Source organism: Ruegeria sp. BJ6 (assembly GCF_056537885.1).
In genome coordinates this window covers 165920-222111 of record NZ_JBQFSG010000002.1, presented here as the reverse complement: position 1 = coordinate 222111, position 56192 = coordinate 165920, and the positions used below count along the sequence as shown (strand labels likewise).

Here is a 56192-nt window from a genome sequence, read left to right as displayed (position 1 = left end):
GCCAGAGCCAATCGCCGACGCAAACGCGCGACCGTGTTGGGGTGCCATTGCCCTCCACGAGCGGTCTTAATGCCACGTTTGTTCAACTCGTCCGCTTGCTCCCGCAATGTGCTGAATCCAACTGTTTCGAGGTCTTCCAGCACTTCTGCTAGATCGTGGGCGCGCGCGTTAGCGCTGTCCCTTTGTGCGGCGCAGGCTGCGTCGTTGCCCTTGCCTGCACGACGCAAAGCGGCAGCCCCGTTCGGGTTACCGAACTTCTGCCCACGAGCCTTTGCAGCCTGCATGGCTGCACGCGTCCTATCGCCAATCATTCGGGATTCTGCTTGGGCAATCACGCTCATGATCCCAACGGTCAGGGCGTTTGCGTCCGGCATATCGCAGCACACGAAATCGACGCCTGACTCCTGCAATTTAAGGAGAAACGCCGCATTTCGGCTTAGTCGATCCAGCTTGGCAATTACCAGTTTTGCACCCATGACGCGCGCCATCTTTAGTGCCTTCTCAAGCTCTGGACGTGCGTTGTTCCTGCCAGACTCTACTTCTTGGAATTCCGCCACCATCTCCGCGTTAGCGGCCTTGGCGTAGGCAGCGATAGCTACTTGCTGAGCTTCCAGCCCTAGACCACTGCGCCCCTGCTTATCGGTCGATACTCGGATATATGCGACGATCTTCACGGCAGTTTCTCCAATTTACATCTGGCCCAAGGGTCCCTAGGCAAGTTGTAACACCGTTGAAATGTGATTCGCGAGTCAATTCAGATATTTAAAGAGGTAAAAGTATTAGCCTGCTTCTGAATCGGTCGCATTAAGTCGATTTACTTTAGGTAAATATTTATGACCTAAGTTGTTGCAACTTGTGACGTTGACGGCGGCTAAAGGACCGGAATGCTGGGCTAGCCAAATCAGCAAGTAGCTGGCAAAGTGTGTCAACAAAAACTTGACAAGAACAAAAGAAGAACATATATGGGCGGCAGAGGCGAAGGTCCTACTTGTGGGCAGTTAGCAGGATGAAAAACGTTACGTTTATCGCTGGGCTGATTGGCGGCGCGGTGTTGTGCTACATCCTATTTTCCCTTGGAGTTGTCGACAAGATCGACGGAATTCCGGGAACTGAACAAGAACCTGCATTTTCGGTCCCAACTTATCTAAGTTTCGTCTCTGCTATGATGACCACTGTTACAGTTGTACTGGCCGCAGTGGCTATCGGCATCGGTATCGTGGCCGCATACACGTTCCGAGAAATCAAAGAAGAAGCCCAGAAAATTGCCAGTGCCACCGCGCAAAACGTGGCGGATGACCGACTTTCCGAAGTGAAGGTCAAAGGCATGGTCTTCGATTTGTATGCGAAAGCCGAAGAAGAGCGCCAACAAGAAGAAGAGTGGGGTGAAGACCCATCAGAAGAAAACGAAAAATTTGAGAGATAGGAGGCCAACATGACTACTAGGGAGTTGAAAAAGGTTAGAGCCGAACGGGGGGCTACTCTTGACAGATACATGTCATCTTACCCGGTGAAACTAGGCACGCTGGCGCGAGAGCTAGGTGTCGCGGGTATTAAAGTTTCCAGTATGCCCACGGGCGTGTCTGGTCAAATCACCAAAGAGGGTGGCGACTATATCATTCGCGTCAATCGAAACGAGGCACGTGAGCGGCAACGCTTCACTATTGCTCATGAGCTTGCTCATTTCCTGCTGCACCGGGATGTAATCGACAGTTCACCGGATGGGATAACAGACAATGTCCTGTATCGTTCGGGTGAACCGGAGCAGATCGAGTTCGAGGCAAATCGTCTAGCAGCCGATCTGGTTATGCCGATGGAGTTGATAGAGCAAAAGCTGAACAATGAGTTCGGCGGTGTTGTCACCGATGCGACGATAGAAAGCCTTGCAGCGAGCTTCCAAGTATCTAAAGCTGCTATGGAAATCAGGTTATCAACTCTTTCATAACCACGAGGTGACCCATGGTCCTAGAGAACAAAGCCTATGTCCCAACTCTGGCGGTTAGAGCCAGCGAAATGAATGGGCTTGAGTTCTTACCAGGGGCGGCAAAGGACAGGATGGCTCCATGCTTCCTCCTCGCCCCTTGGGCCAGCTCGAACAGCCTAGAACGTACTATCACCCGAATTGAGCGAGCCTTTCCAAATCGTGATTACTTTCTGGATATAGACCGATACTACCAGATCACGAATATGGACAGTGTACCGCAACAGGAATTGACCCGTTTGATGGACCCGGCGGACTGCTTCGCGAATTGGGTTAGCTTCGTTAGTGAGCACGAGCGTGTCTGGCCGTGTGTACAAACACGCGGCCAGACAGAAGGCCAAATACGGACCCAGATCGAAGAATTTCAGAATCTGGGACGTCCATATTGCATGCGGATCGTTTATGATCGGTACCCTGACAACATGGAAGAGATTGCCGGGGCGTTTGCTGCTGGTGGTGCTGCTGACTTTGCGATCATTCTCGAAGGCGGATGGACACGCGATCCTTTGTCTCTGGCTGTTTGGTTCGAAGGAATAATTTCCGGCAGTCTTGATCCAATCGATGCGACCGTGCCCGTAGTCCTATCCTGTACATCCATTCCAAAGATGTTCAGCAACTATAACGCAGATAACCCGACGGCAGTTCCGTTCTCAAATCGTCAGCTTCTGGACCAAGTTGCTCGACAATCGAACCGGGCAAGAGTCATTTATGGCGATTGGGGCAGCACCCGCCCGCGTGAGCCGGGGGGATTTGCGAACCGGCCCTTAGATCGCGTGGATTACCCAACCGAAAATGCTTGGTATATCGCCCGCAACAAAGACGAAGAGTGGGACTTTCGGGACGCGGCAATTGCAATCGTTGGTTCTTCGCAATGGGATGGTGGACTAGGTATCTGGGGCGAAGAGATGATCCAGAACACGACAATCAATGAAGAGCTGGGCATCGATACCGCTCAGAAGAATGTCGCGGCGCGTGTGAATATCCATCTTCATAGACAAGCATTCTATGGACTGCCGCCGATTGATCCGTCTGCCTTCGATGAGGAGTGGCAGGACGACTGACCGCTGACGCGGGGACATACCATGTATTTGTCGGACCCTGTGTGTATTCGCGGGCCAGATACACACCAAATACACACGAGAAACCCATTATAAATCAAGAACTTATCCAAGTTCGTGTATTTGTGTATTTGTTGAGGAACTTCCAGTGCATATAGAAATGACCCTCCCCCTTAGCGAACGTCCCCGAAGGGGGGGGTCATTTTTCTTATGAACTAGGTCACCTTTTCAAATACACAAATACATTATCCGCCCTCAAAGCCCTTATTTTTATGGTCAAAACGCCCATGTGTTTGGTGTGTATTTGGATGTATTTGTGTATTTGCCCTGCGGGCAGCCCTCGCAAAACAAAGTGCGGATTGTTCTCAGAATGTACAGGCCGCGACTACGCTGCCCGCTCTTCAAGACGCTGCTTTAACGCCGCCTTTTCGTCCGGTGTCATGGACGGCATTTTCTGCCGCTCTTCCGAGGTCATAAGACGCTGAAGGGTGCGACCAAAAAGGACAGTCACATTTTCAGTTTTCTGAGCTTCCCGATCCGGTGCCGTTTCCGTCTGCGGCGCTTCTCGCTCCACAAGCCGCCAAATTGCACCACCGCTTTCGCGGCCCGCATGGGTCAGCGAAACGGCCCTTTGACACCCGTTATGTTCGATGTTGAAGGTGCTGTCCTTTGCCTGCGCCAGATATGTGCCGAAGCTCTTTGGTGAGTAATCGAAGTCGCTGATCGCATCACGCTTGAGCTTGAGCGGCAATGGGATTTCGTGATCCGCCACCAGTGCCAAAAGCCCGTTTTGTCCGGATGCCTGAGCTTCCATTTCAACCGGCGTCAGCCGGTTCCTGGCTGCGTCATACCATGCCTGAACAAGTGCCTGCATCGGATTTCCGTCACCGCCGGTAACTGTCTCCAACTCGCTCCGATTAGTCTGGAATTTGTCCATCCCAACTGACTCAAGAATACCACCGACAATACTGTGCCAGCGTTCGAAGGAAGCTAGAGGCTTGCTACTTGCATTTGGCTTGCCCTTCTCAATCCAGTTCTTCACCAACGTCAAACACGCTGCGATAATCTGTCCCCGGTGCGCTCTGATATGGCTCTTCAAGTCACCCTTGATCTTAAAGGACGCCGGATCTCGCTCACCAGGCTTCGCCATCTTAGCGTCAAGCTTGACGAGGCTTAGGCGTCTCTGCAATTCAGGCGAGAAGCCGGGATTAATTCCGGTCCAGACCGTCGCTGATGAGTTTCTCATGGTGCGTTCACCTGTTCGGCCCAGAATGCGGTCGGTCCACTCGCGAGAAGTCAGAAAAGACGCAATCGTAGGCGAGTCCATTTCACCTGCAACGTTGTCGTAGACAAGAAAGTTCTTCTGCGTCTGCAAAGCCGTGAACAGCGCCTTACGGCGCTCGTCCTCGTTCCGCGACAATGGGGGCCGCAAGTCGGTTCTACCGTCCGTCACGAGCTGACAAGCTTCTGCCAACAGCGACGCGCCTGTGCCGGGGGCAGGCTTGGTCAACAAGTGGGCGGGTACGACATCATCAATGATTGCTGACACGAACGGCGTCAGCAACAGCGCCAGAAAATTGGTGAGGGACGCGCCCGGATCGGCGACGTTTTCCTGCCGGGTACAGCCATCAAATGGAAAGTCGGCAAACAGATCGACCAAGAATTCGGCAGACTCCCGCGCTGCCTGCTCCAGACCACTTGTCGGAATGGTCGGGATTTCAAAATCGGGATCGGGAAGGTAGAGCAACCCGGAAGCCTTGTGATATCCCGGCGTCTGGATCAAATCGCCATCCTTCGTAAACGTTGGAACCGTTACAATCTTTTCAAATTCCGGTACAGGCAGGGCAGGATCGGCAAACAAATGCTCTGCAACGTCCTTGGGTGCCGCTGCGCTTACATAGTCGCTGTCACCCCTCGTTTTTCGGTACGGAGCCTGAGTGTTAAGAACGTGGTTGAAAGTTTTCTGATTCAGAATTTCAATCCGCGCATCGCCCCTTGGTGTCTGGGGCACCCGAACAAGTTCAGAGCTATGCGTGAACAACGTCGGGCGCTTACCCTTGTTAGCCTTCTCCAGCCTGTTCCGACCGTAGTCACACTGTTCTGCAAAGCCGTGCAAATCGATAACATTCGTGTCTTCGTTCTTGATGCGCTTGTTGCGACGTGACGCTGCAATCTCACATTCGGCAAGGTTGCGCACCGCATCCAAGAAGTTCGCTGTGTAAACGGGCCAATTTTCCTTGATGGCCTGCTTAACAACGCCCATTTCTCGTTCTGTAGCACCGTGAACGTGAAGCTGTGCAAACAACAATGCAAGCTGAGCATCACGCATTGGCGCGACGCGTAAACGGCCTTCGCTATTCTTTTTAGTCAACCGCTCTACAGCGACTTCTGGGTCCATAGGCTTCGCCTTGCGAATGCGTTCAATATCTGACCCACTCATCTTTTCTCGCAACTTCGCGGCTCCGGGCGTCATGCGCACCCGCCCCAAAGTCGGCAGCGGCGTGTCGTCGTCATCAATGACCACATCTTCAAAATCATAACTGCTCAATTTGTTCTCCTTTGTCAGCCGTTTTTCCCCTTCTTCTGTTTGGCTGGGCGCTCACGCGCCCACCGAAGTTTATGCTGTTAACGCGCCCCGCGCCTCACCCGGCGGGTGCATAACACCACCGGCCCTTCTTCTTCGCCCTCATCAGGTAGCGAACATGCTTCGAGATAGGCGTCGATCTGGTTCTCAATCAGCATTTCCCACTCGTGGTCAGCCGCCGCCATCGCCTCGTTGCTCATTATTTAAAACCGCGTGTCGGGGTCGGCGAAATGCTGAAGTCCGTCGTAGATTTCTCGGGATAACCGGGTGTTGATCGCATACATTACAGCGTCGCTGGTCGGGGCAAATAATGACAACGCGCCAGCCATCACCCTGCCCTCTCTTCTAACGCACCTAGCAACCCGGACGCTTCGCTGATCAAAGCTTGCAAACGCGCCATCATTTCAGGAGTCCGCTCAAGCTCCGAAACCTGCTTGATCTGATCGCAAGCTACCAAAAGTTGATTTTCCATATCCGTTGTTCCTTCCTTGTTGTTCTCACGCTGCCGGAGTTCCCGACAGCGGGAACCTGCAATTTTTAGATCCACCAATCAACCCGTAACCACTTGAAAATAATGTATGATTTTGGAATTAGGTGTAATTAGCTCTGCTGGTCTTTCGTAAAATGTCACATTTTTTAACAGCACGTCAGGCTGGCTTACCGCACTAAAAAGGCAGGAAAATTTTCGTGACAATCATCAGCTTCACTGCAAGTGAAAATCACAAAATCATACATTTGGCTTCGCAAAATCACACATTTTCCTTGAAAGAAAATTCGGAATCACTGCGATTTTTTAGAAGAATGCTCGAGGACATCCCCGAGCAAGGATGTTTGAGTTAGGCTTGAAGCCCATTTTCGGCGGCACGGTAATGATGATTACCGAATCAAGCTATCTAAACGTAGTCGTCCATCGCCAACCGCAGACGGTCAGCAAGGGCCTCGGGGTAAGTAAAATCGGCCAGCTCCGCTTTACCTCGCCCCGTGCTCCACGTCGCCGGGTCAGGTGTAAAACCTGCCTTGCGCAATACGAGGCGCGCCAGAGCGCCGTCCCCATTCAGAGCATTCGCCAGCCAGAGCAGAGGGATGCGGAGCCCGCGCCCCCGTGAACGTTCCACTTCATCTCGCAGCATGTCTGCGAGCTCATCAACCATTTGAGAGTCGTGCATTTTAGTTCTCGTTTTTCTTGTAGTTTGATGTTTCAGCCGGGGTGCTGCCCGGCTGTTTCAGAAGTGGTGTTAAATGGAGCCGTGCCCGTAGCCAGCCTCTAGTGCCGCTTCAAATCGCGTCTCCACCTGCTCCCCGACGTACTCGTCAAGCGTACCGGCACGAGCCATACTCATCCTGCGTTCGGGCGGAATGCCAGCGACTACTTCGTCCGTAAGACGCCGCCGCAATTGGTCATCCGAGGATGCCAGACAACGCTGTGATAGCTCGCAGCCGTTGACAGCGTCACGTGCCCAGACAGCCCACCCCTCGTGCGTCACAGGGACTTCTACGACTGAGGCCCCCTCAAGTCGAGCGAGCACCTCAGGGCGCAAGATAACCTCTGCGGTTATCTTGTCCGCCATCATAGGTGCCAGGCGGTTCCCATATTCACGCGCCAAGGCAAGAGCCATATTGTGCCGGATTTCTTCCAACTTCTTGGATTGAGGCATAGTCAATCCCCGCTCCAGATTTTCGATGTGGTTCAGTCGGTCGGTTCCCATTTATAACCCCCTGTTCTAAAAAGTTGTCGGATGTAAAAAGTATCGCTAAATCCAGCGTCTTTGACGCGTGGCAGCACAACATTGATTGAGTAAAGCCTCTCTCTCCTACCTCCTGTAGCGCTGGGCGGAGCCAATGCATACGGCAGGGGGTAAGGCTGGATTAGAATACGACGAGCGGCGTGGTACGAAATGCCCAACGCTTCGCCGACCTGACTTGTTGTCAGCATCTGCAAACCTCTTGTTTTGGATGAAACGCCTCTGGCGTAAGGTCAGCATCACCTATGCTGACCGGGTATGAGAACTCACTACCATACTTTAACCGGTCGGCCAAGAAACTGCGCAAAAACGGGTCATTTTATCGAAGCTATTTTCAACAAAAAAGCCCGCCTTTCCGACGGGCTGCATGTATTTCTTGAAGCGTATCTCTTCAATCATGGCCCAAGTGGGTCAACCTTTTTCAAGCTATCAAACAGGTACTGCATACCAGCACCGTCCCCATAGCCGCCCTCAACGGCATCCCTATTGGCACGGCCCGTCAGGTAGCGACGGTGCGCGTCCGAAATATTGGCGTTGTCGCAGGCATCTTGAAAGCGATGACGGAAGCTGTGAAAAACCGCCTTTTTGTCTTTAATCCCCAATTTCGAACGCAGCAGATACGAGAAGCGCTTGCCGTAATCGGCGCTGACGCGCCCACGAGTGTCGGGCGTCATTTCTTCAAGCTTCTTCGCGTACCGCCCAAATTGGTTGAATGCGAAGGCGTCAGCCGGTCGGGCTTCAACCACCCCCCGCAATCCGGCTGTGATCAGAGCGGGATGGACAGGCACCCAACGAACGGACGCCACATTTTTGGTTTTTTGGTCTTCGCCTTCATCGGTGATTTTCATTGACCAAACGCCGCCGATTTCTTCGAAGTCATTCGTTCGAAGCTGACAGGCTTCTTGAATCCTCAATCCGTGGTAGGCAGCAATCCATGGTGCCCAGCGGTCTACGGTGGTGCTTCCGTATTGGTCCGCGTTCGATCCTTTAACGAATTCCAGTATCTTACCGACTTCCTCACCTGTGAAGGCACGGCGGGTCTTTTCGGCGCTGTGCTTCACCTTGGGTTTAACCAGTTTCATGCCCGCCCATGGGTCAGTTTCAATGAAGCGCCGCCCTACAGCGTGAGACATGAGACCTTTGAGCATGTCGAAATATTTCTTCTGGGTGGCATAACCGATGGTATCTGCCCCGGTATTCTTGGCATCTGCGATAAGCTGCTGGAAAGCCATGTCGCGACGCTTACCGCTCTGGACTTTAGGAAGGCCTTTGAGCGCGTCGGTAAACTCTCTCAGGTGCGCACCGGTAATGTCCTGCAATCCAACCTCGCCATGCAGTTCAGTGAAACGCCTAACGTATGTTCGCCCGTTTTCTGCCGTATGTGCATCAACGGACGGTGCCCAATCTTCGACCAAATCGCGCAAACTGAACACATCGCCAATCAAATCTACGTCCTGACCGATCTGGCGCAGCACCCGCCCCCGCGCGTTTGTTTGGGCGCGTGTCGCCGCTGACGCGGCGCGGTGTTCTGCTTGCCTTATCTGTAGCTCTTCTGGGTCGGTAAACTCGTCAATCAGCACCTTTGAGGGCGGCGCACCCGTCTTTTGAACAACAAAACTGTCACCTTTGACATATTCGAATTCACCGCCTTCAACGTCGAACGTGCCCGCGTCAGCGGGTTTTCCAGCCTCCAAGAATGCCAAAGCCCTCTTGCTTTGCTCGAACTCTTTCAGAAGCCCGGACAATCCACCTGCTTTGTCTAGCAGTGCCTTTTGGTCGGGCGGCAGGTGGCGTGCCAAAGCCTGCCAGCCCTCTTCCGCTTTTGCCTGATCCTGCTGAGCATCCATGATCACGCGGATCGCACGAACTTCCTTTTCAGCAATTTTGGGGTCGGATGTTTTCAGGCTTTTCTGGTAAACAACTTTGCCGCCCCAGTGCCTACGGATGGCTTCAGGCACTCGAATCTTGGCGTGGTAACGCCCGCGAAGCTGGATAGTCCCATCAACCCTAGGCAATGCCATTTCATCACTCCAACTGGAATCATCACACGTATTTGTGTGATGTATTGTGTGACGTTTTGCAAGGCTAAGGCCTTATTTTTACAACTTTACCTATTTTTATGGGTGAAATACTGGTGCGGTCGAGAAGACTCGAACTTCCACGGGTGTTACCCCACAGCGACCTCAACGCTGCGCGTCTACCAATTCCGCCACGACCGCACTGTCTAGGCTTGGTAGAGGGGCGTATAGACGGTCGTGTAAGGGATGTGAAGGGGCAAAAACGCCGTGGTTTGAATTCGTGTAAAATGACAATATCTGATAGGTCGGATCGCGTATCTTAGGCATAGGCAGGAGCACTCAATGACGTCGTCAGAATCTCAACCCGTTGTACAAATCGACATTGTCTCGGATGTCGTTTGCCCCTGGTGCATCGTGGGATTTCGACAGCTGGATCTGGCACTCAGGAACTTGCAGGTATTGGCCCGACTCAGATGGCATCCGTTCGAGCTTAACCCGAATATGGGACCTGACGGCCAGAACCTGCGCGAACACATAACCGAGAAATACGGCAGTTCCGCCGAGCAAAGTCGGCAGGTGCGCAACCAACTGACTTCGTTGGGTGCTGATCTGGGTTTCACGTTCAATTTCGACGATGACAGCAGAATCGTGAATACGTTCGAGGCGCACCAACTGCTTGACTGGGCTGAAGATCAGGGTCGGCAGCATCCGCTGAAGATGGCGCTGTTCGAAGCGTATTTCACGGAGCAGAAAGACGTGTCGGACCGGGAGGTACTGGTTGAGGCGGCAAAGACAGCGGGTCTTGATCCGGCGAACGCACGTGCGGCCCTGGACTCTGGCGCGCACGCGGCCGCGGTCCGCGAAAAGCAACAATTCTGGACTAGCCGGGGTATTTCGGGCGTCCCGTCGATGGTGTTTGGCGGAAAATATCTGCTGACGGGTGCGCAGGGTACAGACACCTATATGCAGGCTTTGCAGCAGTGCCTGATTGAGGCTGCATAGCCTCTTTCGCTTGTTGTTGCGGACAGGTATGCACCGGGCATGGAATGGAAGATCACAGACGGGCTGACCGACTATGCAGCCGCAGTATCCTTTATGGAAGAGCGCGCGGCGGCTATTGCTGCGGGTCAGGCCGATGAATGTATCTGGCTGCTGGAACATCCCCCACTTTACACCGCGGGTACGTCGGCCCGCCGTGAGGACCTGACTGACCCGGATCGCTTTCCGGTCTACGAGAGCAAACGCGGCGGTCAGTACACCTATCACGGGCCGGGACAGCGGGTGGTGTACGTCATGCTGGATGTTGGCAAGCGTGGTCACGACGTTCGGCGGTTCGTGAAACAGCTCGAATCCTGGGTGATCGCAGCTCTTGCTGAATTCAACGTGCGCGGCGAAATCCGGGATGGACGCGTTGGTGTTTGGGTTCAGCGCAATGACAAGCCGCTAACCGTTTCTGGCGCCCCTGCCGAAGACAAGATTGCCGCCATCGGAATCCGGCTGCGGAAATGGGTGAGTTTTCACGGCATCTCGATCAATGTCGAACCCGAGCTGGATCACTTTTCGGGAATTGTGCCCTGCGGCATCTCTGAACATGGGGTGACATCATTGGTGGATTTGGGCCTGCCGGTTACCATGGCGGATGTGGACGTTGCGCTGCGCCGCACGTTTGACGAAATTTTTGAAAGCACCCAAGTCTGAATTTTCTGACCGCCGCGAATCACTGTGAGACTTCGAGGGAAATAACAATCGGCTAGATTCTCCGGTTCTGTTTCTGATCAAGGCGAAAGATTTCCTGTGTATCGGGAATTTTCCCTTATTTTTCGGTAAACCTTAAAATCCGGCCAATACAAACGCAGCGGCCGGGGGTAATATGAACCTACCATTCTCAGAGTGAGTGGTGCGTTAAACCGGAAATCGCGGACTATCCGTGTGGACCGATAAGTGCTTGGTTACGAGTCTGCCGTTCCGACCCCATATCGGAACGGCAATTCCTTTTCCGGACCTGCTATTCTTCGAGATGCCCGAACCTGGACGATCCGATACAGGCGCGGTCCGCACATTCCAGTTCCAGCGTTGCATGTGAAATTTCAAAGCTGTCGTGCAGAGCGGACTTTACTGCCGTTCTGATCTCTTCGCCGTTCCTCCATGCATCGGGCGCAATTACGAGATGCGCCGTGAGAGCGGCCTGTCGTTCCTGCATACTCCAAAGATGCACGTGATGAACTTGGGCCACGCCTTCGACATTCTCCATGGCGGTCGCGACCTCTTCGGGGTCAAGGCCCGGTGGTGCACCAAGCATCAGCACCCGAACGGTGTCGCCGATTTCGGCCTTTACGTGCCAAAGAATGTAAAGCGAGATCAGGATCGTTACTGCCGGATCAACCCAGGTCCATTCAAACAGGATCACAGCACTGCCCGCCACAATAACGGCAACCGACCCCAGAGCATCAGCAACATTATGGATGAACGCAGCCCGGATGTTCATGCTGTCTTTGGCCATCGTGTAGGTTAGCGCCGCGGTGATCAGATCGACGATCAGGGCAAGTGCTGCGATCCAGACTACAACCCAACCGTTGATCGGCTCGGGCTGCCAAAAGCGCATGATGCCTTCATACAGAAGATAGACAGACAGTACGACGAGCGTCGTGTAGTTGACCAAAGCTGCCACAACCTCGGCCCGCCCGTAACCAAAGCTCATTCGGGCATCCGCGGGCCGCCGCGCGATCTTGCGGGCGAAAAAGGCGATAATCAGCGCGATTGCGTCCGAAAAGTTGTGCAGAGCATCGGCAATCAACGCGAGCGAGCCGGACAGAATGCCACCAACTACCTGCGCTAGGGTCAGGATCATGTTGACGGCTATCGCCCAGGCAACCCTTGCATCGCCGGATTGAGGGTCAATATGAGTATGCGCGTGTCCATGACCCGCGTGTGAATGGTCGTGCGCCATTGATTTGCGTCCCTTGTTCTGGTCCGACACTACATGTAATTCCTCTAGTCACTAGAGGTTCAAGAGGTTTTGGAAAATTGTTTTCAATCGGAGATCTGTCGCGACGAACCGGAGTCAAAGTGCCTACGATCCGGTTTTACGAAGAAAGGGGGTTGTTGCCCCACCCGGAACGCACTGCAGGTAACCAGCGCCGCTATGATCAGGTGGCGCTGGACCGTTTGAAATTCATCCGCCATTCCCGTGATCTGGGATTGCCATTGGCAGATATCGAGGCGCTGCTTTCTCTTGAAGGCGCGCGCGGGAAAGACCTTGATCGCGCTCATGAAATTGCAGAACGGCAACTGGCGGATCTGCGCAACCGCATAACCCAACTACGCCGTCTTGAGACGGAACTGGCCCGCATCGCAACTGCCTGTGATGGGCGGCACGATCATGTGTGCGCCGTCCTTCACGCGTTTGGCGACCACGATACCTGCTCGGGGTCGCACTGATTGTCTGCCTGAATCAGTTCAGCGCAGCGCGGATTTTTTCCGCATGTTCCGCGATCAGGTCGAAATCCCCCATGGTGCCGGGTGGGCGGATTGAAACGCCCTCATAGCGCGGTAAAACGTGGAAGTGCAGGTGAAACACCTCCTGCCCCCCTGCGGCCTCGTTGAACTGCTGAACGGTGACCCCGTCCGCGTCAAAAGCCTTCATCACCGCTCGCCCCATCTTTTGGACGGTCGACATAACAGATGCCAGTTGCTCGGGTGATGCATCCAGCACGTTGCGGCACGCGGACTTTGGAATGACCAGAAGATGGCCGTCCGACCGGGGCATGATATCCATGAAAGCCAATGTATCGTCATCTTCGTAGACACGCGTTGATGGGATTTCGTCACGAAGAATTTTCGCAAAGATATTTTCGGAATCGTAGTCGGTCATAACGGATCTCCGGTCTGGGTACTTGCGCTTGTTTTTGCGGGCACCGGCGCTGACGGTCAAGCACAGAAAATGCCCCCTACCCGGTACAAAATCCCTCAGCCGCTGAATTTCTGACCGTGCCAGACGCTGCGCTTGAAAACTGACATTCGCCCACCATATTGCGCCTGTCTGCGTCCTTGCGTCGGGTGGTGCCGTGTACCCCCCGCGACAATTATTCTTGATCCAGATCAAACTCGACCATTGAAGGTCACCCCCTCACCTTCTAAAACCAGCAGGAATCCCGCGCGCCGGAGAGGTCCGGCTGCGCGGTTTAGTTGCAACAGGAGGCACCTAAATGGCAGACGCAGCCATTCATGGTCACGAGCATGAAGACAATCGCGGTTTCTTTACCCGCTGGTTCATGTCGACCAACCACAAGGACATCGGGCTTCTTTACCTGATCTTCTCGGCGATCGCCGGTCTGATCTCGGTTCTGATGACCGTCTACATGCGGCTTGAGCTGATGCACCCCGGTGTTCAGTACATGTGCCTGGAAGGGTTCATGGCCGATCCTTGTACACCAAACGGACACCTGTGGAACGTGATGATCACCTATCACGGTGTTCTGATGATGTTCTTCGTGGTCATCCCGGCCCTCTTCGGCGGATTTGGCAACTATTTCATGCCGTTGCAAATCGGCGCGCCGGATATGGCGTTCCCGCGGATGAACAACCTGTCCTTCTGGCTGTACGTCGCCGGTACATCGCTGGGCGTGGCATCGCTGCTGAGCCCCGGTGGTAACGACCAGCTCGGTTCGGGCGTCGGTTGGGTTCTGTACCCGCCGCTGTCGACGACCGAAGGCGGCATGTCCATGGACCTTGCGATCTTTGCCGTGCACGTATCGGGCGCCTCCTCGATCCTCGGCGCGATCAACATGATCACCACCTTCCTGAACATGCGTGCCCCGGGCATGACCCTGTTCAAGGTTCCGCTGTTCAGCTGGTCGATCTTCGTCACCTCGTGGCTGATTCTGCTGTCTCTGCCGGTTCTGGCGGGCGCAATCACCATGCTGCTGATGGACCGCAACTTTGGTTTCACCTTCTTTGATCCGGCCGGTGGCGGTGACCCGATCCTGTATCAGCACATCCTGTGGTTCTTTGGCCACCCGGAAGTGTACATCGTGATCCTGCCCGGTTTCGGCATTATCAGCCACGTGATTGCGACCTTCTCGCGCAAGCCGATCTTCGGCTACCTGCCAATGGTCTGGGCGATCATCGCGATTGGTGTTCTGGGCTTTGTCGTGTGGGCGCACCACATGTACACCGTCGGCATGTCGCTGCGTCAGCAGGCGTATTTCATGCTGGCCACGATGGTCATCGCGGTTCCGACCGGTGTTAAGGTTTTCTCGTGGATCGCGACCATGTGGGGCGGTTCCATCGAGTTCAAGACGCCCATGCTGTTCGCCTTCGGCTTCCTGTTCCTGTTCACCGTTGGCGGTGTGACCGGTGTGGTTCTGTCGCAGGCTGGCGTGGACCGTGCCTATCACGACACCTACTACGTGGTTGCGCACTTCCACTATGTGATGTCGCTTGGCGCCGTCTTTGCCATCTTTGCCGGTGTGTACTTCTATTTCGGCAAGATGACCGGACGCATGTATTCCGAGTTCTGGGGCAAGGTTCACTTCTGGCTGTTCTTCATCGGCGCCAACCTGACCTTCTTCCCGCAGCACTTCCTGGGCCGTCAGGGCATGCCGCGCCGCTACATCGACTACCCCGAGGCGTTTGCCCAGTGGAACTATGTATCGTCGATTGGTGCGTTCGTGTCCTTCGCCTCGTTCCTGCTGTTCTTCGGCATCGTGTTCTACGCCCTGTTCCGTGGCGCACGTGTGACCCAGAACAACTACTGGAACGAATATGCGGATACGCTGGAGTGGACCCTGCCTTCGCCGCCGCCCGAACATACGTTCGAGCAGCTGCCCAAGCAGGAAGACTGGGACAAGGGCCACGCGCACTGATCCCGGCACTAGCAAACTGAAAGAAAACCCCGCCGTATCCCGGCGGGGTTTTTTCATTGTGTTGCGGTGCTGGCGCCTGCGCGAAGTGGCCAAGTATCGCCAGAATCCCAAAAATCCGCTATTCTTGACGGGGCCGCGAACAGGTTATCCGGAGATTTCAGATGCCCGAGATTGATTTTTGGTATTCCATTGGCAGTACATATTCCTTCCTGACGGTGATGCGTCTGAATGACTGGTGCACCGAACATGATGCCAAGGTCCGGTGGCGCCCGTTCAACGTGCGGACCGTGATGCTGGATCAGCAGAACATTCCCTTTGCCGGCAAACCGGCAAAAACGGAATATATGTGGCGCGACATCGAACGGCGCGCCGCCAAGTATGGCGTACATGCAAGCCTTCCGGCCCCCTACCCGATTTCCGATCTGGCGCTTGCAAATCAGGTGGCACTTTTGGGAATGAAGGATGGTTGGGGTGAACGTTTCACGCAGGCTCTTTACCGCATCTGGTTCGAAGAAGGCATTGAAGCAGGCAGCGAAGCGGCGCTGACCGAAGCCCTTCACCGCTCCGAGCAGGACCCATTGCCTGTTCTTGCCCGTGCACGCGAGCCCGAAACCATGGCGGCACTGGACGAGGAAACAAATACCGCTGTTTCACTGGGCGTATTCGGCGCCCCCAGCTTTGTTGTTCAGGGCGAGGTTTTCTGGGGCGACGACAGGCTTGACGACGCGCTGTCATGGGCCCAGGTCGGGCACGTGGTCTGACGGGTCAAACCACAATCGACATCTGAAAACACCGCGCTATTCTTCGCCTATGCCCTATAGGTGGAATCAAACCTCGGATTCGGTGCAGGAACTGCGCTTGTGGCCGCATAATTCACTGCCGCCACAAGGTGCCATGGTTACCGTAGTTCTGGTGTTTCTGTTCGGCTCGATCCCGCTGCTTGCGGTTCTGGGATCGGTCATCTTGTGGGGGTTACTGCCGTTTCTTCTGCTAAGTGTGCTGGGCCTGTGGCTGGCGTTCAAATCCAACTATCGGGCGCGCAGCGTTTTCGAGGTCCTGACGCTGTCCCACAACCAAGCCCGGCTGGTGCGACATAACCCGCGCGGGCGGGATCAGGAATGGAACTGCAACCGCTATTGGGCACACCCCGAGATACACAAACACGGCGGGCCGGTTCCCAACTATGTCACGTTGGTCGGCGGCGGCCGTGAAGTGGAAATCGGTTCATTTCTGTCCGAGGACGAACGCGTCGAACTTTATGGCGAACTTGTCGCCAAGCTGCGCAGTGAAACCGCACAGTAAGCTCGCTCAACTATGTGCTTTGCTGATCAGCAGTCGCCATTCGGTGCGGCACACAACTGGTCTTTGACCATGGGTCCGACCTTGCCGAAATCCATCTGACCGGTGAATCGCGACTTCAGCTCGCCCATGACCTTGCCCATGTCCCTGATCGAGCCCGCCCCGGTTGCCGTAATTGCCGCGTGAATGGCCGCCGTTACCTCGTCATCGTCCATCTGCTTGGGCAGGAATTCCTCGATAACGGCAACTTCACGCAGCTCCCGCTCGGCCAGATCCAGACGCCCGCCCTCTTCATAGGCGCGCGCGCTTTCCTTGCGTTGCTTGGTCATTTTCCCAAGGATTTCAAGCACCTCGGCATCACCGCAACCTTTGGCCTCTTCACTGTCAGAGCCGCGCGTTGCGATATCCCTGTCCTTGATCGCAGCATTGATCAATCGCAGGGTCGACAGCCTTTCAGCCGCCTTGTCTTTCATTGCCTGTTTAAGGGCGTTGTTCACCCTTGTTCGCATATCCATATGATCTGCCCATCCCCATGGAACCGGAAACCTGAACATATCGAAACAAAAAGCGCGACACAACAGCAGAGCATATGTGCTAACCTATTGAAAAGTAACAATAGCCCAAAAATTGATCAGACTTGACCCAGCGGCTCAACCCCCTTAGGAATGCGCCGATTTACCCAGCAGGAGAGTCGCGCCATGGCCCAGAATGCCACGCCCAAGCCCACCGCATGTCTGGCTTTGGCCGATGGAACACTGTTCTACGGACACGGCTTCGGCGCCACAGGTCAGACAGTTGCGGAATTGTGCTTTAACACCGCTATGACCGGCTATCAGGAGATCATGACCGACCCGTCCTATGCAGGGCAGATCGTGACCTTCACCTTCCCCCATATCGGAAATGTCGGCGTCAACCCCGAGGATGACGAGACCGGTGATCCGGTTGCCGAAGGCATGGTCGTCAAATGGGACCCGACCGAGCCGTCAAACTGGCGCTCGGCCGAGGAACTCAAGGACTGGCTGGCAAAACGGGGACGGATCGCCATCGGTGGCGTCGACACCCGCCGCCTGACCCGCGCAATCCGGCAACAGGGCGCGCCGCATGTCGCGCTGGCCCACGATCCCGAGGGCAATTTCGATATCGAAGCTCTGGTCGCGGCAGCACGTGGATTTGCAGGTCTTGAGGGCATGGATCTGGCCAAAGAAGTCACCTGCTCGCAAAGCTATCGCTGGGATGAGATGCGCTGGGCCTGGCCGGATGGCTATGCACGTCAGGAAGCACCGGCGCACAAGGTGGTCGCGATCGATTATGGTGCCAAGCGCAACATTCTGCGCTGCCTTGCGTCCGCCGGTTGTGATGTCACCGTCCTTCCGGCCACGGCAACGGCTGCCGAAGTGCTGGCACACAACCCGGATGGCGTGTTCCTGTCAAACGGCCCCGGCGATCCGGCTGCAACCGGCGAATATGCCGTACCGATGATCAAAGAGATTCTGGACACCACCGAATTGCCTGTTTTTGGCATCTGCCTGGGCCATCAGATGCTGGCGCTGGCGCTTGGCGGCCAGACCATCAAGATGAACCACGGCCACCATGGCGCAAACCACCCGGTCAAGGACCTGGAGACCGGCAAGGTCGAAATCACGTCGATGAACCACGGTTTCGCCGTTGACGCCCAGTCGCTGCCGGATGGTGTGACGGAAACGCACAAGTCGCTGTTTGACGGTTCGAACTGCGGTATCCGCATGACCGATCGCCCTGTCTATTCGGTTCAGTACCACCCCGAGGCTTCGCCCGGACCGCAGGACAGCTTTTATCTATTCGAACGGTTCTCGGCCGCAATGGCCGAGAGAAAAGAACAGGCGTAACAACCTGCATAATCAGCCTTAACGGGCCATTAACCTTGTTCGAGCAACTCTGGCGCCAGTCCAATGCGCCGGAGTGGCTTGATGAGTGAACATAACCTCCAACGCCTTGCGCCCGCCCACCCGGTTGCCCGCATGCGGCCACCGGTGCCGCTGGGGCGGATTCTGACCACGCGCGGTGTTATTGACGATGCGCAGTTGCAGCGGGCCCTGCACCTGCAATCCCACCAGAACGCGCCGCTGGGTGAAATCCTTGTGGGTGAGGGCTGGACGAACCGGGGCGAGGTGCTGGACGCGCTGGCCGAACAGAACGGGATGCAAATCGCAGACCTGAAGGCCACGCCACCAGATGTCGCGCTGTGTGCGATGCGGCCCGTTGAGTTCTGGCTGAAGAACAACGTAATTCCGTGGATGCGCATTGGACCGATTGTCCTGATCGCAACAGCCCGGCCAGACCGGTTCAATGAAATACGTGATGCGTTGCAAGCAGAGGGGCAAACGTTTGTTCCCGTTCTTGCCAGCATGGATCAGATCGACACCGCCATTGCCAAGCAATACTCTCGCCCGCTGGCGCTGGCGGCCGAAACCCGCGTTGAGCCTTCGCAAAGTTGCCGAACCTGGACACCTTCTTCACGGACGTCTTGTGCGACCCTGTTTCTTATGGCGGCCTGTGTTTTCGTACTGGCGCCTCAGACCGGCTTCACAGTCCTGTTTGTAATTGCGCTTATCACGTTGATCTTATTCATGATGCTGCGGTTTGCAGGCTTGATCGCCTTTATTCAGGACCGGATTAGCCGCATGTCCGCCAAGACCGAACCCACCCCCGCCGATCACCGTTTGCCCTGCGTTTCGATATTGGTCCCGCTTTATCAGGAGCGCGCCGTGGCTGATGTGCTGATACGCCGGCTTCGGCGTCTGACCTACCCGCGTTCTCTGCTGGACGTAATTCTGGTCCTTGAAGAAAAAGACCATGTGACCCGGAACGCCCTTGCCCAGATCGACCTGCCCAGCTGGGTCCGCGCCATCGAAGTCCCCGGTCTAAACGGTTTGACCACAAAACCGCGGGCGATGAACTATGCGCTGGATTTCTGCCGCGGAGAGATACTGGGCGTCTGGGATGCCGAGGACGCCCCGACCCCGGATCAGATCGAAAAGGTTGTCCGCCGGTTTGGGCAGACACCAAGGGATGTCGTTTGTCTGCAAGGTATTCTGGATTACTACAACCCCCGCACAAACTGGCGTTCGCGCTGTTTCACCATCGAATATTGTGGCTGGTTCCGCGTCATCCTGCCCGGAATAGCCAGAATGGGCCTTGTGATGCCGCTGGGCGGGACCACATTCTTTTTCCGGCGCGAAGTACTGGAGGAACTTGGCGGCTGGGACGCCCATAACGTAACCGAAGACGCGGATCTTGGGGTCCGGCTGTGCCGCGCGGGATACCGGTCAGAGATGATTGATGCCGTTACCTATGAAGAGGCCAATTTTCGTGCATGGCCCTGGGTCAAACAGCGTTCGCGGTGGCTAAAGGGATTCATGGTCACCTATCTGGTGCACATGCGCTCGCCCGCCGGGCTGCTGCGCGATTTGGGGGTCAAGCAATTTCTGGGGGTGCAGGCATTCTTCCTTGGCACATTGGGGCAGTTCCTACTGGCCCCGGTGCTCTGGGTATTCTGGCTGATTTTCCTCGGCCTGCCGGAACCTGTTACCGGCTTATTTTCTTCCCGCCTGATACTTTGGTGTACAGTCCTGTTTCTGGTGGCAGAGGCGCTCAATCTGTTGATCGGCGTGATCGGCGTGTCGTCGCGACAGCGGCGTTTCCTGATCCCATGGGTGCCGACTATGGTGCTGTACTATCCGCTGGGGGTTGTGGCCGCCTACAAAGCCCTATGGGAACTGGCAGCCAAACCTTTCTTTTGGGACAAGACAGAACACGGGCACGCCGCCGAAGAAAACGCCACGATCTGAGGCTCAGCGGCTTTCCCGACGGTCCGCGTCCTGCTTGAGGCGTGTCATGAACGCGATCGAGATGTGATCCGTCAGCGCCTTGTCAGCCGCATCTTCATCCCGCGCCGCAATCGCTTCGACAATGGCCTTATGCTCACCCTGTGCGATTTTCCCCCTGCCCTGTGCCGCAAGCGATGTTGTCGCCATCAGCGCCATGGTGCGGTGTACAAGATCAAGCTGCTGAACGAGATAGCGATTGTGTGACGCCAGATGAATCTGTTCGTGGAACCTGCGGTTGGCGCGGGACAGAGCGGGCGGGTCATTCACCAGTGCGTCGTCCTGCTGCACCATATCCCGCAGAACCTGAATTTCCTCTTTTGTCGCGTGACGGGCAGCCAGACGCGCCGCTAGCCCTTCCAACTCGCGCCGGACAACGTACAACTCCGCCATCTGGTTGTGGTCAAGCGAGGCTACGATCAGTGACCGCCCATCCCGTTCCAGCAAAGACTGAGTTTCCAGACGTTGCAGTGCCTCACGGATCGGCGTGCGTGATACGCCGAAACGTTCGGCAAGCTCAATTTCAACCAGACGATCGCCGGGTTTATAGACGCCTACGTCGATTGCTTCCAATATCAGGCTATAGGCGTCTTTGTTGGTCTGACTCATCTGTCGTTTTCTCCCTGTTCGGAACTGTCTATCCGCCACACCGACACGCGATCAAGCCCGGGCATTGAAAACCGCGCCATCGCGTCCTAAACCCATGGCATGGTCAAGCCTGCATTCGCCCACGTCACCCAATGGGTGTTCGATCTCGATAACACTCTGTACCCGCCACACATGCGCCTGTTCGATCAGATCGAGGTGCTGATGACCGACTATGTGGTACAGGCCCTTGGTGTTGAAAAGACCGAGGCGGATCGCCTGCGGTCTCATTACTGGCGGCAATACGGGACAACGCTGGCCGGGCTGATGGCCGAACACGATCTTGATCCCGTTCCCTATCTGCATGCGGTTCATCAGGTCGACATGAGCCACATGGAACCAGACAAGGCGCTGGCCGATCACATCCGTGCGCTGCCCGGGAGGCGTATCGTCTATACCAACGGCAGCGCGCCCTATGCCGAAAGGGTACTTGCGGCGCGAGGGCTGAGCGGGTTGTTCGATGCGATCTATGGGGTGGAGCACGCCGACTATCGCCCGAAACCGGAGCGGGACGCGTTCGAGGCGATCTTTGCGCAAGACGGAATCGACGCGACAAAGGCCGCCATGTTCGAAGATGATCCACGCAACCTTGCCGCCCCCCACCAAATGGGAATGCGCACTGTGCATGTCGCGCCAGAGCCTCATGATGCCGATTTCATCCACCACCATACGGACGACCTGACGGGGTTTCTTGCCCGCCTTTGCTAAACCCTCAGACTGCGACGATCTGCGCCTGATACAGTCACTGCCCGGCACCTATATCCGCCGCAGCGACGAACAGAACGGAGAGTCCCATGAGCGCGATCGAAATGCCCCGCCGCCTGCCCATATGGCAGCGTCTGGTTTATTCCATCCCCCTGTTTGGCTGGATGGCTCGGGATGTGGCCGACGGGCAGCCGGAGGATTTGTGGTACACTGTCGCCGCGATCGTTGGCATGTGGGGCTGTTCGATCATGCTTTTCGGCCTGCCGGGGCTGTACCTGCCCGCGCTGGCGATGGTGCCAGTGATGTTTCTGATTCTTTTGCTCATCTCGCGCGGCTGACAAACGGGACAGGATGTCACTTGGTATCCGGCGCGGATCGACCATAGGGTTCTGCCTGCAACGGAGATACGCACCATGACTGACAGCTGTGACATCCTGATTTCCGGCGGCGGCATCGCCGGGCTGACCGCCGCGGCGGTATTTGGTGCGGCGGGTTTTGACGTCGTATGCGTCGACCCCAGCCCACCGATTACCGAACGGGATGTCGACGGGTCTGATCTGCGGACCACCGCATTCCTGCAACCCTCGCGCGGCTTGCTTGAGCAATGCGGTCTGTGGGCGCGGCTGGCTGAATATGCCGCGCCGCTGCAGGTCATGCGCATCGTGGATGCGGGCGGAGATGTTCCCGAGCCCCGGGTGGTAAGGGATTTCAACGCGGCCGACATTTCCGATCAGCCGTTTGGATGGAATCTGCCGAACTGGCTGCTGCGGCGCGAGATGGTCGCCCGTCTGGCCGAACTGCCCAATGTGGATTTTCGCCCCGGCACTGGCACAAGCAGCCTGTTCACGCGCACTGCTGAGGCGCGCGTGAGCCTGAGCGACGGCAGCCGCATCCGGTGTAATTTGGTGATCGCCGCAGATGGCCGGAACTCGCCCATGCGCGAGGCCGCCGGAATTGACGTTCACACGACCCGCTATGGTCAAAAGGCGCTGGCCTTTGCCGTCACGCATCCGATCGCCCATGACAATGTCTCGACCGAAATCCACCGTTCGGGCGGGCCGTTCACACTGGTGCCCCTGCCCGACTGGCAGGGTCAACCATCCTCGGCGATTGTCTGGATGGAACGCGGTCCTCGGACGGTGGAGTTGCTAAACCTGGAGCCCGAAGACTTCGAGGCCGCCATGACAGAACGGTCCTGTGGCCTGTTCGGTCCGCTCAGGCTTGCTTCGCGCCGCACCATCTGGCCGATCATCAGTCAGTCCGCAGAGCGGCTGTCGGGCGAGCGTGTGGCGCTGATGGCCGAAGCTGCACATGTCGTGCCGCCCATCGGCGCGCAGGGGTTGAACATGTCACTGGGCGACTTGCGCTGCCTGCTGGAACTGGCACAGGCGCGGCCCGACGGGCTTGGCGATGCGCAGATGCTGGATGCCTACCACAAGGCGCGCCATACCGAGGTCGAATTGCGGGTCAAAGGAATCGACCTGCTGAACCGTGCCTCGATGGTTGAAACCCGCGCCCTGCGGGACGCCCGCGCCATGGGCCTGAACGCGCTTTATTCGCTGGCGCCGATACGAAAGACACTGATGCAGATGGGCCTCGGCGTGCGCTGAGGCCCAATCGAACTTACAGCACCTGATCCAGTGCCCGCCTCAACCGGGAAATGGTGCCATCCACATCATAGAGCTTGTCCAAACCGAACAGGCCCAGCCGGAAGGTGCTAAAGCCTGCGGGCTCATCACACTGCAACGGAACGCCTGCTGCGATCTGCATTCCCAGCGCGGCGAATTTCTTGCCATTCTGGATTTCGGGGTCGGAGGTATAGCTTACGACGACGCCCGGCGCTCCGAACCCTTCGGCAGCCACCGAAACCACGCCCTTGTCCTTCAGCATCGCGCGAACACCGTTGCCTAGCGCCCATTGCGCCTCGCGCAGCTTTTCAAAGCCGTAGTCCTTGGTTTCCAACATCGTATCGCGAAACGCGCGCAGGGCATCCGTCGGCATCGTAGCGTGATAGGCATGACCGCCGTTCTCATACGCCTGCATGATCTGGCGCCATTTCTTCAGATCAATGGCAAAACTGTCCGAAGTCGTTTCGTCCAGCCGGGCCCCGGCCTGCTCGGACAACATGACCAGCCCGGCACAGGGCGATGCGCTCCACCCCTTTTGCGGGGCCGAGATCAGGACGTCGACGCCTGTCTCCTTCATATCCACCCAGACGCAGCCCGAGGCGATGCAATCCAGCACCATCAACGCGCCGACCTCGTGCGCGGCGGAAGCCATGGCGGTGATGTAGTCGTCTGGCAGGATCACACCGGCAGCGGTTTCAACATGCGGCGCAAACACGATGCCCGGACGCTGTTCCCGAATGGTCGCCACGACCTCTTCAATCGGTGCAGGTGCAAATGGCGATGGATTTGAGTTGCCTGTTTGCCTGGCCTTCATCACGGTACTTGATGCCGCCAGACCTCCGGTTTCAAAAATCTGGCTCCACCGATACGAAAACCAGCCATTCCGAACCACCAGCACATCGGCACCGCGTGCAAACTGGCGTGCGACTGCTTCCATCCCGTATGTCCCGCCACCCGGTATCACCGCGACCCCGTCGGCATTGTAGACCTCGCCCAGCAAGGACGAGATATCCCGCATTACCTGCTGAAAGGCCGCGGACATATGATTGAGCGAGCGATCGGTGAAGACGACCGAGAATTCCTCGAGGCCGTCAGGGTCAACGGTTTCAAGCAGTGCAGGCATGTTTTGTCCTTTCTGACTGGTCCCGGAATTTCTGAACGTGACAGCCGGGTTGGTAAAGCGCAAAATTCAATTCAAGTGACGCAAGGTCAAGTGCCTCTAGACCAGTCAACTCACTAAAAATGAGTAGTCAAGGCATTGAGAAATGGCGCCAAACAGCATTACGGCACCTTTACACTCCTGCGTGTTTCTGAACAGATATGCACACTCGTAACAAGAACGACGGAGGTCGCGTGACGGTTCAAAAACGGATAAGTTTCCAGGTCATACGTGACGAGGTGAAACGGCGTATCGAAAGCCGTGTCTGGCCTCAGGGTTCACTGTTGCCAACGGAAACGCAACTGGCCGAAGAATTCAATTGCGCCAGAGCCACCGTAAACCGCGCGCTCCGCGAACTTGCAGATCAGGGTTTTGTCGAGCGTAAGCGAAAAAGCGGCACCAGGGTAAAGAAAGAACCCTCCAAACAAGCCAAGCTTGAGATTTCGCTGACTCGACAGATGATCGAAGATCAGAACTCGGAATATCGGTATTGCTTGGTTGAACGTAACGTGATCCTCAGCCCTGCGTGGCTGGCGGCGCAACTTGGCGTGGCATCCGACACCCGCATCCTGCACGTCGTCTGCATGCATTACGCTGACAATCGCCCCTATCAACTGGAAGAACGCTGGATCAATATCGAGGTTCTACCCGACGTCGAGCAGGCGGATTTGAGCGAATCCGGCCCGCATGAATGGCTGTTGAGCGCGGCGCCCTTCACTGATGCGGATGTGGCATTCTGCGCCATCTCGGCCGATGGAAGGCTGGCGGAGTTTTTGGGGACAACGACGGGCGCGCCGATGATCCAACTGGAGCGCACCACCCGGCTTACCGGACAGCCCGTGACGTTTGCCCGCATGACCCACCAACCCGGTTTTTGCGTCAGAACCAGTTACTGAACTGCTTCAGCCGATGGGCCCCGGAAGACGCTCCTCGCTTAGCAGAACATTTGCTTCGACATCACCGGCGCCGGGCAAAGTCATGATCCGTCGCCGCAAAACACGCTCGAAATCGGAAAGGTCCCGGGCAACGACTCGCAGACGATAATCATAGAGCCCAAGAACATGCTCGACGGTTTGCACCTCGGGGATGGCACTGACGGCGCGCTCGAAATCCTCTAGGCTGATCTGCCCTTTCCGCGCCAGTTTCACGCCCAGAAAGACGGTTACGCCAAATCCCAGCGCCTCAGCATTCAAACGCAAACGACGCCCTTTGATGACACCTGCATCCTCCAGACGCCGAATACGCCGCCATGTCGCTGGCTGTGACAGTCCGAACTTGCGTCCCAGCGCGCCTGCGCTTTGCGTAGCGTCTTGCGCCAGCGCGCGCAAAAGCTGTCTGTCAACATCGTCCAGTTCGATCATACCGGCAGAACCTCATCACGTTTCACCCGCGCGATATGCATCAGCGCCTCGATATCCGCGATGTGCGGCAAGGGCAGGATTCGGTCGCGATACAGCTTTTGATAGTGGGACATATCACGTGCCAGAACCGATAAACGAACGTCCACCCGGCCCAGAAACGTCTGAATCTCGATCACCTCGGGCACCTGACGCGCCCCGGCAATGAATTCATCAAAGGCGCGCGGTTGTGTTTTGTCCAGCGTCACACGCAACGATACCTCAACGGCATAGCCTAGGGCTGTCCAGTCGATGACCGCCTCCTGACCTTCGATGATTCCTGCGGATTGCATCTTTTCGATCCGGCGCCAGCACACGCCTTGAGAGATCCTGCAACGTTCAGCCAGTTCAGCGGTTGACAGGCTGGGTTCGGCCTGAAAATGACGCAGGATACGCCGGTCAGTATCGTCCAGCATGATTTTTTCGACTTTTTCCAGTATTGCGAATTATTCTTTCGATCATTCCTGAATACTCGATCCCATCGCCCTCGCCAATACTGTTTCAGCCCGATAAAAGCACGGCAACCAAAACTGAAAGGACCGGCGAAATGCGCGTCTATTACGATCGCGATTGCGACATCAACCTGATCAAAGACAAAAAAGTGGCCATCCTGGGTTACGGCAGCCAGGGCCACGCCCACGCGCTGAACCTGCGCGATTCGGGCGCGAAGAACCTTGTCGTCGCTCTGCGCGAGGGTTCCGCATCGGCCAAGAAGGCCGAAGCCGAAGGTCTGGAAGTCATGGGTATCGCCGAAGCGGCGGCTTGGTGCGACGTCATCATGTTCACCATGCCCGACGAACTGCAGGCCGAAACCTACAAGAAATACGTCCACGACAACATCAAGCCGGGCGCTGCCATCGCATTCGCACACGGCCTGAACGTGCATTTCGGCCTGATCGAGCCGAAAGAAGGCGTCGACGTCATCATGATGGCCCCCAAAGGCCCCGGCCACACCGTTCGCGGCGAATATGTCAAAGGCGGCGGCGTGCCCTGCCTGGTTGCCGTGGACAAGGACGCGACCGGCAAGGCGCTGGAAATCGGTCTGTCCTACTGCTCGGCCATTGGTGGCGGACGCTCGGGCATCATCGAGACCAACTTCCGCGAAGAATGCGAAACCGACCTGTTCGGCGAGCAAGCCGTTCTGTGCGGCGGTATCGTCGAACTGATCCGCTGCGGTTTCGAGACTCTGGTCGAGGCAGGCTATGCACCTGAAATGGCCTATTTCGAGTGCCTGCACGAAACCAAGCTGATCGTTGACCTGATCTATGAAGGCGGCATCGCGAACATGGATTACTCGATCTCGAACACTGCCGAGTACGGCCAGTACGTAACCGGCCCGCGCATCCTGCCCTATGAGCAGACCAAGAAGGCGATGAAAGAGACCCTGTCGGACATCCAGACCGGCAAGTTCGTACGTGACTTCATGCTTGAGAACGCTGTTGGTCAACCGACCATCAAAGCGGCCCGTCGTCACAATGACGAGCATCAGATCGAACAGGTTGGCAAGAAACTGCGCGACATGATGCCGTGGATTTCGGCTGGCAAGCTGGTTGATCAGGAAAAGAACTGATCAACAGATGCCGCAGCATCTGCAAAGGCGCCCAAATCGGGCGCCTTTTTTTTCGCATCAATCAGTAGCGACCGATTTCGATCTTCTTTTTCTCAAGGGTCTTGCCGTCAGCAGACACCGCCTTGACGACTGCAAAATAGAGGTTGTTCCTGCCGCCCGAGCATGGTGGCAGATAACCTGCGGATTCATATTGACCCGTGCCGCGTGCAGCCGAAATCACCTTGGCCTTGCCCGGCAGACTGCCCTTCAGTCCGGGCACCGAATACAACTCAGCGGAACTTCCTTTGACAGGGTATCCGATTACCCCGTGACCGCCGTTTTTTGAAAGCGGGCGATAGCTACGGTCGTTGTATTCGACATAGACCCAGGCCGTACCATTTGGCAGCCCGCTCACTTGCATCGGCGGAGTTGCCCCCTTGCCCCCGAACAATGTGCATTGCTGCCCTTTCGGTACGCGCTTGCCGTCCCATCCGCCCTGCAACGCAACGGACATGTCTGCCATTGCGGCGCTGGCACCAAGCGTCAAAGCAGCGGTCGCCAGGGTTCTTTTCACGAATTTCTGCACAAAAAAGTCTCCACAACATATTATAATTGCGCCATTTATCCTTTGTGTATTTCCAAATGACAAGGCATGTTCCCACACGAACATCGCGTCCTTCCCGCTATATAGCCGCAAGTATTTTTTGACCGGACAACGCATGACCGACACCCCACAGATCACGCTGAAAAGCTGGGCCATGATCGCGGCCCTGGGCTTTGTTTGGGGCGGCACTTTTCTTGTCATCGAGCTTGCATTGGAAAACATGACACCATTCTGGCTGGCCGCCTATCGGATCGGGTTTGGTGCCCTGCTGAGCACGGTGCTGTGGCAGACCATGGGCGGGCGGTTGCTGGCCGCTCCGCCGGATCGGGACTGCCTGATTTCTCTGATCATCATCGGGCTGCTGTCCTCGGCCGTGCCATTTTCCCTGATTTCCTGGGGCCAGCAATATGTCACCTCGGGCTTTACCGGTGTTTCAATGGCCTCCATAGCCCTGATGATCGTTCCGATGGCGCATTTTTTTGTGCCAGGCGAAAGGATGAGCCTGCGACGGGCGGTCGGATTCGGCATTGGCTTTGCGGGCGTGGCGTTGCTGATCGGATCGCAAGCGTTTGAAAGCTCTGGCTCGGCGCGCGAATTGCCGGGACGGCTGGCCTGCCTATCCGCCGCTGCCTGCTATGCGATCGGATCCATTCTGATGCGCCGACTTCCTCCGGTAGATCCGATCGGGCTGTCCACCGTCTTGCTGTTGATCGGAGCGGTTGCAATTGTGCCAATGGCATGGATTGCGGAAGGACCGCCCACCCTGCCCGACAGACGTACATTTCTTTTGGTGGCGTTTCTCGGCATGGTGCCGACTGCGGCAGCGAACATTCTGCGCGTGACAGTCGTGCGCACGGCCGGACCGGTTTTCATGAGCCTGACAAACTATCAGGTTCCGGTCTGGGCGGTGATTTTGGGCGCGGTGTTTCTGGGCGAACCGCTGCCGCCGACGCTGTTGTGGGCGTTGCTGCTTATTCTGGCCGGGCTTGTTCTCAGTCAGTTCGGCGCTTTGCGCAGACTGTTCACACGGTCCTAGACGGAGACGGCGCTGGAAACAGCCTCCACAACGAAATCCACCGTGCGCTCCAGCAAAGCCTCGTCTTCGCACTCTGCCATCACTCGAATCAGCGGCTCGGTGCCGGATTTGCGGATCAACAGCCGTCCCTTTCCGTTCAGCGCCCCTTCGGCCTCGGCGATGGCGTTCTGAACCTTCGGCAGGTCCAGCGGCGCCAGACCCTCGCCAAAACGCACGTTCTTCAACAGCTGCGGCACTGGTTCGAACTGGCGCGCCAGTTCCGAGGCCGACCGGCCCGACAGGACCATTTCAGCCAGAAAATGAAGTCCCGCCATCAAACCGTCGCCGGTGGTTGCATAATCGCTCATCACGATATGGCCCGATTGTTCACCGCCAAGGTTGAAACCACCTTCTCTCATCCGCTCAACGACATACCGGTCGCCGACTGCCGTGCGCTCAAGGCGCAGGTTTTGCGATTGCAGATGCCGTTCAAGGCCGAGGTTCGACATGACCGTTGCAACCAGCGCATCGCCTTTCAACTGACCGGATGAAGCCCAGCGTGACGCCAGCAGGGCCATCAACTGATCACCATCAGCAACGTTGCCCTGTTCGTCGATCACCACGACCCGGTCCGCGTCTCCGTCAAGGCAGATACCTACATCCGCCCCATGGGCGACCACTGTTTCCGAGGCCACCTGCGGCTGGGTGGATCCGCAGCCGAGGTTGATGTTCTTGCCGTTGGGGGCAATTCCAACCGGTATGACGTCGGCGCCGAGTTCCCACAGGACCTCGGGCGCGGTTCGGTGCGCCGCGCCATTCGCGCAGTCGATCACCACCTTAAGCCCATCCAGCCGCAAATCGCGCGGCAGTGAGGATTTGACCCGTTCACCATAGCGGAACCGGGCATCATCCACCCGTCGGGCGCGACCGATGTTGTGAGCTTGTGCAGCGTTTACACCTTCGTCGATCAGCTTTTCGATCTCGATCTCGGCCTGATCCGACAGCTTGAAACCATCGGGACCAAAGAACTTGATGCCGTTGTCGTCTGCAGGGTTATGACTGGCCGAGATCATGACCCCAAGATCCGCCCGCATCGACCGGGTCATAAGACCGACCGCCGGGGTCGGCACCGGACCCAGCAAAAGCACGTTCATTCCGGTCGACGTCAGACCCGCCGTCAGAGCATTCTCGAACATATAGCCGGACAGACGGGTATCCTTGCCGATCACCACCCGGTGCACGCCCGAGGAATCCCTGCGGAAATACCGCCCGACCGCCGCGCCGATGCGCAAGGCCATTTCGGCGGTCATCGGATGGGTATTTGCGGTGCCCCGCACCCCGTCGGTTCCGAACAGCTTGCGCATCAGTTGTGTCTCCAATGGTCCTTTGACGAGACAGACCTACCGGACGGCGGCCCACAGGCGCAAGGCCTGAGCCGTCTCAGCAACATCATGCACCCGAATGATCTGCACACCCTGCGCCAGCCCTGCCAACGCCACAGCAATCGAACCCGGCGCGCGGGCGTCCTTGCGCGGTTCGTTCCCAATCCGGCCGATGAAACCCTTGCGCGACACACCTAATAGAAGAACGCACCCCAACCCGTGAAAAAGGCTCAGATTTTTGAGAAGTGTCAGATTGTGTTCCTCGGTCTTTCCAAAACCGATACCCGGATCGACGACGATCTTCCGCCGGTCCAACCCCAAGCCTTCCAGATGCTTCACGCGGCTTTCAAGAAAGTCATACACATCCAGCAGAACATCATCGTATTGCGGATCATCCTGCATGGTCGCGGGGTCGCCTTGAATATGCATGGCACATACGGGCATCTGCGCGGCAGCGCAAAAAGGGGCAAGGTCCGGATCAAAGGTAAATCCGGTTACGTCATTGACCAAACCGGCACCTGCGGCACACGCGGCCTTGGCCACCTCTGCCTTGCGGGTGTCGATGGAAATCAGCGCATCGGTTGCATCCCGAATGGCCTTGACCAACGGTTCGGTCCGCGAAATTTCTTCGTCTTCGGGCACAAAATTCGCACCGGGCCGTGTAGATTCCCCCCCGATATCCAGAATTGTTGCGCCATGAGAAACCATTTCCGCAGCCGCAGCCCGCGCAGAATCTACCGAGTTGTGCCTACCGCCATCCGAAAAGCTGTCCGGTGTGGCGTTAAGAATGCCCATGATGTGTGGCTGGTTCATACCGAGCCCGGCGATCGGCGCACGCGGGCTGGTCAGGCGTTCAAGCACTTCGGAGGAAATATCTGAAACCGCAACGACTTCTGATCCGGCATTGCGGCCTAACATCTCGACATGGGTGAACCACAAGTCCTGCCCGGCCAGCGAAACAGCCTCAGCAGGACGCACACGCCCATTTTGCACCAGCGGACGGTAGTACCGGGTCACAGTTGACTTTGCTCCACCGGAACCGCCCGCAAGGGAACGCTTGGCTTGTCCGGCAGCTCACCACCGATCACCAGCATTTCGCTGGCCTCGAACGTGGCCGCGAACCATGCCGCCAGCGCCACGGCATCAGATGGCTTGGCCGAAGGTCCGTCCACCGCATCCAGCACGATTTTCGACGGGGCCCAGACGCAGATCTGTCCGTTCTTCATCGCCCAGTCCAGTTCGGTCCGGGTGGAAACGACCACACAGCGATGATCCCGGGCGGCCAGAACCCATGCGTTCTGTTCGATGGCCAATAGATCGATCCGCCGTTGTGTCATTGCGTGACCGGTCTGAGAAACCAGCAACTCGGCAGCACCAACGCACAGGATCAGGGGCCGTTTCCGGCTTTCCAGCTGATCAATCCAGACAGAGAGGTTTTCGGATGCAATGGCCTCATTCGCCAGAAACACCAGCCGCGGGTGTGGGCGCTCTTCCTCGGTGACGTCGTGGTGGACCGCATCCTTGCCGCGCACGATCTCGACCCCCAGCGCGCCCGGGCCGCGGTCCAGTTTTTCGATGCGAACAAAGGCACGTACCGCCTGCGGTTCAAGCAGGATACGTTCGGCCACACGCTCGGCCAGAGTTTCCAGCAGGTTCAGACGCTCTGCCGCAAGCTCAAAGGCGATCGCCTCGGTCACACGGTCGTAGGACAGGATACGATCGACGTCGTCGTCAATCGGGTCTGTCAGCGGCTTTACTTCGACCACGATGTTAAAGCAAATGCGCTGGGTGGTGCCCCGCTCGGCCTGAAAGGCGCCGATCTCGACCTCGACAATGTGGTCACGCAACGAGATGCGGTCCAGCGGGCCAAGGGGCGCGGTCGCCTCGGACCGTTCCGAGGGGTGCGCAAAGGCAAGACGGATTTCAGAACTCATGGTTTTTCGGCCTTTTCGGGCTCTGCAGACAGGTCTGCACAAATTATACGTTGCGCGGGCCTATAGCACCCACGCAAACGCCATACCAGCGCTTGAATGCGGCGTCAGGTAACGCGGAACCAACTCATCATACCCGAAGCGGCATGACCCAGCATATGACAATGCAACAGCCAGTCGCCCGGGTTATCCGCCACCAACACGATCTGCCGGGTCTCGCCTCGGTCCACCAGTACGGTGTCACGCCACGGCCCTAATATGCCGTCCGCCGAAACCAAACGAAAGTGATGGCCGTGCAAGTGCATGGCGTGGGGGAACATGGTTTCATTGACAAAATCGATCCGGTGCACAGTACCTCTGGCTGCATCCAGAAACGGTTCTTCGGGACGCTCGGCATGACCATTCAACGCCCAGAACCGTCCAAGATCGGCCAGTTCACGGCCTGACAATTCAACCTCGCCAATGCGGGCCTTTTCCAGCCAACGCATAGCGCCGCCCTGCAGAACCATCCGGTGCTGTTGTGCATTATTCACATCAACGACGTCTGGCATACTGTTGGCAGGGAAAGGTTTTATGCCCGCCCTGACGCTCCGAAAATGTTGACCGGAAACATCGAACCGGGTCAGACCGAAACTGCCATCCCGCTCAATACTCACAAGATTGGCGGCGCTGCCGACCTCTGCCGTTACATCCACAATTAGGTCCGCGCGTTGAGCAGGCGCTAACGGAAACGCGCCGGTGATTGCCTGCGGTTCCGCCAAAGGCATCCCGTCCACGGCCGCAATCCATCCCTTCAGCCCTTGCACTCCAATTTCGAATATCCGTGCGTTTGCCGCGTTGATGATCCGCAATCTCAGCCGTTCGTTGCGTTTGACCGGATAGGCCGGGTCAAAACGCCCGTTCACCGTGACGATATTGCCCAGCCGACCCGCATGGCTCAGGTCATGCCCGTTGTCGAAATTACTTGCGACCTGAACGGTGTCGGGATCGATACGCCAGTCATCCAGCATAAGGGTCATATCCCGATCAATGTCGGGCGGGCTGAGCTCATCAATAATCAGCGGGCCATAAAGCCCACGCGCCACCTGCTCCATCGACCGGTTATGGGAGTGATACCAATATGTTCCGGCATCCTGTGCAACGAAATCGTAGTCAAAATGATCCCCCGGCTTCACGACGTCCTGTGTCAGGCCGGGTACGCCGTCCATGGCGTTTTTGATGCGAATTCCGTGCCAATGCACGGCGGTTGGCTGCGGCAGGCTGTTGATCAACTGGCGCTGAACACGTGCGCCCTGTGCCACACGGATCTCCGGCCCCGGTGCGCTGCCTTCATATCCCCAAATCCGCGTCGTACCATAACCGTCAGGCGCGATCTGTTGATCCGCCTCGCGCGCCTCCAGAGTCCGTAAGGACGCCCGCGCAGTCGCCGGAACCAACGAAATCGCGGTTGCAGTCTGAAGGAATTGTCTTCGGTTAAAACGCATTGCGGGCCTCCTGGCCCGCAATATAGGGTTCAGATTTTCTCGCGCCATAAAGGTTCCAGCGCAGGTGCGTCAATCAGTTGCTGCTCGCCGTACGATAGTTGTGGCGGTAAAAGATATGCACACCGATCCGAGCCGTTTCCTTGTAGACACGCGACCATGAAGGACGAACCGCCTTCGTATGGTAGTGGGTTGCGCCATCGGTCAGACCAACGGACACCCCATCAATCGCGGCTCGCGCAACCTTGGAAACACGCTCATACGCCTGCTTTTCAGAGATGATTTCCTTGTGCCCATCACAGGTATAAGTGAACTGACACTGGTACTTGCGGCCGGTTCCCTGCTTGATCACGCCGCAAAGCGAATTGGGAAAGCGGCTGCTTTCAACGCGGTTCAGTATGACTTCGGCAACCGCAAACTGACCTTTGACGCTCTCGCCGCGGGCTTCAAAGTACAGGGCCTCGGCCAGGCACTTCCAGTTTTCGTCACCTGACGCTTTCGGACGCTCGTCCAACCAGTTCTTAGTATAGCTTACCTGAACCGGTTCGACCTTGTCCTTAGATTTGAAAACAGACAGATAATCCCGGAACTTTTGCCCGGGCATATCGCTCCGGTCATTCCTGGAAACAACTTCGATCGATTCTGATCTTGCGGACTCCCTCTCGGCGAAGGATACGTTCGGCAAAACAATTGCCATCGAAATGGCAGCAGCAACAACATAGCGTAGCATTCAGAAAACCTCGCACAGGCACTAACGCGCCATACCCTCCCCCGGCGGGCGCGACGAGGCTTCTACCCCAGACGATGCGAGACGTCCAGATCACAAAAAATTGCAAGAGGAAATTCGCCCGCAAGGTCAAAAACTTTAACCACAGGTCCATCCCAAACCCACTAATCCTTGGGGCCTTGCGCTGTGTCAACCCCCAAGTTTGGACGAAATCGCCAGTTGAGCGGAAGCCAGCCGAGCGACCGGAACTCGGAACGGTGAACACGACACATAGTCAAAGCCCAAGGCCCTGCAAATCGCGATTGATTCGGGGTTACCACCATGTTCACCACAAACCGAAAGCGTAACATCCGGCTGCGCCGCCCTTCCCCGCTCGGCCCCCAGTTTCAGCAATTCGCCGACACCGTCGTGATCCAAAACATGGAACGGATCCTCCACAAACACCCCCTGTCGCACATAGGCCGACATGAACCGCCCTGCGTCATCGCGCGACAGGCCATAGGTCATTTGTGTCAGGTCGTTGGTGCCGAAACTCAAAAACGCTGTGTTGGGCGCGATTTCATCAGCCCGTAGGCAGGCCCGCGGTGTTTCCACCATCACACCAAGGCGGTAATCGAAATCCTGCCCCTGTTCGGATGCCACCGAGGCGGCCACTGTATCAATGCGGGCTTTGACCAGCTCAACCTCGCGTTTGGCCGAAACCAATGGGATCATGACCTCGGGCACCACTGCTGCGCCGTTTTTGCTGGCCTCGACGGTCGCTTCAAAGATCGCGCGGGCCTGCATGTCGTAGATTTCCGGCAGGGTGACGCCCAGCCGAACCCCGCGCAGACCCAGCATGGGGTTGTATTCGCGCATGGCCTCGACACGTCGCTCGACATCCGAAACCGGCAAATCAAGCGCTTCGGCCAGTTCTCTCTGCCCGGTGCGGGTTGTCGGCAGGAACTCGTGCAGTGGCGGATCAAACAAGCGGATACAAACCGGCTGCCCTTCCATGATACGGAACAGCTGCACAAAATCCTCGCGCTGCATCGGCAACAGGCGTTCCAGCACTGCCGCCCGCCCGGATGAGGTTTGCGCAAAAATCATCTCGCGCATCACCGTCAGGCGGCCCGGGTCAAAGAACATATGTTCGGTCCGGCACAACCCGATGCCCTGCGCGTCAAAGTTCCGTGCCGTTTGCGCGTCGGCAGGCGTGTCCGCGTTGGCCCTGATGCCGATGTCGCGTTCGGCATCGGCCCACCCCATCAGCGTCTGAAAACAATCATCAAGCGCGGCTTCCAACATCTCGGGCTGACCAGCCAGAACCTGGCCAGAACTACCGTCGATGGTCAGAACATCTCCGGTTTTGAACACGCGCCCATCCGGAGCGGTCAGTATTTTTTTCTTGGTCTGAAACCGCATCTCGGATGCGCCGACAATGCAGGGCAATCCCAGACCGCGCCCGATCACGGCGGCATGACTGGTCATCCCGCCCTTTTCGGTCAAAACGGCGACGGCGGCATGCATGCCCCGCACATCCTCGGGCGAGGTTTCGCGCCGCACCAGAATGCAGGGCTCGCCCCGTGCCGCGCTGGCCTGTGCCTCGGCTGCAGTGAACACGATTTTCCCCGTTGCTGCGCCGGGGCTGGCGGCGATCCCGGTGGTCAGAACATCGCGTTCCGTTTCAGGGTGTACCTGACGGTGCAACAATTCGTTCAAAGAATGCGGGTCGACGCGCATCACCGCCTCCTGCGGTGTGATGATACCATCCTCGGCCAGCCGGACGGCGATGCGCATAGCGGCGCGGGCGCTGCGCTGTACCCGGACACCATCGAGGATATGGACGTGACCGCTTTCGATCACAAATTCCACCTGCATTTCCTCGCGCAGCTTCACACGCATTAACGCGGCATGGGATTTGAGATCCGCAAAGGCGTCGGGCGCCACATCTTCAAGCGCGGTTCCGCGCGGGTCCTTTTCCAGATACAGCGCCGATACGCCTTCGCCCAGCGCGTCGCGCCCCTGGCTCTGGCTCAGATACCGCCCCGTGATCTGGGGCATTCCGGTGACCGGATCGACAAGCTGCAATACGCCCGAACCGCATTCGCCTTGCCCGACACCCGGGATCATCTCTTGCACGACCAGCCCAAGCCCGGCATCTGCCGGTGCGCCCTTGGCCTGCCGCAGCAGGCGAGCCGAGGTCCCCTCCCACGCGCGGGCCATGGATCGCAACACGGCGCTTAACTGCTCGCCGCGATCCTGCGGAAAGGCTTCGTCCGTCTCATCCTCATAGGCGCGCAGCGACTGGCGCAGCCCTTCGCGGCCATCGGCCTCGATGTCGTCAAACACATCCGCATCCAGCCGCGCCACGTGGATGGCATAGCTTTGCACGAACCGCAGATACAACGCCGCCGCCGCCTCGACTCCCATCCGATCCGACAGATCAACATAGCGCGCATCGTTCATGCCGATATTCAGAACGGCCCCCGGCCCGCCCCAGTCCGGATCTTCCGAGCTGGGCCGCACGCACAGCAGCGCCGTGGGATCGAACTGCTCCAGAATGGCGGCGATGTCGGGCATCTGGCCTTCGGCGATATGATGCACCGAGTCAAAGGACAGCGCGACGGTGCGCGGTACCGGCAGGTCAAGCCGGACCAGACGTTGCAGGCATTTCGCGCGGCCGCCATGGGTGTTGGCGGCAACGGGCGCGGTGGATGTGATAAGCGTGGTATGCGGATTATTCTGCACTGCGGCACCTTTTGGTTTCAACGCAGCATAAGGGCCTGCGCGAGTGGCGCAAGGGCGATGTCGGGCGCGCGTTGCCGCGCGCCGCAGTGATCAACCTTCGATTCTGGTCAGGTCCGCAACGCTGGAGCAGACCTGCCTGATCTGGCTCAGCAGGTTCAGGCGGTTGCGACGCAGGATGTCGTTGTCGGTATTGACCTGTACATCCTCAAAGAACGCATCGATGGGTCCGCGCAGCGCGGCCATGGCGGACATGGCGGTCGGGAAATCCTCGGCTTTCAACGCCGGGCCGATCTTGCCCTGCGCAGCCTCAAGCCCGGCAAACAGCGCCTTTTCGCTGTCGGTTTCCGCAAATTTGAGGTCCGCGCCATAAGAATATTCCACCCCATCCTTCTCTTCGGCTTGGGTCAGAATATTGTTGGCGCGCTTAAAGCCCTGCACAAGGTTCTCGCCATCTTCGGTCGCGATCACCGCATTCAGAGCGCGGGCGCGTTTGACCAGCAGGTTGAGGTCATCATTGCCCTCCATCGCGATACAGGCGTCGATGATATCGTGACGGATGCCCTCGTCGCGGAGGAAGACCTTGAGACGGTCGTGGAAGAAGGAGAGGAGGTCATCGCGCATTGGTACGAACTCTCCGCGCCAATCGATTCCACTTCTTTGACTGACCCAAACTTCCGCTATTTCGTTTATGGCTTCGAGAACAACAGATTCCCTAGCACTTGGGCCTGCTGCAATTGCAGCTTTCACTAATCCAACTTTGTCCTCAGCTGTTGCTCCGATGAACTCCCTTATTTCCTCGGAAACTTCTTGGCCACGTTCGAAGTCTTGCCACATCTCATTGGCAATGGCTTTTTTCAACTCTGCATATCTAGGCTGTCGAACTTCTTCGAAACCGTTTTCGATTTGATCTGTTAAAGAGAGACTGAAACCATTCTCCAACACCAACCGAATTACCCCCAACGCCGCGCGGCGCAGAGCAAACGGGTCTTTCGAGCCGGTCGGCTTCTCATCAATCGCCCAGAACCCGGTCAGCGTGTCCAGCTTGTCGGCCAGCGCCACGGTCACCGACAGCGGCGCGGTAGGTACGTCATCTGACGGACCCAGCGGCGAGTAGTGCTCCTGCGCCACGGCGGCCACAGCAGCATCCTCGCCAGCAGCTTCGATGTAGTAGCGGCCCATAAGCCCCTGAAGTTCGGGGAATTCATAGACCATCTCGGAATTCAGATCGGCCTTGGCCAGACGCGCGGCTTTCTCGGCGTCACCAGCATCCGCTCCGGTCACCGGGGCCAGTTCGCGGGCAAGTGCTGCGATACGCTCGATCCGTTCGGCCTGTGTGCCCAGCTTGTTGTGGAAGGTCACATTCTCCAGCGCGCGGGTCCACTGGCTCATATCCGATTTGGCGACGCGCAGGTCGTTCTCCCAGAAGAACTTGGCATCCGCCAGACGGGCCGACAGCACCTTTTGGTTCCCTGCCAGAATGGTTGCGCCGTTGTCGGCGGTCTCACGGTTGGCGACGGTAATGAACCGTTCAATCCGGCCGGTTTTGGGATTGCGGACCGAAAAGAACTTCTGATGTTCTTTCATCGAGGTTTGCAGCACCTCGGGCGGCAGTTCCAGAAACTCGTCGTCAATCTGCCCCATCAGCACGACGGGCCACTCCACCAGCCCTGCAACTTCGGCCAGCAGGCCCTTGTCATCGACCACTTCCAGACCGGCAGCAAACGCCATGTTCTGCGCGTCGTTCCAAATATGTTCGGCACGTTCCTGCGGTGACAGCACCACAAAGGCGCGTTTCAGCTTGGCGGCGTAATCTTCGAAAGAGGTGACCGAGAACCGGCCCGGCGCCATGAAACGGTGACCTTCGGTCGTGTCGCCGGATTTGATCCCTTCGACCTCCAGCGGCACCACTTGCGCGCCGGTTTCATCGGTCAGGATGCACAGGATCGAATGCAGCGGGCGCACCCAGCGCATGTTGCCGCTGCCCCAGCGCATGGATTTGGGCCAGGGGAAATTCCGGATCGTCGCCTCAAGCACTTCGGCCACGATCTCAGCCGCCGGACGACCGGCTTTCTCGATGGTGGCGAAATACACCGCGCCTTTGGGTGTCTCGCGTTCTTCCAGCTGATCGCGGGTCAGTCCCGCGCCGCGCAGGAACCCTTCGATGGCCTTGTCCGGCGCGCCCACTTTCGGCCCCTTGCGTTCCTCGCGGATGGTGGGGCTTTGGGCTAGCAACCCCTCGACCGCCAGCGTCAGACGGCGCGGCGTGGTCAGGGAAGCGGCGTTGGCATAGGTCAAACCGGCCTCGACCAGGCCATCGGTGATCCGCTTTTTCAGGTCTTCACCAGCGCGGGTCTGCATGCGCGCGGGGATTTCCTCGGAAAACAGTTCGATCAGCAGGTCGGGCATAGTCGGTCCTTAGAAATTGACGATCGTCTGGATGACGATGGCATTGGCGATATCCACAAAGAATGCGGATACAAGGGGCAGCACGATAAAGGCAATAGGCGACGGGCCATATTGCTTGGTCACGGCGGTCATATTGGCGATAGCGGTCGGCGTCGCGCCCAGCGAAAACCCGGCAAAGCCCGAGGCCAGAACCGCCGACATATAGCGGCGCCCCATGATTACGAAGAGGCCAAAAATCACGAACGCCACCGTAAAGAGCGTCTGCGCCGTCATGATTGCGACGATGGCCAGCCCGTGACCCGCGATTGTCCACAGCTGAAGGCTCATCAGTGACATTGCCAGAAACGCGCCCAGCGAGAACTCGGATATCAGGCCCAGCGCCGGTGTCCGGGATATGGGATGCAGATGCGGGAAAAGCGCGGCGCGCAGGTTGGCGACAAGGATGGCCATGATCAGGCAGGGCACGAACAGCGGCAGGTTGATCCCCGCCGCCAGAACCGCCTGATGCGCGCCATAGCCCAGCATGATCGCGAGGTTCAGGTACAACAGCACCCGCATGATCGACCGGTGATCGATGTCGTTGGGCCGAAATTCGTCCTCGGCCACGCCGATCGTCAGTTCTTCGTTCGGCCGCGATGGAGTCAGGTCATGCTTTTCGACAAGATATTTCGCGACCGGGCCGCCAACCAGAGCCGCCAGAACCAGACCCAGCGTCGCGACGGCAACCCCCAGTTCCAGTGCGCCATTCAGGCCGGTGGCCTCGGCCACCTGCGGTGCCCATGCGATTGCGGTGCCGTGCCCCCCGATCAACGAGGCCGAGCCGAACAGTACCCCGGCCTGCGCCGGAAACCCAAAAATCACGGCCCCAGTCACACCGATGACGTTCTGAAGGATCATACTGGCAAGCGTCAGGATCAGCAGCAGAAACAGGGGTTTTCCGCCCGCAATCAGGTCAGAGAACCTAGCATTCAGACCGATACCTGCAAAGAACAGAACCAGTAAAAAGTCGCGGGGTTCCAGCGAGAATTCAAACTCGATCCCAGCCGACAAATACAGGATCAGGAAAGCCAGCGATGCCAGCAGTCCGCCTGTCACCGGTTCCGGGATATTATAGCGCCTCAGCGCTTCGACCCGGTCGTTGATCTCCGACCCGGCAAGGTAAACGGCGAACCCCAACGTGACCGTGATGAAGGCGGGTATCGCTATAGGTTCGGCCAGCATGGTTACTGTCCTTCAGGCCGCGGCGGGCATTCCTCGCCAACGACGGTGCCGTCATAGGCCTTTTGCCCGCAATTGTTCAAAGCGTGCCACATAAAGCCCTGCCCGTCTGCGGTCACAGCAACGATGCGATCAACGCCGAAATGCACGTTCTTGATGCCGATGAACGCCCGCGCCTGCCCCGCCTCCAGCGCTCCGGCAAGCGTTACCGCGTCATAGCAGTCGAACCAACCGGGGGCCGTCAAAGGCTCGGGGCCTTCCGCCGGTTCGAAACCAGCTGACAACTCATCCAGACCCAGATCGGTTTCAAAACACGCCCTGTAGCGGATCGGAGAGCTGTCGGCGTCGATGGCCCGGAACCCGTCGTAGGGGATCGGAATGGAATCCCCTTCTGCCTGCGATACCAGAACAACATCCTGCCCGGGACGGGCCTGAACGTCGTAATAGAAACCATAGACCTGCAGATAATACATGCCTGCACCTGCGATCACGGCGCAAACGATGAGAATGATGGCCAGTAGTTTTCCTGTCATACCTTTGCCTTCTTGCTCATGCTGCCTCTTTCAAGATCGTCGAAAATAGGACAGGTTCAAAAGCGTAGCGGGTTGAAGTGAGGCGCATTGAATGGATACGACCCTTGCCGTCGGTTTTTTCGGCGCACTGTTTGCGATCATGAACCCGTTCACCAACCTGCCCGTTTTTCTTAGCGTCACTGATGGGCTTACGGTTTCTGACCAACGTAAAGTCGCTGTGAAAACAGCTGTTTACTGCATCATTCTTGGTGGCGCCTTTGCGGCCGTCGGCAATCAGGCCCTTGGCCTTTTCGGGATCAGCGTGGACGATCTGCGCGTGGCGGGTGGCCTTGTGGTCCTGATGATCGGGCTGAACATGCTGAACGGCGCCGAAAGCAGTTCGCACCACGGGACCGAAAGTGAAAAACGATCCTATCCGTCGCCGGAAACCGTTGCCTTCTATCCCTTGGCCTTTCCCATTCTCGTCGGTCCGGGCTCGATCACGACCCTTATCCTTTATGCGCATCATGTGTCCGGCGCAGGTGAGGCGATTGTCTATGCGGGCGTCTTTCTGGCCGTTGTCTTCCTGCTGCTTGTGACATTCTGGAACGCTTCGGCGCTGGCCCAGCGGCTGTCGGAAAACGCGCGTGTGATCATGAGCCGCTTCATGGGCATGATTCTGTCGGCCATCGCCATCAGCATGATCGCAGATGGCCTCAAGGCGCTGCTTCCGGGTCTCGCCTGAATGGGCCATCAGGCTGCGTGCCCGGCGGCCTCGGTCAGGACAAACGCATCCGCACATTGCTTGGCCAAGGCGCGAACACGTCCGATATAGGCCTGCCGTTCCGTCACCGAGATGACCCCGCGTGCGTCCAGCAGGTTAAAGATGTGGCTGGCCTTGATGCATTGATCGTAAGCAGGGTGCGCCATGATGATGCGCTTGCCAGTTTTAGGATCGGTATGCTCCTGCGCCAGAATGGCCGCACACTCGGCTTCGGCTTCCTCGAAATGACGCAACAGAACCTCGGTATTGGCCACGTCGAAATTCCAGCGGGCGTATTCCTCTTCGGTCTGCTTGAAGATGTCGCCATAACTCAGCGGGCTGGGCGATTGCGGATCGTTGAAAGGCATGTCCATCACGTGGTCAATGCCCAGAACGTACATGGCCAGACGCTCCAGCCCATAGGTCAGCTCGCCCGAAACCGGCGCGCAGTCATGGCCGCCGACCTGCTGGAAATAGGTGAACTGGCTGACTTCCATCCCGTCGCACCAGACTTCCCAACCAAGGCCCCATGCCCCCAGCGTCGGGCTTTCCCAGTCATCTTCGACGAAGCGGATGTCATGCAGGTTCATGTCGATGCCGATCGCTTGAAGCGAGCCCAGATACAGTTCCTGCAGATCCGGCGGGCTGGGTTTGATCAGCACCTGATACTGGTAATAATGCTGCAACCGGTTCGGGTTTTCACCATAGCGGCCATCCGTCGGGCGGCGCGAGGGCTGCACATAGGCCGCGGCCCAAGCCTTGGAACCCAACGCGCGCAGCGTAGTTGCGGGGTGGAACGTCCCTGCCCCGACCTCCATGTCATAGGGCTGCAGGATGGCACATCCTTTCGAGGCCCAGTAATTCTGAAGCCGCAGGATAATCTCCTGAAAAGAACGTGGTGCGCTGGACGTATCGGTCATGACATTCCCTTTGGGTGCGGATCGGCCCGGTTCCGGTCGGTTGCGCCCTTCCTATGCAAGGGGCCAAAGGGCGTCAACGGCCCAATGGCATATGCTGTCACTGCGCCGCCACACCGTATTTTCCCCTTATCCAGAGCATGGCGTTTTTAAAAGATTCCTGCTTATGGTGCGGCAAAGAACGATACAATCCGGAACACTGGACCAAAGATGACACGAGTATTATCGGCTATTATTTTCATTTTCCTGTTTGGCTTGCCTGCTGCATTTGCTCAGCAGGGTCAGGATAACGGCGTCTGGGTTCAGGTCGAAGCCCAGCCAACACTGCGCGAGGCGCAGGAACGGGCGCAGGGTTACGCAAATGCGCTGCCTGATGTGAACGGGTTTCGTCTGGCCAGCGGCTGGTACGCCATCGTCATCGGACCTTATCTGCGGCCAGATGCCGAGCAGGTGCTGCGCGTCTATCGGGCCGAACGTCAGATCCCGTCAGACAGTTTCATCACCTTCTCGGGCTCGCTTGGACAGCAATTCTGGCCGATCGGGGCAAATATTCTGGACCGCGGTGTCGTCACCGCCCCGGTTCAACCAGACCCGCAGACCGAACAGCCCCAAACGGCTTTGACCACCGAACCCACAGACGAAACCCGGTCACAGGCCCTGCGCAAGGAACGGCTGCTGACGGCGCAGGAACGCAAGAACCTGCAGATCGCATTGCAGGCGGCGGGTTTTTACAATTCGACCATCGACGGCGCGTTCGGCTCCGGCACACGTCGTTCGATGGAATCCTGGCAGCGGTTCAACGGGTTTGAACCCACCGGTGTTCTGACGACCAAGCAACGCAAGGTGCTGATGGACGAATACAACCAGCCACTCATCAGTGTCGGGATGGAGCGCTATATCGACCCCACCGCCGGTATCGAACTGGACCTGCCCATGGGTGCAATCCACTTCGACCGGTACGAGGCGCCCTTTGCCCACTTCACCAGCAAATCGGATCTGGGTGCAAGCGCCCTGCTGATCAGTCAGGAAGGCAGCAAATCCACGCTTCGCGCCCTTTACGAGGTGATGCAGTCGCTTGAGATCGTTCCGCTGGATGGTCCGCGTGAACGCAAAAGCGACTGGTTCCGGATCGAAGGGCGCGGCAACGGGATCGTGTCCTACACCGAAGCGGCACTGAAAGACGGAAAGATCAAGGGCTTTACCCTGATCTGGCCCGAGGGCGACGAGGCCCGCCGCGCCCGTGTTCTGGCGGCGATGAAGGCCAGCCTTACCCGTACCGACGGCGTGCTGGATGCCAGCGCCGGCGCGGATGCGGATCAGGCGATCGACCTGATGGCCGGGCTGAAAATCCGCAAGCCCCGCCTGTCCCGGTCGGGTTTCTTTGCCGATGGCACCGGTACCGTGTTGACCGTGGCCGAAGTCACGCAAACCTGTTCGCGGATCACCCTGGACGACAATCAGGCGGTGCAGGTCGCGTGGAGCGACGCCGATCTCGGCATTGCCGTGTTGCGCCCCGGACAAGCCCTTGCACCGATGTCGGTTGCAGAGTTCAGCCCCTCCCGCCCCCGGATCTCCGCCGAGGTTGCCGTGTCCGGCTTTTCATATGAAGGCGCACTTGGTGCACCGACTCTGACCTATGGGCAGGTGTCGGATGTTCGCGGACTGAATGGTGAGGACAGCATAAATCGTCTGGACCTGACCGCACTGGCCGGTGACGCGGGCGGCCCGGTGTTCGACGCCAACGGTTCGGTCGTGGGCATGTTGCTGCCTGCTGCTGATACCGGCCGCACCCTTCCCGAAAATGTCAGCCTTGCTGCCAGCACAACCGCTTTGACGGGAATTCTGGAAAAGGCCGGGGTGAGAGGGCAAACCGCCGAAAACGGGGCGCAGATTTCACCAAACGAGCTGAGCCGCCGCGCCACTGGTATGACGGTACTTGTGCACTGTTGGGAATGACCCTGCCCTGAGGCAGCAAACAAACGAAGCGGCGCCGGGACATGATCCCGGCGCCGTTATTTTTGGTGATTAAAGAATATCAGGCGTCAAGCGGATAAGGGTCGGCCCCGATGCGTCGAACGCCGCGCGCACGACATGCTGCATCTCTTCCAACGATTTTGGCTGGGCAGAGGCCGCACCGAATGCTTCGGCCAGCTTGCAGAAATCCGGGTTGCGGGCGATGACCGCATTGGGCGCGATCTGACCGCGTACCATGCTGTCCTCGATTTCCTTGAGCTTGCCGTTGTCCCAAAGGATGATCGGCAAAGACAAGCCCAGCTCGACCGCGACCCCAAGCTCCTGCATCGTGTAGTGAAACCCATAATCGCCGGCAATGACTGCCGTAGGCTTGCCTCGGCGGGCCACTGCCCCACCGATCCCGGCAGGCAGCCCGTATCCCAGCGTGCCGAAACCGGTCGGATGATGCCAGAGGTAGGGGTAATGCATGTCCCAGATTTCCTTGGCGACATAGGCGAACTGGGTCATGTCCGAATAGATCATCGCCTCGGCTGGAATGGCCGCGCGCAGGGCGTCAGCCACAGGCACGATGCCCGGACGATCCGCGTCCACCTCGGCCCGCCATCTGGCGCGTGCCTCGGCAACCTCTTCATGGGTCCAACCCGTTGCGGGTTTGGCATCCTCGGTCACCTCCCACAAGGTACGGGCAAAGCTTTTACCGTCGGCCTGCAGCTTGACCAGCGCGCGCTGACCGTCGGCCAGAACCTCAGGGTCCAGATCGACACGGATCAGGTTTGCCGTATGGCCCAGTTCATCGCGCCACAGATCGACCTCACCCAGTTCCGCGCCAACCGTGACCACCAGATCCGCAGAGGCGATGATGTCCGCACTGCCCGGGCGGGGCAGCATCGAACCGAAATCCAGAGCATAGCCCGTTCCGACCATGCCGCGCCCAGCATAAGTGGTGAAGCAGGCCGCCCCTAACTGGTTCAGTATCTGCCGCCACAGGTTCGACCGCGCGCCGCCGCCGAGAATGAACAACGGCCTGCGCGCTACATTCAGCAGGGACAGCACAGAGCCGATATCCGGTTTCAGTGCCTTGGTGCGCAACGCGGCCTGATTGGGAAACGGTGCCGGGTCGGCTTCGGCTTCAAGCTGGGCGATCGGTACCTGAATATGCTTGGGGCGCGGGCGCTTCAGCTCGAACTCTTCAAACGCGCGCTCGATCAGCCCATAAGCCGCCTGCGCCGAGTCTGCCTGATGCGACCAGTCGCAAACCGTATCGGCCGCAGCGCGCTGATCCTTCATTTGGTGCAATTGCCCGCGCCGTGCCTGTGTTTCATCCAGACACGACGACAGAACCAGCATCGGCACCGAGTCGCTATAGGCCTGCCCCATCGGTGTCATGATGTTGCACAGGCCCGGCCCGGTGATCACATAGGCCACCCCCGGTTTTCCGGTTGCCCGGGCATAACCGTCAGCCATGAATCCAGCCCCCTGTTCGTGCCGCGCAAGAACATGGGTGATACCCGCCTCTTCGATGCCGCGATACATTTCCTGATTGTGGACACCGGGAATGCCGAAAATGGTATCGACGCCCCGATCCCTGAGCATGTGGGAAATTTGCGCGCCAAGGGGTCTTTTCATCAGCCTCTCCAGAATTGAACGGTAAAGATTGCGTAAACGGCCAGCAGTTCAAGCCGACCGATCAACATGCCAGCGGTCAGCAACCACTTGGCGGTATCGCTGAGCCCGGCAAAATTTCCGGTCGGACCGATCTGATTGCCAAGACCGGGACCTACATTCGCCAGCGCCGTCGCTGCCCCGGAAACCGAAGTTATGTAATCCAGACCGGTCAGCGCCAGCGCCCACGACAAAACGCCCATGGTTACGACGAAGAACATGAAAAAGCTCATGACCGAGGTCAGAACATCCTGCCCCACCGGACGGCCATCATAACGCGGCATGAACACACCATGGGGCGAGCGGATTCGGCTGATCTGGGTTTTGATCGACGCAAACAGTAGCTGATATCGGAAAATCTTGATCGAACAGGCCGTCGAACCAGCGCACCCCCCAATCAGGCCGATCAAGAAAAAGACCATGACCGGAAAGCTGCCCCAGGTCATGTAATCGGCGCTGGCATACCCGGTTCCCGAGATGATGGAGGTGATGTTGAACAGAGACTCGCGAAACGCCTGTTCCCAGTCCTGAGTGACCGTGGACGCCAGAAACACGGCCATGATCACGACCAGAACGAACACCGTGATCATGAAGCCCCGGATCTGACTGTCCTGCCACATCGGTGTGGTGTTGCCGTTCACGAACTGCACATAGCGGACAAAGGGAAGGGCCGCGAGGATCATAAAGACTGCGGCGGCATATTCCGCAGGCCCCGAAAACGCCCCAAAGGATGCGTCATAGTTCGAGAACCCGCCGGTCGCGATCGTGGTCATAGCGTGAACCGCCGCATCAAAAAAGGTCATGCCCATACCGGCGTAGACAAGACCACAAACGACGGTGAGAAACACATAGATCAGCGAAATTTGCCCGGCGATCTCCTGCGCGCGCGGCAGGATTTTCCCCATGGTTTCAAAACCTTCCGAGCGAAAAATCTGCATCCCACCCACACGCAGCTCGGGCAGGAACACCATGGCCACGACAATGATCCCGATCCCGCCCAGCCATTGCAGGACACCGCGCCACAGCAACAGCCCGCGCGGCAGAGTGTCGAGACCGGACAACACGGTGGAACCCGTGGTTGTCAGTCCCGACATCGCCTCAAAGAACGCATCGACAAATCTCAGTTCGGTTTCGCCAAACACAAAGGGTATCGCGCCGAAAAACGGCAGCGCCACCCAGACACCGGTTGTCAGCAGAAAGGTCTGGCGGATCGTCAGACCTTCGCCAACACCGTTGGAACAGCTCAGCGCCAGCACGCTGCCGGTCAATATCGTAATGACTGCGCTTTCCAGAAAGACATGCCACTCGCCCCGGCCCTCGGCCAGGTCTGCCAGCATCGGCAAAAGCATGGTCACCCCAAGAAGGGCGACCAGCAGACCAATTACATATCCGACCGGACGCAGATCCATCATGAGGCGCAGCGTTGGCGCGCCTGACCGACCGTGTCAAGCCGATGGGCGTTCTTCAGCTGTCGCTTTTGACAGCCCCGCCCGGAATTGCCGGGGGTTTGGATGGTGCCCGGGTGCGACGAACAGATGCCTTTTTAGGTTCCGCGACGGAGGATGCAGCGGCTGGTTTGGCCGCAGGTGCCGCCTTGGCTGCAGGCGTAGGCTTAGCCACAGGTGCTGCCTTGGGTACAGGAGCAGGCTTAGTTACCGGTGCCGCTTTGGCCGCAGGGGCCGCCTTGGCAGTAGGTGCAGGCTTAGCTGCGGGTGCTACCTTGGCTGTTGGCTTCGCGATGGGTGCGGCCTGACCGGCAGCCGGTGCGGACGCTTTGAATTCTACAACTGGCTTTGCCGCCTCAACACTTGCCGGTTTTGTTGCGGCTTCAGTCTTTGTCGGTGGCGTCGTCACCATTGTCTTGCTTTGCGCAGTGGCGCTGGCTGGACGCGAAGGCGCCTTTCGCACCGCGCGTTGCTTTGTAACGGCTTTCTCCACCGGCTTGGGTTCAGCTGGCGTTGCCGCTTTCCCGACAGGCGCGGGTTTGGTTTTGACGACCTTTGGGGCCGCAGGTTTGGGTTTAGCAACAACCTGTACTGTCGCTGCCTTTTTTGCCGGTGTGTCCACCTTTGTCGAAGGAGCCGCTGCCGCTGTGTGAAGCGCCTGAACCTGCGCCATCGGAAGTTCCAAAGCCGAGCGTGTCAGGATTTGCATGACCTGCATCTGGCTTACCACCGCATATCCCGCCATCCGGATGGCGGCAGCCTGAAATTCAAGCGGCTGGGAAATAAGATTCATTCCTTCTCTCTCCTCTGAAACGATGCAGCGCAAAAATAAGAAATGTCCTAGCCCCACCCGGTGAAATCGGGCGGATCATCAGGTATTGCAGTCCCAGGCGTCGCACGTCTCGGCCCCCAATGTCGGACCAGCATCACCGCGACTTGCGCTGGCGTGCTGCAGCTGCATTCAGACGCAGAATAACGCGTTTCCCTGCGCAAGCGCAGCATAATTCGCCGCACTGCGGCAAAAATCCGCTGGACGGCGCCCACTGCCCTGAAATTGATCAGAAATTGACCTTTGCCCGGGCCGTTACTTTCGCTCAGCCGACGTGAAACAGGGTACCGAACAGACGCGGATCAAGGCTTGATGCCGCAAAAGTGGGGCCCTGCGTCAGGATCGAGACAGCGTCATGGCTGTGCAGGCTTTCCTGATGGCTGGCGATTACCCGGAAATCACCGACGTGATGATCGGCCAGCAATTCGGCGCAGAACAGACGCGCGGCATCTTCGACGAAGATCGGGTTGGCCGCATTCAGTTCGGCAAATGCCTGTTCATCCTCGCGCTTGACCATGACCTGCGTCTCCGTCGGCACGGCTCGACGGCAAAGCGCGATCATATCCTCGAACCACAGGCAATCCGCCTTTTCGTCGACAACAACCGAGATGCGGGCGACAGACCGTTGTGAATGCGGCGTCGCCAGCTGTCCGCGATTGGAACGGGCATGTTCGCTGAGTTCCAGCGAGCATGGGCAGGTCGACGAATAGACATAGTCCAGATGCATGATCTTCTGGCGCACCCCACTCTGCTCGACCAGTTCCAGAGCGATATCATAGTACTGATAGCCCGACAGGCCGGAACGCAGGCTTTCGATCCGATCCGGATAGGAAAAACGCATCTGGATGCGCGCATCAAAGCTGTCCAGATCGGTCATGTAGTCGTCCAGCGCCGAGGCCATGACCTCGAAACTGAAGGTGCGTTCGGCATGCTTGTAGAACGACCGCATGATCCGGGACATATTGATGCCCTTTTTCTCGGCCTCCAGACTGACGGTTCCGGTTACGGACGTCTCAAGCGTCAGGTCGTCACCGTGCTTGCGGTGAAACCGGATCGGCAGGCGAAAGTTCGAAATGCCCACATGCTGAATCTGCTGCCTTGCGCCCCGGATCAGACTGGACGGGCCATTTTGCAGATCGGGCAGAGACGCCTTGTAGGCATCATCCACAACAAAATCTTCGGGATATTCGCGCGACAACGATGGATAGTTGACCGGCACCAGACCCGGAACCAGGCGCGCAAGCGCCGGATCAAGCTGACTGATCTCGGCCTCGGACGCGGATTGCGCCCATTTCCGCAGCACTTTCAGCGCTTCAGCCGCGTCATCGCGGTTCGGATTTTCGTCAATGTCGCGCGTGTGGAGGTTCATTGATCGGCGTTCCTCATTTGATCGCCGCTGTATAAACGACTTCGCGGCTTTTACCAGTCTAGCCCGATACGCGCGAAATATCAGCCCGGATCATACTTTGCATATGCCAAAACCGTCCTTTCAGGTTTGAATACGCCGCAATACTGTCCCGGATTGGAAAGAAAAGAACTTTGACGCGTAGTCAGCCCGGCATGCTGCCGTTGAAAGCACAGATGACTTGCGGGGAGTTTGTGCACGACATTCTTGATCTTGACCGTTTTCCCGTCGACCGCCCTGTACAGCGACGACTGAAACGCACTGGTTGATCGCTGTCGCTTGGATCTGACGCGGGATGGAATTTTCAATCTGGACGACCTCATGCACCCTCATGTCACCGCGAAGTCAGTGACCAAGATGATGGTTTTTTGTTACGGCCGTACCTGAGTGGTAGCCCCCCCCGGATCGCCATGCGCGCCGGGGGAACGGAGTTTATTTCTGAGAAGCGTCCAGTGCCTGTCCGATATCGGCAAGCAGGTCATCAGCATCTTCCAAGCCGATGGACATGCGGATCAGACCGGGGGTGATCCCCAACTCGTCCCGCTGCTCTTCGCTCAGACGTTGGTGTGTCGTCGTCGCCGGATGGGTGGCAATGGATTTCGCGTCCCCCAGATTGTTCGAGATCACCGGAATCGTCATGGCGTTCAGGAACGCAAATGCGGCTGCCTTTCCGCCCTTGATATCCAGCGACAGCACGGTCCCGCCTTTGCCGCCCAGTTGCGCTTGCACCAGCTCGTTCTGGGCGTGGGTGCTGAGGCCGGGATACAGCGTCCGCTCCAACGCAGGATGCCCTTCCAGCGCCTCGGCCACTTTCTGCGCGGTCTCGGCCTGCGCATTTACGCGCAGCGCAATGGTTTCAAGCCCTTTCAGCATGATCCACGCGTTGAAGGGGCTCAGCGCACCGCCAGTATGCTTCAGGTACGGCTCAACCGTGCCACGGATGAACTCTTTGGTGCCGATGATCACACCGCCCAGGGCACGGCCCTGACCGTCGATATGCTTGGTGGCCGAATAGACGACCACATCCGCACCCTGTTCAATCGCGCGCGAGAACACGGGCGTCGAAAACACGTTGTCCACGACGACAATGGCGCCCACCGCATGGGCCAGTTTCGACACCGCCTCGATGTCGATCACCTCAAGCGTGGGGTTTGACATGGATTCAAAGAACACGGCCTTGGTGTCCGGGCGGATCGCCGCCTTCCACTGGTCCAGATCAGTGCCGTCGACAAAGGTCACGTGCACGCCATAGCGGGTCAGAATGTTCTCTACGATATACAGGCAAGAGCCGAACAACGCCTTGGCCGACACGATGTGATCCCCTGCCTTCAGCATCGAAACCAGCGCACCGTTGACTGCGGCCATACCCGAAGCGGTGGCAAACGCGTCCTCGCCCCCTTCCAGCGCGGCAATCCGCTGCTCGAACATCGAAACTGTCGGGTTGCCATAGCGGGCATAGATGAACTCGTCCGGGCCGGTTTCGATGAACCGCGCCTCTGCCTGTTCGGCATTTTCATAGACGAAACCCTGGGTGAGGAAGATCGCCTCGCTCACTTCGTTATATTGGCTGCGGCGGATACCGCCATGCACGGCTTGTGTGCGCTTGTTCCAGCTCTTGCTCATCTCATTCCTTTCCGCCTCCAGCGCGGGAGGCAAACAAAAAACCCCAGACGCGGCCAAGCGAAAGGGGTCTTTCATCCTGACCTTTTAGCGGTGTTGTTTAGCGTGGCCCGCAATCCGGTAACAAATCGCCACGTGGTTCCTGTGTTGCGCATACGCCTCGGGCGGGACTGCGTCAACCCTGCACTGCGTGCGGTCACGGTTCTGTAACCTCACTTGCCCTTCTCACCGAAACCGTCATCATCCGGTTCCGGATACCTGCGGAGGACACATGGCGGACCCGATCGAATTCTACTTCTGGCCCACGCCGAACGGCTGGAAAGTCTCTATCGCGCTGGAAGAGATGGAGTTGCCCTACAACACCCACCTGATCAATATCGGTCAGGGCGACCAGTTCGACCCCGAATTCCTGAAAATCTCCCCCAACAACCGGATGCCCGCCATCGTCGATCCCGACGGGCCGGACGGCGAACCCGTTTCCGTATTCGAAAGCGGCGCGATCCTGATGTATCTGGCCCGCAAGACCGGGCGGTTCTACGGCAAAACCGAGCGCGACCGGATCGCGGTAGAAGAATGGCTGATGTGGCAGATGGGCGGCGTCGGGCCGATGGCCGGTCAGGCGCATCACTTTCTGAAATACGCCCCCCAACTGGACCCGCCGCAGGACCTGCCCTACGCCAAAGACCGCTATCGCACCGAAGTCGGCCGCCTTTATGGTGTGCTGGACCGGCGCCTGGCCGAGAACGAGTTTATCGCCGGAGACTTCTATTCGATCGCCGATATGTCGGTCTGGGGCTGGGCCAGCCTGTGGGAGGGGCAGCAGCAAGTTCTGCACGACAAACCCCATTTCGCCCGCTGGCTGGACATAATGAGCGCCCGCCCGGGCGTACAGGCCGGACGCGCATTGCATGCTGAACTACGCGGGGACCACCGCGACAGGCAGGCGCAGGGGGTTTTGTTCAAGCGGTGACTGACCTACAGGTTAGTGATCTACAAATCCCAGGCTGCTGGGAGAGATCAGAAAGGATTTCGCGTGCGCCGATTTTTCAGCGGCAGGAATTTTTGGGTCTTTTGCGTGGCAGGATTTGCCTTCGCTACAGCAGGCTATTTTCAGGCTGCCTCCTCAACATTCCGGCCCAATCAACTGTTTCTGGAAGAGATGACCTGGCCAGAAGTTCATGCTTCGCTTGAAGCGGACTACAGGACGATCATCATTCCGACGGGAGGCACAGAACAGAACGGGCCACATGCCGTTCTTGGGAAACACAACTTTGTTGTGGCGCACACGAGCAGACAGATTGCCGAGAGGTTAGGAGGCACACTGGTTGCGCCGGTCGTGGCGTATGTGCCCGAAGGCGATTTTGACAGGCCGCTTACTGGTCACATGCAGTGGCCGGGAACCATTTCCCTACCAGAAGCGATCTTTGAACAACTGCTTGAAGCTACGGTTCGAAGTTTTGCTGTGCACGGGTTTGATGAGATTCTTCTGATCGGAGATAGCGGGGGAAATCAGGCTGCACAGTCCAAGGTAGCCGCCTCAATGAGCACTGAATTCGCGCCTGCTGGTGTCGTGGTGCGCCACATTTCCGACTATCACGGCAATAACGGTCAAATTGCGCATCTTGAAAGCTTGGGGTTCGATAAAGAGCAGATCGGATCACATGCCGGACTTCGTGATACTTCCGAGCTTTTGTTCGTCAAACCAAGTGAGGCGAACCGCATACCTCTCACGGTACCCGCAGGCTGGCCCTCGGGGTTTGATGGTCGCCCCGATCTTGCATCACCAGAAATCGGTGAGGCCTTGATTCAGCTGAAGATCGAAGCCGCGGTTGCACAGGTGCAGCGCCTTCGAGATGCCCAACAATAAGGCAGTAAGGAGGTTTCCAAAGGCAGGCGCAGGGGGTTTTGTTCAAGTGGTGAGATTTTTTGGTCGATGACTGCTTTGAGCCCAAAGTGCGTAACGCTGCACCGCGCACCAATGTCGGCAATGCGCCGAAACCAGACTTTGCAAAGTCAGGCAATGCTACGGATTGGCATAGCAACGCCGGAGAATTGTCGGCACCGGAAAATTAGCAAAGACTCGCACTAATTCCATGAAATCCCGTTGCAGCCTTTTCTGGTGTCCACTGTAGAACACCATCATTCGTCGACTGCGCTGTAATGCTCCCACGGCATCAAATCGTAAGACGAAGCCTTCACCCAACCAATGCCGCAACTTCCTGTCTGACTTGCTCAATGAATGCTCTTTGTTTGACGGTCGCGCCACGCCGGCTAGGGTACACGGCGGAAAGCTCGACGCAGGCAGCCTTCCATTCGTGCAGAACCTGCACCAGAGATCCTGCCTCCACGTCTGCAAAGGTCGCATAGAGTGGTAGCATCACTATTCCGGCACCGGAGATTGCAAGCGTCTTCAATGCGATAAAGTCATTGGCTAAAAGAGGAGCTTTCGGTTGGATTACCTGCTTCTCGTGGCCCCTTGAAAGGTTCCAGGTCGAAGATGCGGATTCCATAACGAGACACCGGTGTTCTTCCAGGTCTTTCGGAGCCAAGGGTTGAGAATGTTCCGATATATAGTCCGGACTGGCATAGAGGCTGAGCGGGAATGCCCCAAGCGGCTGGGCGATCAGCGATGAATCCTGATTTTCACCGAGGCGGAAAGCCAGATCAAACCCATCTTCGATAAGACTCCGGCGCGCATTGGTCAGCTCCAGATTCACCTGCACCTTAGGAAAGACCCTGGCATATTTGGCAATAGCCGGGGCTATGATTTGCTGGCCGACGAGCACAGAGGCCGAGACACGCAATTCGCCGGATGGCTCGCTGGCACTTTTCTGGATTAGGGCATCGGCGGCATCAGCCTCGTCCACCATGCGCCGACAATAATCCGCATAACAGGTACCAACAGATGTCAGGCGATTGCTGCGTGTGTTCCGTTCCAACAACTGGATGCCCAGCCTGTCTTCCAGTCGTGCGAGTCTGCGGCTAACATTCGATTTCGGAAGGCGCAAGCGGTCGGCGGCAGCGGTAATGCTGCCGGTCTGGGCGATGGCCGCGAATACCGCCATGTCATTCAGGTCTCGGGTATATTGTTCCATATTTAGAACTTTCATTTGCTGAAACGGCGGATTGTTCCAAATGTGTGCTTCTCTCATATTCCTGTCAAGCAAATCGAAACTCTGATGGGAAACGCTATGACCCAAGCACTGGAAATTCTTCATCGTGACAGCTTGACCGAAGGTGGCTTTGCTGGGCTGCGCGAACATCGTCTGGTCACGGACCGCAAACTCTGGGGCGAACGCGCCAATCCGCAGGCCTGGGACGGGCTCGGAAATTTTGTCTATCTGGCCGATGCCCGTTTCAACCCCAAGGGCGAAACCACCATGCACCCGCACAAGGAAATCGACGTGATTTCGATCATGGTCGAAGGGCGGATTTCACATCAGGGGTCGCTGGAACATGGCGGCTCGCTGGAAACCGGAGAGGCACAGGTGCAGCGCGCCGGTGGCGAAGGGTTTTCTCACAACGAGGTCAACCCGGATGACACCCAAAACCGCATGTTGCAGCTGTGGGTGATGCCGGAAGTGACAGGCGAACCCGCCGGATACAGGAAGTTCAGCCCTGCACCGTGCGAGATCACCCGCATCTATGGCGGCGCAGAAGGCGAAACTCCGTCCTTTGCTGCGCAAACTGCAATTGATGTCGCGATGCTAACACCTGGTCAGAGCGTTGGTTTGGCCGGGGACTACATCGCCTATGTCGCCAAGGGCGATGGCCGGTTGAACTCAGCCTCACTGACCGGGGGCGATCTTTTCCGCGGTGCCGATGGCACCTTCAACGCTGACACTGACGTGCAACTCATCCTTGTCAAAACGCTCAACTGAACTCTCTGGAAAGGAACCTGAAAATGACCAACAAATTCGCTGAATTCCTGTCACCCGACAATGCGGTTCTGGCAATGATCGACCACCAGACAGGTCTACTGGCCAGTGTGCGCGATATCGAGCCCGAAACTCTTCGCAAGAACATCAATGGTCTGACCAACATGGCCAAAACCGCCGGGATTCCGTCGGTTGTGACCGCCT

General features: G+C 57.6%; 54 protein-coding genes, 1 tRNA gene and 1 riboswitch (2 of these 56 running past the window's edge). Of the genes, 23 read left to right on the top strand and 32 right to left on the bottom strand.

From position 1 onward, the window contains the following. Positions 1-674: the 5' portion of a recombinase family protein gene (locus ACR0D6_RS06385; protein WP_480764891.1), read on the bottom strand. 7 nt of this gene lie to the left of the window's left edge; 674 of the gene's 681 nt are visible here — the first part of the coding sequence; the start codon lies at positions 672-674; its stop codon lies beyond the left edge, outside the window. Between the two features lie 332 nt (positions 675-1006). On the opposite strand from ACR0D6_RS06385, the gene ACR0D6_RS06380 reads away from it, so the two are divergent. From ACR0D6_RS06380 to ACR0D6_RS06370, 3 genes are read left to right on the top strand one after another with little or no spacing between them, the layout of a single operon-like run. Then, positions 1007-1423, top strand: coding sequence for a hypothetical protein (locus ACR0D6_RS06380; RefSeq protein ID WP_480764890.1), 417 nt, complete (start codon positions 1007-1009; stop codon positions 1421-1423). A gap of 9 nt (positions 1424-1432) precedes the next feature. Further along, a complete protein-coding gene (locus tag ACR0D6_RS06375) occupies positions 1433-1942 on the top strand; it encodes an ImmA/IrrE family metallo-endopeptidase (RefSeq protein ID WP_480764889.1) in 510 nt (169 codons plus the stop codon). A gap of 14 nt (positions 1943-1956) precedes the next feature. Next, positions 1957-3039: a beta family protein gene (locus ACR0D6_RS06370; RefSeq protein ID WP_480764888.1), complete on the top strand. Its 1083-nt coding sequence runs from the start codon at positions 1957-1959 to the stop codon at positions 3037-3039. Between the two features lie 382 nt (positions 3040-3421). Here ACR0D6_RS06370 and ACR0D6_RS06365 read toward each other — a convergent pair whose 3' ends face one another. From ACR0D6_RS06365 to ACR0D6_RS06335, 7 genes are all read right to left on the bottom strand, one after another. Then, positions 3422-5584 carry a hypothetical protein gene (locus tag ACR0D6_RS06365; RefSeq protein WP_480764887.1) on the bottom strand — a complete coding sequence of 721 codons (2163 nt, stop codon included), beginning with the start codon at positions 5582-5584 and terminating at the stop codon, positions 3422-3424. Positions 5585-5661: 77 nt separating this feature from the next. Beyond that, the gene (locus ACR0D6_RS06360; RefSeq protein WP_480764886.1) at positions 5662-5820 is read right to left on the bottom strand and encodes a hypothetical protein; all 159 of its coding nucleotides are present in this window, start codon (positions 5818-5820) and stop codon (positions 5662-5664) included. Positions 5821-5948: 128 nt separating this feature from the next. Then, a complete protein-coding gene (locus tag ACR0D6_RS06355) occupies positions 5949-6092 on the bottom strand; it encodes a hypothetical protein (protein WP_480764885.1) in 144 nt (47 codons plus the stop codon). A gap of 421 nt (positions 6093-6513) precedes the next feature. Then, the gene (locus ACR0D6_RS06350) at positions 6514-6771 is read right to left on the bottom strand and encodes a hypothetical protein (RefSeq protein ID WP_480764884.1); all 258 of its coding nucleotides are present in this window, start codon (positions 6769-6771) and stop codon (positions 6514-6516) included. Between the two features lie 84 nt (positions 6772-6855). Then, entirely contained in the window at positions 6856-7326 is a 471-nt protein-coding gene (locus ACR0D6_RS06345; protein ID WP_480764883.1) for a hypothetical protein, read from the bottom strand. Positions 7327-7757: 431 nt separating this feature from the next. After that, positions 7758-9383: a DUF6538 domain-containing protein gene (locus ACR0D6_RS06340; protein WP_480764882.1), complete on the bottom strand. Its 1626-nt coding sequence runs from the start codon at positions 9381-9383 to the stop codon at positions 7758-7760. A 111-nt stretch (positions 9384-9494) separates the two neighbouring features. Beyond that, positions 9495-9581 (bottom strand) — tRNA-Leu (locus ACR0D6_RS06335). 141 nt (positions 9582-9722) lie between these two features. Between ACR0D6_RS06335 and ACR0D6_RS06330 the strand changes: the two genes are divergently transcribed. Both ACR0D6_RS06330 and lipB read left to right on the top strand, forming a co-directional pair. Further along, the gene (locus ACR0D6_RS06330; RefSeq protein ID WP_480764881.1) at positions 9723-10382 is read left to right on the top strand and encodes a DsbA family oxidoreductase; all 660 of its coding nucleotides are present in this window, start codon (positions 9723-9725) and stop codon (positions 10380-10382) included. A 39-nt stretch (positions 10383-10421) separates the two neighbouring features. Beyond that, positions 10422-11078 carry a lipoyl(octanoyl) transferase LipB gene (gene lipB, locus ACR0D6_RS06325; protein ID WP_480764880.1) on the top strand — a complete coding sequence of 219 codons (657 nt, stop codon included), beginning with the start codon at positions 10422-10424 and terminating at the stop codon, positions 11076-11078. 307 nt (positions 11079-11385) lie between these two features. Here lipB and ACR0D6_RS06320 read toward each other — a convergent pair whose 3' ends face one another. Then, a complete protein-coding gene (locus ACR0D6_RS06320) occupies positions 11386-12327 on the bottom strand; it encodes a cation diffusion facilitator family transporter (protein WP_480764879.1) in 942 nt (313 codons plus the stop codon). Positions 12328-12404: 77 nt separating this feature from the next. Between ACR0D6_RS06320 and ACR0D6_RS06315 the strand changes: the two genes are divergently transcribed. Beyond that, positions 12405-12818: a MerR family transcriptional regulator gene (locus tag ACR0D6_RS06315; RefSeq protein WP_480449980.1), complete on the top strand. Its 414-nt coding sequence runs from the start codon at positions 12405-12407 to the stop codon at positions 12816-12818. 13 nt (positions 12819-12831) lie between these two features. Here the strand turns inward: ACR0D6_RS06315 and ACR0D6_RS06310 are convergent, their stop codons facing one another. Then, a complete protein-coding gene (locus ACR0D6_RS06310) occupies positions 12832-13251 on the bottom strand; it encodes an HIT family protein (RefSeq protein WP_480764878.1) in 420 nt (139 codons plus the stop codon). A 334-nt stretch (positions 13252-13585) separates the two neighbouring features. On the opposite strand from ACR0D6_RS06310, the gene ctaD reads away from it, so the two are divergent. The 3 genes from ctaD (at position 13586) to ACR0D6_RS06295 (ending at position 16546) form a co-directional block, all read left to right on the top strand. Continuing rightward, the gene (ctaD, locus tag ACR0D6_RS06305) at positions 13586-15244 is read left to right on the top strand and encodes a cytochrome c oxidase subunit I (protein ID WP_170651746.1); all 1659 of its coding nucleotides are present in this window, start codon (positions 13586-13588) and stop codon (positions 15242-15244) included. A 161-nt stretch (positions 15245-15405) separates the two neighbouring features. Continuing rightward, positions 15406-16005 carry a DsbA family protein gene (locus ACR0D6_RS06300; RefSeq protein ID WP_480764877.1) on the top strand — a complete coding sequence of 200 codons (600 nt, stop codon included), beginning with the start codon at positions 15406-15408 and terminating at the stop codon, positions 16003-16005. Between the two features lie 49 nt (positions 16006-16054). After that, positions 16055-16546 carry a DUF2244 domain-containing protein gene (locus tag ACR0D6_RS06295; protein ID WP_480764876.1) on the top strand — a complete coding sequence of 164 codons (492 nt, stop codon included), beginning with the start codon at positions 16055-16057 and terminating at the stop codon, positions 16544-16546. 26 nt (positions 16547-16572) lie between these two features. On the opposite strand, the gene ACR0D6_RS06290 is transcribed toward ACR0D6_RS06295, so the two are convergent. After that, positions 16573-17058 carry a GatB/YqeY domain-containing protein gene (locus tag ACR0D6_RS06290; protein WP_170651741.1) on the bottom strand — a complete coding sequence of 162 codons (486 nt, stop codon included), beginning with the start codon at positions 17056-17058 and terminating at the stop codon, positions 16573-16575. A 183-nt stretch (positions 17059-17241) separates the two neighbouring features. Here ACR0D6_RS06290 and carA point away from each other — a divergent pair, with 183 nt between their 5' ends. Both carA and ACR0D6_RS06280 read left to right on the top strand, forming a co-directional pair. After that, on the top strand, positions 17242-18408 hold the full coding sequence (carA, locus tag ACR0D6_RS06285; RefSeq protein ID WP_480764875.1) for a glutamine-hydrolyzing carbamoyl-phosphate synthase small subunit: 1167 nt from the start codon (positions 17242-17244) through the stop codon (positions 18406-18408). 81 nt (positions 18409-18489) lie between these two features. Next, positions 18490-20370 carry a glycosyltransferase gene (locus tag ACR0D6_RS06280; protein WP_480764874.1) on the top strand — a complete coding sequence of 627 codons (1881 nt, stop codon included), beginning with the start codon at positions 18490-18492 and terminating at the stop codon, positions 20368-20370. Between the two features lie 3 nt (positions 20371-20373). On the opposite strand, the gene ACR0D6_RS06275 is transcribed toward ACR0D6_RS06280, so the two are convergent. After that, a complete protein-coding gene (locus ACR0D6_RS06275) occupies positions 20374-21015 on the bottom strand; it encodes a GntR family transcriptional regulator (protein ID WP_170651727.1) in 642 nt (213 codons plus the stop codon). A gap of 99 nt (positions 21016-21114) precedes the next feature. Here ACR0D6_RS06275 and ACR0D6_RS06270 point away from each other — a divergent pair, with 99 nt between their 5' ends. The 3 genes from ACR0D6_RS06270 to ACR0D6_RS06260 all read left to right on the top strand — a co-directional run bounded on the left by ACR0D6_RS06270 (position 21115) and on the right by ACR0D6_RS06260 (position 23366). After that, positions 21115-21759 (top strand): pyrimidine 5'-nucleotidase, encoded by a 645-nt coding sequence (locus ACR0D6_RS06270; RefSeq protein WP_480764873.1) that lies wholly within the window; start codon positions 21115-21117, stop codon positions 21757-21759. Positions 21760-21845: 86 nt separating this feature from the next. Then, positions 21846-22094 (top strand): hypothetical protein, encoded by a 249-nt coding sequence (locus ACR0D6_RS06265; RefSeq protein WP_170651723.1) that lies wholly within the window; start codon positions 21846-21848, stop codon positions 22092-22094. 75 nt (positions 22095-22169) lie between these two features. Then, entirely contained in the window at positions 22170-23366 is a 1197-nt protein-coding gene (locus ACR0D6_RS06260) for a UbiH/UbiF family hydroxylase (RefSeq protein ID WP_480764872.1), read from the top strand. A gap of 13 nt (positions 23367-23379) precedes the next feature. Here the strand turns inward: ACR0D6_RS06260 and ACR0D6_RS06255 are convergent, their stop codons facing one another. Beyond that, the gene (locus tag ACR0D6_RS06255) at positions 23380-24507 is read right to left on the bottom strand and encodes an aminotransferase class V-fold PLP-dependent enzyme (RefSeq protein ID WP_480764871.1); all 1128 of its coding nucleotides are present in this window, start codon (positions 24505-24507) and stop codon (positions 23380-23382) included. A 230-nt stretch (positions 24508-24737) separates the two neighbouring features. Between ACR0D6_RS06255 and ACR0D6_RS06250 the strand changes: the two genes are divergently transcribed. Next, positions 24738-25439: a GntR family transcriptional regulator gene (locus tag ACR0D6_RS06250; RefSeq protein WP_170651718.1), complete on the top strand. Its 702-nt coding sequence runs from the start codon at positions 24738-24740 to the stop codon at positions 25437-25439. Positions 25440-25445: 6 nt separating this feature from the next. On the opposite strand, the gene ACR0D6_RS06245 is transcribed toward ACR0D6_RS06250, so the two are convergent. After that, entirely contained in the window at positions 25446-25904 is a 459-nt protein-coding gene (locus tag ACR0D6_RS06245) for an Lrp/AsnC family transcriptional regulator (RefSeq protein ID WP_170651717.1), read from the bottom strand. Then, positions 25901-26356, bottom strand: a complete 456-nt coding sequence (locus ACR0D6_RS06240) for an Lrp/AsnC family transcriptional regulator (RefSeq protein ID WP_170651716.1) — start codon at positions 26354-26356, stop codon at positions 25901-25903. Before ACR0D6_RS06240 ends, ACR0D6_RS06245 begins: the two co-directional genes overlap by 4 nt. 131 nt (positions 26357-26487) lie before the next feature. Between ACR0D6_RS06240 and ilvC the strand changes: the two genes are divergently transcribed. Continuing rightward, a complete protein-coding gene (gene ilvC, locus ACR0D6_RS06235) occupies positions 26488-27510 on the top strand; it encodes a ketol-acid reductoisomerase (RefSeq protein ID WP_170651715.1) in 1023 nt (340 codons plus the stop codon). A gap of 61 nt (positions 27511-27571) precedes the next feature. Here ilvC and ACR0D6_RS06230 read toward each other — a convergent pair whose 3' ends face one another. Then, complete coding sequence (locus tag ACR0D6_RS06230; RefSeq protein ID WP_480764870.1) at positions 27572-28063, bottom strand: hypothetical protein; 492 nt, start codon at positions 28061-28063, stop codon at positions 27572-27574. Between the two features lie 145 nt (positions 28064-28208). Between ACR0D6_RS06230 and ACR0D6_RS06225 the strand changes: the two genes are divergently transcribed. Further along, positions 28209-29129, top strand: a complete 921-nt coding sequence (locus tag ACR0D6_RS06225; protein ID WP_480764869.1) for a DMT family transporter — start codon at positions 28209-28211, stop codon at positions 29127-29129. Here ACR0D6_RS06225 and glmM read toward each other — a convergent pair. From glmM to ACR0D6_RS06180, 9 genes are all read right to left on the bottom strand, one after another. Continuing rightward, entirely contained in the window at positions 29126-30472 is a 1347-nt protein-coding gene (gene glmM / locus ACR0D6_RS06220) for a phosphoglucosamine mutase (protein WP_480449992.1), read from the bottom strand. The genes ACR0D6_RS06225 and glmM overlap by 4 nt on opposite strands. 36 nt (positions 30473-30508) lie before the next feature. Then, positions 30509-31507, bottom strand: a complete 999-nt coding sequence (folP, locus tag ACR0D6_RS06215) for a dihydropteroate synthase (protein WP_480764868.1) — start codon at positions 31505-31507, stop codon at positions 30509-30511. Continuing rightward, positions 31504-32424 (bottom strand): dihydroneopterin aldolase, encoded by a 921-nt coding sequence (locus ACR0D6_RS06210; RefSeq protein ID WP_480764867.1) that lies wholly within the window; start codon positions 32422-32424, stop codon positions 31504-31506. The genes folP and ACR0D6_RS06210 overlap by 4 nt, the downstream gene beginning before the upstream one ends. A gap of 104 nt (positions 32425-32528) precedes the next feature. Then, complete coding sequence (locus ACR0D6_RS06205) at positions 32529-33905, bottom strand: multicopper oxidase family protein (protein ID WP_480764866.1); 1377 nt, start codon at positions 33903-33905, stop codon at positions 32529-32531. A 73-nt stretch (positions 33906-33978) separates the two neighbouring features. After that, complete coding sequence (locus tag ACR0D6_RS06200) at positions 33979-34632, bottom strand: cell wall hydrolase (RefSeq protein WP_480764865.1); 654 nt, start codon at positions 34630-34632, stop codon at positions 33979-33981. A gap of 186 nt (positions 34633-34818) precedes the next feature. Next, positions 34819-37380, bottom strand: a complete 2562-nt coding sequence (locus ACR0D6_RS06195) for a putative PEP-binding protein (RefSeq protein WP_480764864.1) — start codon at positions 37378-37380, stop codon at positions 34819-34821. Positions 37381-37449: 69 nt separating this feature from the next. Further along, entirely contained in the window at positions 37450-39765 is a 2316-nt protein-coding gene (gene glyS, locus ACR0D6_RS06190; protein ID WP_480764863.1) for a glycine--tRNA ligase subunit beta, read from the bottom strand. A 9-nt stretch (positions 39766-39774) separates the two neighbouring features. After that, positions 39775-40986 (bottom strand): sodium/glutamate symporter, encoded by a 1212-nt coding sequence (gene gltS / locus ACR0D6_RS06185; RefSeq protein ID WP_480764862.1) that lies wholly within the window; start codon positions 40984-40986, stop codon positions 39775-39777. Positions 40987-40988: 2 nt separating this feature from the next. After that, entirely contained in the window at positions 40989-41516 is a 528-nt protein-coding gene (locus tag ACR0D6_RS06180) for a DUF6446 family protein (protein ID WP_480449999.1), read from the bottom strand. A 91-nt stretch (positions 41517-41607) separates the two neighbouring features. Here ACR0D6_RS06180 and ACR0D6_RS06175 point away from each other — a divergent pair, with 91 nt between their 5' ends. Then, on the top strand, positions 41608-42240 hold the full coding sequence (locus ACR0D6_RS06175; RefSeq protein ID WP_480450000.1) for a MarC family protein: 633 nt from the start codon (positions 41608-41610) through the stop codon (positions 42238-42240). A gap of 8 nt (positions 42241-42248) precedes the next feature. Here the strand turns inward: ACR0D6_RS06175 and ACR0D6_RS06170 are convergent, their stop codons facing one another. After that, a complete protein-coding gene (locus ACR0D6_RS06170) occupies positions 42249-43178 on the bottom strand; it encodes a glycine--tRNA ligase subunit alpha (RefSeq protein ID WP_170651703.1) in 930 nt (309 codons plus the stop codon). A 207-nt stretch (positions 43179-43385) separates the two neighbouring features. Here ACR0D6_RS06170 and ACR0D6_RS06165 point away from each other — a divergent pair, with 207 nt between their 5' ends. Next, the gene (locus ACR0D6_RS06165; RefSeq protein WP_480764861.1) at positions 43386-45131 is read left to right on the top strand and encodes a serine protease; all 1746 of its coding nucleotides are present in this window, start codon (positions 43386-43388) and stop codon (positions 45129-45131) included. A 69-nt stretch (positions 45132-45200) separates the two neighbouring features. Here the strand turns inward: ACR0D6_RS06165 and ACR0D6_RS06160 are convergent, their stop codons facing one another. From ACR0D6_RS06160 to metZ, 5 genes are all read right to left on the bottom strand, one after another. Then, entirely contained in the window at positions 45201-46775 is a 1575-nt protein-coding gene (locus ACR0D6_RS06160) for a thiamine pyrophosphate-binding protein (protein ID WP_480764860.1), read from the bottom strand. Then, positions 46775-48223, bottom strand: coding sequence for a TrkH family potassium uptake protein (locus ACR0D6_RS06155; RefSeq protein WP_170651700.1), 1449 nt, complete (start codon positions 48221-48223; stop codon positions 46775-46777). Before ACR0D6_RS06155 ends, ACR0D6_RS06160 begins: the two co-directional genes overlap by 1 nt. 52 nt (positions 48224-48275) lie before the next feature. Further along, entirely contained in the window at positions 48276-49049 is a 774-nt protein-coding gene (locus tag ACR0D6_RS06150) for a hypothetical protein (RefSeq protein WP_480764859.1), read from the bottom strand. Between the two features lie 301 nt (positions 49050-49350). Continuing rightward, positions 49351-50454: a GTP cyclohydrolase FolE2 gene (gene folE2 / locus ACR0D6_RS06145; protein WP_480764858.1), complete on the bottom strand. Its 1104-nt coding sequence runs from the start codon at positions 50452-50454 to the stop codon at positions 49351-49353. Between the two features lie 468 nt (positions 50455-50922). Next, on the bottom strand, positions 50923-52113 hold the full coding sequence (gene metZ / locus ACR0D6_RS06140; RefSeq protein ID WP_480764857.1) for an O-succinylhomoserine sulfhydrylase: 1191 nt from the start codon (positions 52111-52113) through the stop codon (positions 50923-50925). Positions 52114-52177: 64 nt separating this feature from the next. Continuing rightward, positions 52178-52255: riboswitch (SAM riboswitch) on the bottom strand. A 126-nt stretch (positions 52256-52381) separates the two neighbouring features. Here metZ and ACR0D6_RS06135 point away from each other — a divergent pair. Then, positions 52382-53080 carry a glutathione S-transferase N-terminal domain-containing protein gene (locus ACR0D6_RS06135; protein WP_480764856.1) on the top strand — a complete coding sequence of 233 codons (699 nt, stop codon included), beginning with the start codon at positions 52382-52384 and terminating at the stop codon, positions 53078-53080. Between the two features lie 189 nt (positions 53081-53269). Next, positions 53270-53977, top strand: coding sequence for a creatininase family protein (locus ACR0D6_RS06130; RefSeq protein WP_480764855.1), 708 nt, complete (start codon positions 53270-53272; stop codon positions 53975-53977). A gap of 328 nt (positions 53978-54305) precedes the next feature. On the opposite strand, the gene ACR0D6_RS06125 is transcribed toward ACR0D6_RS06130, so the two are convergent. After that, positions 54306-55220 carry a LysR family transcriptional regulator gene (locus ACR0D6_RS06125; RefSeq protein WP_480764854.1) on the bottom strand — a complete coding sequence of 305 codons (915 nt, stop codon included), beginning with the start codon at positions 55218-55220 and terminating at the stop codon, positions 54306-54308. Between the two features lie 81 nt (positions 55221-55301). Between ACR0D6_RS06125 and ACR0D6_RS06120 the strand changes: the two genes are divergently transcribed. Further along, positions 55302-55991, top strand: a complete 690-nt coding sequence (locus tag ACR0D6_RS06120; protein ID WP_480764853.1) for a pirin family protein — start codon at positions 55302-55304, stop codon at positions 55989-55991. 23 nt (positions 55992-56014) lie between these two features. Continuing rightward, on the top strand, positions 56015-56192 hold the beginning of the coding sequence (locus ACR0D6_RS06115; protein WP_480764852.1) for an isochorismatase family protein. 461 nt of this gene lie beyond the right edge of the window; only the first 178 of its 639 coding nucleotides appear in the window; its start codon is at positions 56015-56017; the stop codon falls past the right edge of the window.

Excerpts from the sequence above, each read along its gene's own strand:
- ACR0D6_RS06380 (WP_480764890.1), top strand. The coding sequence starts at position 1,007 with ATGAAAAACGTTACGTTTATCGCTGGGCTGATTGGCGGCGCGGTGTTG.
- ACR0D6_RS06375 (WP_480764889.1), top strand. The coding sequence starts at position 1,433 with ATGACTACTAGGGAGTTGAAAAAGGTTAGAGCCGAACGGGGGGCTACT.
- ACR0D6_RS06370 (WP_480764888.1), top strand. The coding sequence starts at position 1,957 with ATGGTCCTAGAGAACAAAGCCTATGTCCCAACTCTGGCGGTTAGAGCC.
- ACR0D6_RS06360 (WP_480764886.1), bottom strand. The coding sequence starts at position 5,820 with ATGAGCAACGAGGCGATGGCGGCGGCTGACCACGAGTGGGAAATGCTG.
- ACR0D6_RS06355 (WP_480764885.1), bottom strand. The coding sequence starts at position 6,092 with ATGGAAAATCAACTTTTGGTAGCTTGCGATCAGATCAAGCAGGTTTCG.
- ACR0D6_RS06350 (WP_480764884.1), bottom strand. The coding sequence starts at position 6,771 with ATGGTTGATGAGCTCGCAGACATGCTGCGAGATGAAGTGGAACGTTCA.
- ACR0D6_RS06345 (WP_480764883.1), bottom strand. The coding sequence starts at position 7,326 with ATGGGAACCGACCGACTGAACCACATCGAAAATCTGGAGCGGGGATTG.
- ACR0D6_RS06340 (WP_480764882.1), bottom strand. The coding sequence starts at position 9,383 with ATGGCATTGCCTAGGGTTGATGGGACTATCCAGCTTCGCGGGCGTTAC.
- ACR0D6_RS06330 (WP_480764881.1), top strand. The coding sequence starts at position 9,723 with ATGACGTCGTCAGAATCTCAACCCGTTGTACAAATCGACATTGTCTCG.
- lipB (WP_480764880.1), top strand. The coding sequence starts at position 10,422 with ATGGAATGGAAGATCACAGACGGGCTGACCGACTATGCAGCCGCAGTA.
- ACR0D6_RS06320 (WP_480764879.1), bottom strand. The coding sequence starts at position 12,327 with ATGGCGCACGACCATTCACACGCGGGTCATGGACACGCGCATACTCAT.
- ACR0D6_RS06310 (WP_480764878.1), bottom strand. The coding sequence starts at position 13,251 with ATGACCGACTACGATTCCGAAAATATCTTTGCGAAAATTCTTCGTGAC.
- ctaD (WP_170651746.1), top strand. The coding sequence starts at position 13,586 with ATGGCAGACGCAGCCATTCATGGTCACGAGCATGAAGACAATCGCGGT.
- ACR0D6_RS06300 (WP_480764877.1), top strand. The coding sequence starts at position 15,406 with ATGCCCGAGATTGATTTTTGGTATTCCATTGGCAGTACATATTCCTTC.
- ACR0D6_RS06295 (WP_480764876.1), top strand. The coding sequence starts at position 16,055 with ATGCCCTATAGGTGGAATCAAACCTCGGATTCGGTGCAGGAACTGCGC.
- ACR0D6_RS06290 (WP_170651741.1), bottom strand. The coding sequence starts at position 17,058 with ATGGATATGCGAACAAGGGTGAACAACGCCCTTAAACAGGCAATGAAA.
- carA (WP_480764875.1), top strand. The coding sequence starts at position 17,242 with ATGGCCCAGAATGCCACGCCCAAGCCCACCGCATGTCTGGCTTTGGCC.
- ACR0D6_RS06280 (WP_480764874.1), top strand. The coding sequence starts at position 18,490 with ATGAGTGAACATAACCTCCAACGCCTTGCGCCCGCCCACCCGGTTGCC.
- ACR0D6_RS06275 (WP_170651727.1), bottom strand. The coding sequence starts at position 21,015 with ATGAGTCAGACCAACAAAGACGCCTATAGCCTGATATTGGAAGCAATC.
- ACR0D6_RS06270 (WP_480764873.1), top strand. The coding sequence starts at position 21,115 with ATGGTCAAGCCTGCATTCGCCCACGTCACCCAATGGGTGTTCGATCTC.
- ACR0D6_RS06265 (WP_170651723.1), top strand. The coding sequence starts at position 21,846 with ATGAGCGCGATCGAAATGCCCCGCCGCCTGCCCATATGGCAGCGTCTG.
- ACR0D6_RS06260 (WP_480764872.1), top strand. The coding sequence starts at position 22,170 with ATGACTGACAGCTGTGACATCCTGATTTCCGGCGGCGGCATCGCCGGG.
- ACR0D6_RS06255 (WP_480764871.1), bottom strand. The coding sequence starts at position 24,507 with ATGCCTGCACTGCTTGAAACCGTTGACCCTGACGGCCTCGAGGAATTC.
- ACR0D6_RS06245 (WP_170651717.1), bottom strand. The coding sequence starts at position 25,904 with ATGATCGAACTGGACGATGTTGACAGACAGCTTTTGCGCGCGCTGGCG.
- ACR0D6_RS06240 (WP_170651716.1), bottom strand. The coding sequence starts at position 26,356 with ATGCTGGACGATACTGACCGGCGTATCCTGCGTCATTTTCAGGCCGAA.
- ilvC (WP_170651715.1), top strand. The coding sequence starts at position 26,488 with ATGCGCGTCTATTACGATCGCGATTGCGACATCAACCTGATCAAAGAC.
- ACR0D6_RS06225 (WP_480764869.1), top strand. The coding sequence starts at position 28,209 with ATGACCGACACCCCACAGATCACGCTGAAAAGCTGGGCCATGATCGCG.
- glmM (WP_480449992.1), bottom strand. The coding sequence starts at position 30,472 with ATGCGCAAGCTGTTCGGAACCGACGGGGTGCGGGGCACCGCAAATACC.
- ACR0D6_RS06210 (WP_480764867.1), bottom strand. The coding sequence starts at position 32,424 with ATGAGTTCTGAAATCCGTCTTGCCTTTGCGCACCCCTCGGAACGGTCC.
- ACR0D6_RS06205 (WP_480764866.1), bottom strand. The coding sequence starts at position 33,905 with ATGCGTTTTAACCGAAGACAATTCCTTCAGACTGCAACCGCGATTTCG.
- ACR0D6_RS06200 (WP_480764865.1), bottom strand. The coding sequence starts at position 34,632 with ATGCTACGCTATGTTGTTGCTGCTGCCATTTCGATGGCAATTGTTTTG.
- glyS (WP_480764863.1), bottom strand. The coding sequence starts at position 39,765 with ATGCCCGACCTGCTGATCGAACTGTTTTCCGAGGAAATCCCCGCGCGC.
- gltS (WP_480764862.1), bottom strand. The coding sequence starts at position 40,986 with ATGCTGGCCGAACCTATAGCGATACCCGCCTTCATCACGGTCACGTTG.
- ACR0D6_RS06180 (WP_480449999.1), bottom strand. The coding sequence starts at position 41,516 with ATGACAGGAAAACTACTGGCCATCATTCTCATCGTTTGCGCCGTGATC.
- ACR0D6_RS06175 (WP_480450000.1), top strand. The coding sequence starts at position 41,608 with ATGGATACGACCCTTGCCGTCGGTTTTTTCGGCGCACTGTTTGCGATC.
- ACR0D6_RS06170 (WP_170651703.1), bottom strand. The coding sequence starts at position 43,178 with ATGACCGATACGTCCAGCGCACCACGTTCTTTTCAGGAGATTATCCTG.
- ACR0D6_RS06165 (WP_480764861.1), top strand. The coding sequence starts at position 43,386 with ATGACACGAGTATTATCGGCTATTATTTTCATTTTCCTGTTTGGCTTG.
- ACR0D6_RS06160 (WP_480764860.1), bottom strand. The coding sequence starts at position 46,775 with ATGAAAAGACCCCTTGGCGCGCAAATTTCCCACATGCTCAGGGATCGG.
- ACR0D6_RS06155 (WP_170651700.1), bottom strand. The coding sequence starts at position 48,223 with ATGATGGATCTGCGTCCGGTCGGATATGTAATTGGTCTGCTGGTCGCC.
- ACR0D6_RS06150 (WP_480764859.1), bottom strand. The coding sequence starts at position 49,049 with ATGAATCTTATTTCCCAGCCGCTTGAATTTCAGGCTGCCGCCATCCGG.
- folE2 (WP_480764858.1), bottom strand. The coding sequence starts at position 50,454 with ATGAACCTCCACACGCGCGACATTGACGAAAATCCGAACCGCGATGAC.
- metZ (WP_480764857.1), bottom strand. The coding sequence starts at position 52,113 with ATGAGCAAGAGCTGGAACAAGCGCACACAAGCCGTGCATGGCGGTATC.
- ACR0D6_RS06135 (WP_480764856.1), top strand. The coding sequence starts at position 52,382 with ATGGCGGACCCGATCGAATTCTACTTCTGGCCCACGCCGAACGGCTGG.
- ACR0D6_RS06130 (WP_480764855.1), top strand. The coding sequence starts at position 53,270 with ATGACCTGGCCAGAAGTTCATGCTTCGCTTGAAGCGGACTACAGGACG.
- ACR0D6_RS06125 (WP_480764854.1), bottom strand. The coding sequence starts at position 55,220 with ATGAAAGTTCTAAATATGGAACAATATACCCGAGACCTGAATGACATG.
- ACR0D6_RS06120 (WP_480764853.1), top strand. The coding sequence starts at position 55,302 with ATGACCCAAGCACTGGAAATTCTTCATCGTGACAGCTTGACCGAAGGT.